We start from the raw sequence: 56022 nt of genomic DNA on the forward strand, positions 1-56022 counted from the left end.
GCCGAGACCTACGTGGCGGACCGGCATTTCTCGCAGCCGGCCTCAGGCACGCCGAATACCGACCTGGTGCCAGTTGACAGCCTGCGGCCGGTGGTGCCGCCGGTGGCCGGTGATGAGCATTTCCGGGGCAGTTATTCAGACGCGGGCCATCCTTCGGCCAAGGGTCTAAAGATTACCCAGAACAGCTATCAGGTTGCGAGTTCAGGGTACGATGACTTTGTCGTGGTTGTAACCGACATTGCCAACAACGGCAGTTCGGCAATGAACGGGTTGTATGCTGGTGTGTTTGCGGACTTTGACGTCGGTTCGACGCCGACCGCGAACGTGTGTTCTTCAGACGTTTCACGGCGGTTCACGTTCATGCGACAGAGCTCGAGTGCGAATCCGTGTGTTGGCGTGAAGATACTGGCGCCGACGTCGTATGCGAATCTGGCCGCGGTTGACCATGCGCGGTACGTGTATCCGGATTCGGCAATGACCGACGGGATGAAGTGGCGGTTCTTGAATGGTACCGTGGTGCAACCGAACTCGAACCGGGCATATGACTGGTCGGTGTGCGTGTCGGTTGGGCCGTTCGATCTGCCAGTGGGAGCGAGTCAACGGTTTGCGTTCGCGTTCTGCGGCGGTGCCGATGGTGCCCAGGCCCGGGCCCATGCGGATTCGGCCCAGTCGTGGTATGACCGGAACGTCGGCCTTGCCGAAGAGCGCCGACCGAGGCAGGCAAGCGCGGCCCGTCCGCTTTTCCTGTCGCCGAACCCGTTCTCGAATGGTACTTTTGTACACTACTTCACGGCTACGGCCGGAGCGGTGGAACTCACCACGTACGATGCGAGCGGACGCGAGGTCGAGCGAGTCCTGTTTGACGCCGATAAGGGAAGCAGCCGTTACTTCTGGCAGCCGAGGAGTCTCGCACCAGGAATCTACTTCCTGAAAGTCAGGACACCGGAGCGCGAGTCGGTAGCCAAGGTGCTACTGCTCGATTGACCTGGAACCGAACTTCATTGGGGCGCCTTCGGGCGCCCCAATGCTTCAAAGCACCAATGCCAGACCCAGTGCGGCCGCCAAGCCCAGGACCCCGCCGAACCAGAAGGGCGCTCGCGGCCCCCAGAGACCCCAGAGAAGGCCGGCAGCAAGAGACGCAGGCAGAAGTCCGATACCAACCAAAGTAGAGTGAAGGCCAATGAAGGTAGCGCGTTGAGCTTGAGGCGCAATATCGGCGACAAACGCTTTTTCCAGACCTTCGGTCAGGGCGCTATACACTCCGTACAGACCGAAAAGTAGCCAAGGCAGCCACGCATAGTTGCCCGGGCCAAGCACGGCGAACCCGACGTACACGAGTCCGTACACAGCGTAGCCTGCGACAAGAAGCCGTTTGCGTCCAATCGCATCAGCAATTCTACCTGCAGGCCAGGAAAGCAACCCGTAAACGATGTTGTAGAGGAGATAGACCGCTAGGGTGTTGACGATTGTGTAGCCGACTGTCTTCGTGCGCAGAATCAGGAATTGATTTGATGAGTTACCAAGCGCAAATAGCCCCACCACAAGGAAGAACCAGCGCAGCCGGACTGGAAGATCGCGAAAGCTTAGTCGTACTGATCGGGTGCCGGTCGGACCGCTCCGGGTCTCACGCACCAGGAAAAGCACTGCTACGCCGAGCGCTTGCGGTACCAAAGCAAGAAGAAATACCGGCAGAAAATCGGCTCGTTGCGGGACGAGCGGGAAACGTGATACGAGCAAGATGGCAACAGCAACACCGGCAGCCGCACCGATGGTGTCCATGGCACGGTGCAGACCGAACGCGGCACCGCGTTGACCCGCCCGGGTTGAGTCGGCAATGATTGCATCACGCGGAGCAGTGCGGATTCCCTTTCCGACTCGGTCAGCTAGACGACCGGCAAACACCATGCCCCAGCCCTGAGCTAGATAGAACAGAACCTTGCCTAAGGTCGAACCGGCATATCCAAGAATCGCCAGCGGCTTGCGCCGACCTGCCCGGTCTGACACCTGACCGGAGAACACCTTGAGCAACGACGCGGTGCTCTCACTGAATCCCTCAATGAGTCCGAGTGCGGACCACGGACTGCCGGTCAGGGTTGTGAGAAACAAAGGAATGAGAGGGTAAACCATCTCGGTCGAGAGGTCGGTCAGAAAACTTGTAATGCCTGTGATGATGACGTTGAACATCGCCGAGCGAGTATAGAACGACCGGCAGTTCCGTCAAGGAGGGTAGAATGCGCCAGTTTCATTCCCACTTCGCCGCTTGACACCATGGACGCTCCCAATATACTGACGCTCCGGTTATCCCTGCAATAGCCGGGCAAGCTAGGCCGTAACCGAATACATAACCACGCTGCAGACGCACGTGGCCGATACATAAGGAGGAAACCGTTATGGCGCAGACTGAGCTGTTCCACCCGCCCAAGGAGCTGGTGGAGAACTCAAACGTAATGGCCTTCATGAAGAAGCACGGCATCAAGGACTACGATGACCTGCTCAAGCGGGCCGAGAATCAGGAATGGTACTGGGCCGAGGTGGCCAAGGAACTGGAGTGGTTCAAGCCTTGGGACAGGGTTCTGGACGACTCAAATGCTCCTTTCTTCAGGTGGTTCATCGGCGGCAAGTTCAACATCACCGTAAACTGCCTAGACCGGCATATGAAGACCAAGGCCAAGGACAAGGTCGCCTACATATACGAACCTGAGCCTCTTGACCAGAAGGTTGAACGTTGGACCTATGCTCAATTGTACCGGGAGGTGAACAAGCTGGCTAACGCGCTGAAGAAGCTCGGCATCAGGAAGGGCGACCGAATCACCATCTTCATGCCGATGATTCCACAGCTACCAATCGCAATGCTTGCTTGCGCTCGAATCGGCGCAGTTCACTCTGTGGTGTTCTCCGGTTTTTCGGCTGGCTCGCTGCGCGACCGCATCCAGGACGCCGAAGCTAAGGTGCTCATTACCGCCGACGGTGGGTACCGACGTGGCAAGTTGGTCACGCTCAAAGCCAATGCCGACCCAGCCTTGGCTGAGTGTCCCTCAATCCAGCATTGTATTGTGTTCAAGCGGGCGGGCAACGAAGTCCAGATGAAGCCGGGACGTGACCTTTGGTGGCACGAGATCACCGCCCACGAATCTGACGAATGCCTGCCCGAACAACTGGACGCAGAGGATATGCTGTACACTCTGTACACATCCGGAACTACGGGTAAGCCCAAGGGCATCGTCCACGTTCATGGAGGATATGCGGTCGGTACCTACTCAACGCTGAAATTTGTCTTTGATATCAAGCCAGCTGATATCTACTGGTGCGCGGCGGACATCGGCTGGGTCACCGGTCACTCCTACATTGTTTATGCACCCCTGATGAATGGTGCGACGTCAGTTCTGTACGAAGGCGCACCCGATTTTCCGGCTCCGGACCGCTGGTGGTCCATCATCGAACGCGAGAAGGTGACGATTCTCTACACTTCGCCTACCGCAATCCGGATGTTCATGCGCTTCGGTGAGGAGTTCCCAAGAAAGCACAATCTGACTTCGCTCCGACTTCTGGGTTCGGTTGGTGAACCCATCAACCCCGAGGCCTGGCGATGGTACCGGGAACACATCGGCGGCGGTAAGCTGCAGATTATGGACACTTGGTGGCAAACCGAGACCGGCACATTCATGATCTCGCCACTGCCGATAACACCTTTGAAGCCCGGTTCAGCTACCAAACCTCTACCCGGCATCCTTGCCGACGTATTCGACCAAAACGGCAAGCCGGTGAGACCGAACGAGAACGGTTTCGCAGTACTACTAAGGCCGTGGCCTGCGATGCTGCGCACCCTGTACAAGGACCCTGAGCGTTACAAGCAGGCATACTGGTCACGCTTCCCTGGTGTTTACCTGACTGGTGACTCATGCACCAAGGACGAGGATGGTTACTTCTGGTTCCGGGGCCGGGCCGACGAAGTGTTGAACGTCGCCGGACACCGGCTCGGCACCGCCGAAGTCGAATCTGCCCTGGTTGCGCATCCCGCGGTTGCTGAGGCCGCGGTCATCGGTGTACCGCATGAAGTCAAGGGCGATGTCCCCAAGGCTTATGTCACCCTCAAAGTGGGCTTCGAGAAAACAGAGGCACTCAAGAAGGAGCTGATTGACTGGGTTGGCAAAGAAATCGGCGCCATTGCCAAACCGGACTCAATTGAGTTCCGGGACAAGCTGCCCAAGACTCGTTCCGGCAAGATAATGCGCCGGCTGCTTAAGGCCGAAGCCTTGGGCAAAGAAGTCGGCGACATCTCGACCTTAGACGAGTAGGAGCTAAAGCATACGGCCGGCGGCTCTCGGCTGAAGAGACAGCAGGCACGCAGCGCTACGCGTTCCTGGTGTCTTCAACGAACCGCGGATGCATTTTTGAGGAGGTAACTGACGATGGGTGAACCTAGAACCTACAACCGTTGGTTGATTGTTGTCGGCGCCATACTTGTTCAAGTCTGTCTTGGCGCCATCTATGCGTGGAGCGTGTTCCGCAAACCCCTTGAAGCCGAACTGAACATTTCACCTACCCAGGCATCACTTCCCTTCTCGGTCGTACTCATCTTCTTCGCTCTGGCGACCGTTGCCGGCGGCCGGCTTCAAGACCGGTTCGGACCCAAGGTCGTAGCGATTATCGGCGGAATTCTCCTTGCGGCAGGGATGATTCTGGCAAGCCTCGCCCGCGGTATCAGCATGCTGGTGGCCGGGTACGGTATCGTCTCCGGCATCGGCATCGGCTTTGCCTACGTCTGTCCTATCGCCGCAGGTGTCAAGTGGTTTCCGGACAAGCGTGGGCTGATTACCGGGCTTTCGGTTGCCGGGTTCGGAGCCGGTGCGTTCTTCGTCGCGCCCCTAGCTGCTGGACTCATCGCCGGTACGCCCTACAACCTTCTTGGAGCCAGCCTATTCGACCTACCGCGTCTGGGTGTGTTTCCTACCTTCCGGTGGCTCGGACTCGCATATCTGGTCCTTGTGGTGCTCGGCGGTCTGCTTCTGCGCAACCCGGAGCCAGGCTACCGGCCAGCCGGCTGGAACCCACCCGCCCCAAGACCTGGGCAGGCGGCACACGCAGACTTCACATCAGGACAGATGCTTTCTACCTGGCAGTTCTGGGCCATCTGGCTGATGTACTTCGCTGGCTGCGCCGCGGGTCTGATGATGATTGGCCAGACCTCGCCAATCGCCCAAGAGCTGGCCAGGTTCGACAAATCGGTTGCGGCCATCGGGGTGTCGGTTCTTGCCATCTTCAACACCCTGGGTCGCATCTTCTGGGGCCGCATCTCCGACTCCATCGGACGCTCCCGAACCCTGTTCTTGATGTACCTCATTAATGCGGTTGCGGTGTTCGGCTACTTTCTCATTCCGGTCGCGCCGGTGGTATTCTGGTTCGCCATCGCACTGGTCGGCGCAACCTTTGGCGGATACCTTGCCATCTACCCGGCGGTCAATGCCGATTACTACGGCACAAAGTATGCCGGAGTCAACTACGGCCTCATCTTCACGGCGTACGGCGTCGGCGGACTTCTGTCAAACATCTTTGCCCCGCGGGTCAAGGAACTGACCGGCAACTACAATTTTGCATTCATTCTCACCGGAGTACTGTGTGCCGCGGCCGCGGTCGCGAGCTTCTTGCTTCGGGCTCCAACAAAGAGAAACAGCAAATAGAAAGGAACTGACGTGAAAAGGTTGTCCCAGTCTGAAATAGACCAACTTGTTGCCAGAGCCAAGAAACCATCAGAGGACGCGATGAAGTTGCACCCGTTCTACCGGGGCAAGTACCAGACCGTACCCAAGTGCTGTATCCGTAACTTTGACGACTTCGCCATCTGGTATACACCGGGCGTTGCCGCACCCTGCAAGGACATCTATGCACATCCCGAGATGTCTTTCCAGCATACCAACCGAGCCAACACAATCTGCGTACTGACCGATGGCACGCGGGTACTTGGTCTGGGCGACATCGGGCCTGAGGCCTCAATGCCGGTAATGGAAGGCAAGGCACTGCTCTTCAAGTACCTCGGCGGCGTTGACGCGGTGCCGATTGCGCTACGTACCAAGGACTCAGACGAATTCATCCGTACTGCTAAGCTCCTGGAACCATCGTTCGGCGGCTTCAATCTCGAGGACATCGCCCAACCCAAATGCTTCCGCATCCTGGACACGCTCCGAGCGGAGATGAACGTGCCTGTCTGGCACGACGACCAGCAGGGCACAGCCGCGGTCACCTATGCCGGACTCGTGAACGCCTTGAAGTTCGTCGGCAAGGACATCGGCAAGGTGAAGGTAGCAATGCTTGGAGCCGGAGCTTCGAACATTGCCATATCGCGCGTGTGCATCAAAGGCGGCGTCAATCCGGGAAATATCATTATGTGCGACTCAAAAGGCACGCTGCACAAGGGGCGTACCGAGCTTCAGACCGAATTCAAGGAAAAGTGGCATATGTGCCAGATTTCCAACAAATGGGACGTGCGAGGTACCATTGCCGATGCCATGAAAGATGCAGACGTACTTATAGCACTTTCCACACCCGGCCCCGGCGTGGTAAAACCAGAATGGATAAAGTCCATGGCCAAAGATGCAATCGTGTTCGTCTGCGCCAACCCGATTCCAGAAATCTGGCCGTGGGAGGCGATCGAAGCTGGAGCACGGGTGGTTGCGACCGGTCGCTCAGACTTCCCAAACCAGGTAAACAATTCCCTCGGATTTCCCGGTATCTTCCGTGGTGCGCTGGATGTGAACGCCCGTACCATCACCGACGAAATGTGTATCGCCGCTGCGCTCGAACTTGCTAAGGTGGCCGAGGACCGCGGTCTGCGCGAGGACTATCTCGTACCGACGATGGACGATTGGGAGGTATTCCCGCGTGAAGCGGTGGCGGTCGGAATGAAGGCAATCGAACAGGGCGTGGCACGCATCAAGCTGACTCGTGATGAACTGATGGAGAAGGCAACGACCACAATCAAGCAGGCCCGCGAGCTGACCCAGTGGATGATGAAAGAAGGCTTCATTCCTGAACCACCCAGAGCCTAGCTTCTCGGAACCTGTAAGGCGGGCGGCCAAGGAGGGGCCGCCCGCCGCTGATTCAAGAACTCATCTGCTACCGACCTTCTGACTGGTGCCGGACTGGAACTACCAAGACCTAGCGGTTCTCTGCATCGCGTCTCACATCGAGTTCGACAGCATGCTTGATTCTGAATGTACGGAATCTATACTCTGAACATGAGCGTGGCTGAGAACCTACGTCTGCTGGAACAGCGTATCAGAGCAGCCTGCAACCGGGCGGCACGCAACCGCAGGGACGTCACTTTGGTCGCAGTGGCCAAGACACGCACCGCAGACGAGGTAACCGAAGCAATCCAGGCCGGTGTCACTGACATTGGCGAGAACCGAGTTCAGGAGGCAGCCGCGAAAAAGCCACTGGTACGCCTTTCGGCAAATTGGCACCTTATCGGTCATCTGCAGACAAACAAGGTGAGAAAGGCTCTGGAGTTGTTCTCCGTCATCCAAAGCGTGGACTCAGCTCACCTTGCCTACGAACTTAATCGCCGCTGCGAGCAGCAGAATAGACATGTCAGTATATTCATTGAGGTGAATACTTCAAATGAGCCAACCAAGTTCGGTGTTCGGCCTGACGAGCTTGACGGTCTGGTGCAGGAAGTGACAAGACTCGGACGGCTCGAACTGGCCGGGCTGATGACCATCGGCCCGGGCTGGGCAATCGAGGACCCCGAGGCATCCCGCCCCTGCTTTCAACTGCTGCGTCGTCTGCGCGATGAGATGCGCCAGCGTTTCTCGATACCATTGCCTCATCTCTCGATGGGTATGTCTTCGGACTTTGAACAGGGAATAGAAGAAGGCGCGACCATCATTCGGATCGGCACAGCCATATTCGGCCCGAGGCCTGGATGACGGGTCCCAAGTCCCGATGACCGACCAAGGGCCAGCTCGCAAGACCCAATCTTGCGCATCATCGTCCAGCCCACCCACTTTTCCACCATTAACTACTGGCCATCGGGTATTCGACCTTGAAGACTGAACGGTTTGCCGAGCTTGTGGAACAGGCCGTAGCCAGCATTCCGGATTACTTTAGAAAGCGGATTGAGAATGTTCAGATCGACATCATGCCGCAGGCGTCACCTGACCTGGCCCGAAGTCTTGGCCGACACCCGATGCAGCTTCTCGGCGTGTATCAGGGTATTCCGTACAGGCGCCGCGGACCCTGGTATGGCAATGTTGTGCCGGACCGGATTCTCATTTTCCAGGTTCCAATTGAACGCCAGTGCCAAACTGAAGCCGATGTCAGGAGTCTGGTCCGCAAGGTAGTTATTCACGAAGTCGGGCACTATTTCGGTCTTTCGGACGAGGAACTGTTCCGGCTCCAAGCTGAGGCTGAGCGCGCCCCGCAAACCCACGAGGCAGACAAAGCCGGGATGTAGGATACCATCCGACAGCCAGGCGGGGCGCATTTCGCGCCCCGCCTGAAGGAATTTGCAGACCCTGTTTAGTGCTCCAGTATCAGTTTGTGAGTTACCGCCGCATCCTCGGTCTCAAGCCGCACAAGGTAGATACCAGAGGCAAACTGCTTCGCATCCAGCGTCACCGTACCAAGTAGTCCTCTTGGTGTACTGTACAGGTTACGCACCAGACGGCCGGTCGCGTCATACAGATTGACGCTTACCGCCTGGAACCTCGGCACCTGCCACTTGATGGTTGCAACCCCACACACCGGATTCGGGTAGTTCGTGATCCTGAGCGTTGGCTCATGCACTGGTGAGACGCCCTCGGCGACACCAACTCCGCCCTGGCACGAAGCCGAGGTAAAATACTCACCCATCGTCCAGGCGGTCCAAGCACCGGGTTGACCATAGAAACTCCGGCCATTGGAGGTATCATCTGCGCACGAGGACGGGTGACCACCGGTATGAACCGGCCGGACCGAAATGTAGAACTCGCCCGAGTTGAATATAAGGGTCGAGTCGAAGTCAACCGCAACAATCGGACCAGGTGTACCAGGTGCTGCCTCAACCGTGTCGGACTCGTACAAGAGCGTCGAGCCGTCACCCGCATAGACCTTGACCGTGAAACTGGAATCAGGCCACGGGTAGGATGGATGGAGATAGAACTGGTGTCGCATCCGGAAGAGACCTACCGGGTATGTCAGGCCGAAAGTCGCAGGATTGAACTTGGTCGCCCGCTCCCTGCCGCCCCAAGTCAGCCATGTTAGGCGGTTGAAGTTCGCGTACTCAATCCACCTGGCAACACTCAGGTCGTAAGTGATGGTATCATCCGCTGGCCACTGCTCGCCTGCGGCCTCAACCCACGATGTGATACGGTAGTTCCCAGAGGTCTGCGGGATGACCCAGGCCGGGGTGAAATTCATCTGCGCAGTCTGACCCCGGTTCAGGACTGTGGTGGTGTTCACCGTATCCTCATAGGTATAGCCCTGCGGCCCTGCAATACGCACCCGGACCGGCGTTCCAACCGGCAACGGATTGTTGCCCAGGTTCTTTATCATTGTCCGGATGTAGAAGTTAATGCCCGGAACCGTGTCTGGCGGCATATTTGAAGCAAAGTACATTGCGGTCGCATTCACGTTCTGTGGACTCCAGTCGAGCACCGCCCTTATCAGCCACTCCCCACGTCGTGCATCCTCGGCAAACCCGTCGGTTGAGGAATAGGTCCACTTGCGGTGTGAGGCCGCGTTGTTGAAAGCGTCAATCGAGAGCCCGGGACATATCGGATACGAGTCAACCTGAACGTAGAAGATATAGAAGTTCGAGCCCACGACCGGGCTGCCAATCGGCACGTAGTTCCACTGGCCACGCACAATCGTCAGCTCGCTTGATGCCCAGATTTGAGTTCCAGGCGAACCTCCCGGGCCGTCGTCAGCGAAAACTTTGACCAGTGCCTTGGTACCGCCCGGCGTGGGCCAGCCGGAGTAGAAGTGAATCAACGCACCAGCCAGCGTGACGTTGTCTGACGGACTAATGAACTTCATGCCCCACCCGTTGCCACCCTTCTGCCAAGCCCAGGCCGAAGCCGGTGTGCCGTCATCGTACTTGAAAGTATCAACCGCCGGCATGAAGAGCTCCGGGACCTGAGGAAATATTCCCGGCTCAGGGTTGGGAATGTTGTAGTGGACACAGGGAGACGGCCCAATCCACTGCTCGGTACCGGCCAGACCCAGGCCTAAGGCGACTGCCAATAAGAGGACGACTAGCTTACGCATTACTGCTCCTCCTCACAATACCTGTTCTGCAGGCCTTCTTGCCCTCGAGACCGCGCGGGCCTTCGGCGATCGCGGACCGATTCTACGTCCGCCGGGCAAGCAATGATAACTATCCCTCCTGGCGAGTCAAGCACCGGCTACGACAAGATATGTGTACTCATCGGCAGAGATGAAAGAGTCCTTGGCAGCCATGGCCTTTCTGCGGCTACCATTGCGTCTCATCCCTTGGATAAAGAGAATACCTTAGGTAGCCCGTTCTCGATCCCGAAAGAGCCCAAGACCCTCCTGACGAAATCGTCTCCTTCCTGGGTAGAATGTCCCCGAGGAGAGCCCAAGAACCGCCACAGACCATTGCGTCACCCTGAGCGACTGAAGCGAGTCGAAGGGCCCCTCAGGCGAGATTCTTCGCTCCGGCCTTCCGCCGCCGCTCTGAATGACAGCATAGGGCAGGTGAAGCCAATCCTCGTATCCTGCCAGCCACGATCAGCCTGTATCCGTCACTCCCTGTCGGTTCGCAAGCGAGAATAGCGCTGTTGACCACCCGGGACGCACCGGTATAATCCCATCTCGTGGCAAAGAAGAGAATCCTTACCGGCGACCGACCGACTGGCCCATTGCACCTCGGCCACTACGTTGGTTCCGTCGCAAACCGAGTCAGCCTTCAATACGAATATGATACCTTCATCATCATCGCCGACCTACAGGCGCTGACGACCAATTTCGATCGACCCGAACGACTGAGAGAGGACGTCCTCAACGTCGCAATAGACAACCTGGCCTGCGGTCTGAACCCGTCACACGCTACGCTGTTTGTCCAATCGCTCGTGCCGGAGATTGCTGAGTTAACCGTCATCTATTCGAACCTGGTAAGCGTGCAACAGCTCTCCCACAATCCGACTATCAAGACTGAGGCCGCTCAGTACAACTTCGGCGAATCCATGCCTTATGGATTCCTCGGATACCCGGTCAGTCAGGCCGCGGACATCACATTCTGCCGTGCCCAGCTTGTACCCGTTGGCTCAGATCAGCTCCCCCACATCGAGATGACGCGTAAACTAGTCCGGAAGTTCAACGCCACCTACGCTCCTGTGTTGATCGAGCCGGAAGCTAGGGTCAGCCACGTACCTCGGCTCGTCGGCCTTGATGGCAACACTAAGATGTCCAAGTCGCTAGGTAACGCCATCTATCTCTCCGATTCACCGGAGGAGATTCGGCGCAAGGTGTCAATTGCTGTCACCGACCCGGCCCGGATTCACCCGACCGACAAAGGACACCCCGAGGTCTGTGCGGTGTTCGCTTACCACCGAGCTTTCAATCAGGACTCCGAACACAGCCTGCATGATGACACCCCACGTAGCACGGAAATCGAGGAACAATGTCGAGCCGGAACGATCGGCTGCGTACCTTGCAAGAAGCTCCTTGCGGACGTGCTCAATCGTTTCCTCGAGCCGATTCGCCAACGCCGGTCTGAATATGAGAGAAACCCCGACCTTGTCCTCGACATTCTGTCTGCCGGCTCGGCCCGGGCCCGGGCCGAAGGTCAGACCACAATGGCGCTCGTCCGAGAAGCGATGAGAATGAATTACTTCCGAAGCCGAGTGGGTCAGCAACCGGATAGCAGATAGCGGATTGTGTATCGGTGCATGCAGTCGGCAGCCGGAGAGTGCTTCGGGCTTGTCGTGGCCGCGGGCCGAGGAACCAGATTTGGTGGCCTGAAGCAGTTCGCACTCCTCGGCGGTCGGCCGCTTCTAAGCTGGTCCCTAAACGCATTCGAACAATCAAAGAGTGTCGTCGGCGTTGTCGTAGTTACAAATCGGCCGAAGATACCGTTTGTCCACACGCTCGTCCAACGGTCGGGATTCGGCAAGGTCTTGGCCATCGCTCCCGGTGGCAGGACGCGCTCTGCCTCTGTACGCAACGGACTTGCCTCCCTGCCAGCACACGGACTGGTCGCCGTACACGACGCGGCTAGGCCCTTTGTCAACGCACAGATGCTTGACCAGGGACTAGCCAAATGTATCCGTCGTGGTGCAGTAACCTACGGCTATCCATTGTCCGACGCGGTCAAACGCGTGTTCAGAGGCCGCATCACGGAAACAGTCGCCCGACGAGGACTCTACGCGGTTCAGACACCGCAGTTCTTCCGGCTTGAATTGCTTCGCCGCGCCCACGCAAACTCCCGAGGCACCGACGCACCGGATGACTGCGCTCTGGTCGAATCGCTGGGGTACCGGCCACTGGTGATTCCTGGTCCGCTGACCAACTTCAAGATAACATCAAGGGCTGACCTTGCCCTCGCTCGGAGACTCTTGTGAGACGGCGCCGGATTGCAGTGTTCGGCTCGACCGGTTCAATCGGAAAGGCAACCCTAGACGTAATAGGACATCTTTCAACGCGTTTCGAGGTGTCGGTCCTTGTCGCCCATAGTTCATCCCGCATCATCGCTGCGCAGGCGCGTCGTTTTCTGCCCAGTATGGTCGTTCTATCTGACCAAGAGGCCTGCGTCAGAACCCGACAACTGCTCGGCCCCGGCTTCCGAGTTGAATCGGGACTTGGACCGATGCTCGATGCCGCTACCTCGGCCAGGACTGACATCGTAGTTATGGCCATGTCCGGGACTGCGGGCGTTCTGCCGGTCATGGCTGCCCTGGAACGCGGCAAGCATGTATGTCTTGCAACCAAGGAAATCCTTGTCAGCTTCGGCTCTGAGGTGACAGAAACTGCACACCGGTACGGTGCCCAGCTACTGCCGATTGATTCCGAGCTTGCCGGACTTCATCAGTGTCTTGAGCACCGGTCGAGGGAAAGTGTACGCAAAGTCATACTCACTGCCTCCGGTGGCCCTTTTAGGCGGACCGGCCCGCCAGAACGGGCTGCCGCCAGCCAAGTGCTCGCCCATCCAACATGGCGCATGGGCCGCAAGGTTACCGTTGACTCAGCCACACTCATGAACAAGGGACTAGAAGCAATCGAGGCTGTAAGGCTCTTCGAGCTGCGGCCGGAGCAAGTCGAGGCTGTAATCCATCCTCAGTCTATTGTGCACGCCCTAATCGAATTCCAGGACGGGTCACTCCTCGCCCAGCTCGCAAACCCTGATATGCGGCTGCCCATTCAGTACTGTCTCACCTATCCCGAACGACTGGACTCGGTTATCCGGCCACTGAACCTTTCCCGAGTTGGACGACTCGAATTCGCGGCGGTTGAGGAACGCCGCTTCCCATGCTACCGGCTGGCCCGGTCGGCGCTGAGACTGGGCCCGGCCGCGACCTGCGTTCTCAACGCTGCAAATCAGGTGGCGGTTCAGGCCTTTCTTCAGGGCCGGATTGCATTGGGCGCGATTCCGCGCATAATCTCGCGCACAATGCTCGCTCTCGGCGTTGCGAAGAAGAATGTCGGCCGCAGGTCGGTCAGGGTTCTCCTCCGCCTGGAGCAGAAGGCGACGACCTACGCGCACTGTCTCGTGCGTTCGTGTCCGGCACCAGGCGGCTGTCCGCCGCACGCGGAGAACCGTAAAGCGGTCCGGGACAGTCGTCAGTGATGCTCTCCTCAGTTGTTCTCGTCGTGCTGCTGGTCAGCGTGCTCATCATCATCCACGAGTTCGGTCATCTCGCCGTCGCCAAGCTTTCGCATATCCCGGTTGAGGTATTCTCGGTCGGATTCGGACCGGTTCTAATCCGCAGGAGGTTTGGTGAAACCGAGTACCGACTCTCCGCCATCCCACTCGGGGGGTTCATCAAGATGGCCGGTGAGGAAGAACGCGCGGGCCCGGGGCCCGAAAGTCCTGCTCTGCTAGGCAAACCCGGATACATGGACAAGCCGCTCGGTATCAGGGTAGCAGTTATCGCTGCGGGACCCTTGTCGAACCTTCTGCTCGGATTTGTCCTCTTCACCGTAGTGCTTGGAATCTTCGGTCAGGACTATACCCCAGCGACCATCTACGCTCCGGATGGTTCCCTTGCCGCTGCGGTCGGGCTAAGGACCGGAGATATTGTTCGTGCCGTCGCCGGCCAGTCAGTAACGGACTTTGCCGACCTGGAGACGCACCTTGCAAACAACGCCGGCAGGACAGTCAGCCTGACCGTCGAACGGAACGGCGATACAACTATGATCGAGTACCCTGTTCCAGTATCGTACTCAACCTCAGAGATGCCGCCAGTTGTCGGCGCTGTTGCTCCTGGAAGCCCGGCTGAAGAAGCCGGGCTCACGCAGGGCGATACCCTAATTGCACTCGATGGCGAACCGGTCACCACGTGGCAGGAGTTTCAGAGAAGGATCACCAGTGGTGAGCCCAGAACTGTAGTAGTGGAATGGCGCAGCCGCGGACGACACCACACAGCCGCAATCCAAACAAGACCTGACACGGCGCTGCCGGGCGCGCCACCGAGAATCGGAGTCCGAGTAGACGAGTCCTGGGTACTAGCCCAGTTTACCGGTGCGCGCGTCGGTTCCGTCCGGCATCGAAGTCCGGCGGCAAATGCAGGCATCAAACCCGGCGATTCCCTCATCACAGTAGGTGGCCGGCCGATAGTGCGCTGGCAGGACTACCTAGAGGTGGACGCAGAACTTGATGGCGTTGATTCAATCGAGGTCGTCTGGACACACAACGGCCAGCAAATGTCGGCCTGGGTCAAACCACGGTCAAGACCAGACCAGTTCTCCCGCGAGCGCCTCGGATTGCTGCATCTCCGTCACGCCAGCCGACTCGGCCCACTTGCGCTAGTCGCTGCGGCTGCTACGCGGACCGGCTCGGTCATGCTCACCATCTTTAGAATCGTCGCTCGTGCCGTAACCGGTGACCGCGAAGCTCGCGAGGGCATCGGCGGCCCAGTTGCTGTTGCCCAGATTACCTATGGCGCCGTTGATTGGGGTCCACATCTCTTCTTGAGTCTTTGGGCATTGCTCTCTGTGAACCTTTTTGTCGTCAACATGCTACCCGTTCCCATACTCGATGGTGGCCGAATCCTTCTCGACTGCATTGTCGCAATCCGCCGCCGCCGCCTCACTGACCGAGAGCTCACCTGGGCCAGCAACATCGGCTGGCTCCTGATCGGTACACTCGTTCTCTTCACACTTTTCAACGACATTCTCCGGCTCATCCGGAAGTGAAAATCCTCTGTCTGGCTCTTGCTTGGAATGAGCAACGCTTCATTCCAGGCCTTCCAGCTCGCGGTGCTCGGTTGTTTCTGTGGCCAGACCCGGAAGTATGTCGGCTTGCCGGACTCGTCACCCAGACCGACGAGTTCCACTACCAGGACCAACGAGTTGAACCACTGAAATGGGACACGGACGTGGACCTGTGTCTGGTACGTGCTGATTTTGGACACGATGCCTCCGCACGCGAGATATGGCTGGCCCTGAACCAATCTGGTGTTCCGTTTCTTTTCTTCGGTCCGCTCGTTACCGCACTTGACCCCAGAGCCCCAGATTGGGCCGAGCGCCGGGTCGTCGGTGACATAATCAACGTCTGGACGCTGATCAGAGAGGACGCTACCAAGCGACGTCTGAAGCCGGTGTACCGTGCCTCGACTCAGCCGCGGCACGCGCCCGCTCGGCTTGACCTAGTCCTCAACCGCGAAATGAACGCCGAGCATCGGATAATGAACTTTGTGCGGGGATGCTCTTGTCCCGACCCCGTGCACCGATTCTGCCCTGAACGTCTTTACTACGGTACTGCCCGTCTCACGCGGGACTTGGACGAAATCGTCGGCGAACTCCTGGACCTCCCCGGCAAGCATGTTCAGCTCATGGATGACGACGTTGCGTCGGACCCGGGTTATTACTCTGAAGTGTTCACCGCGCTTTGGAACTACCGGCGCCACTGGACTGTCAACGCCAGCGATGCCCTGTTTCGCTACCCTCAACTTATTCGGCTCTTGGGCAAAGCTGGCACCAAGACCGTTTTTCTCAACGAGACTTTCCTACTCGGCCGCCTGGGCCGAGCGGTGACCGAATACCGGGTGCTGCGCCACCTATACCGCCGGGTCAAACTCCTCCAGTCGCGCCGGATGCTGGTCGGTGCCAGAGTCTTTATAGAACTAGGTTCCAAACCGCGTGACTACGAAAGGATCGCTCTCGCCCTCAAACGCATGGACCTTGACTTCATCGAACCCTGTTTTGCCCGAATGGACGAGAATGGTCACTGGCAGCGCGTCCAGGTGTCGTACCGACCCGGACTGACCAAGTCTGACCCGGCCTGGGTCAAGCATCGATTCTACACAATGGGCTCAATTCTTAGCCGGTTGGCACGTCGGCCGCGACGGGTCGGATTCTACACGACGAGCAGATATCTCCTCCCCTACAGTCTGGCCTACAGACAGAACTTTCTTGAAGGAATTCCCGGCCCCTAGACTTCGCTGATCTGAGCGAATCCTTTTCCGCGAGAGCAAACACAGACCATCCAGTCGGCGGACCGGGCGTCCGGCTTTCTTCAAACTAGGGCACCGGTTCGACCCGGACAACCTCGGGCACGTTCTTCTTAAGCGTAGCCTCGACCCCGATAGCGAGCGTCATCGCCGCAAAAGGACAACCGGCGCAAGCCCCGGTCAACCGCAAACGTACCACGCCGTCGTCGGTAACCTCAACCAGCTCCGCATCGCCGCCGTCGGCCTGAAGTCCGGGTCGTACCTGCTCAGCCAGGATCCGGCTCACCTTTTCTTTCGTCTCGGGTAGCATCATCTTCTAATGTTTTGTCCTTCTTCGACGCCTGAATCAGCCATAAGTCGGCCTCTTCTGTTGAAAGCGCCTTTACTTTCATCACTCTTCCGGCACACGCCACTGCAACCGCCTTACCAGCCGGAGCATCGGCATAACGCGCGCACAACCTCGCAGCGACTTCAACATCCCTCTTCGTCTTCCTACCACCCCGCACTAACACAACCGGTCCTACTACTTCGGCCGGTTTACACACAACATCATCAGCAAGCTTGAGCTTTTCTAGCTGCTCGTTCTCATCCTGGTTCCGACCGACTACCACCTTGGCGCCACTCTCCAATCGGAAGTGCCGTCCGACACTCAGGAGTTGCCGGTCGGCGGGCTTGAGCTGGTCAAAAGTAGCGGCATCCTTCACGCGGGCACCAAAGTTTGCATCAATGAGAAGACAGCCCCCGGTCGGCATCGGATAGTCAAGGATCCCGAACTCAGAAGCGAGCCGGATCTGCCGACGTCGGCCATGACCCTTGAGGTCCAGAAGCCGTTCCCGCCGGACAATGCCGGTCAGCTCCGGAATTGTCGGCTCAAGCAGCTTGGCCGAAAGAGGACGCAACAGCCGACCTTCGACACGGGCTTCCCTTCCGAGAAGTTTCAGCGAACGCTTGTTCTGACAATGAGCGCGCTGGCCCAGCACTTCGCCGGTGAAAACGAAATCCGACCTGGTCTGCTGGGCCAGTTCGCGGGCTTTCACCAGCATGTAGAGCATGCAATCCACACATGGCGCCATGCCCCGCGAGTATCCGTGCGTCGGGGCCTTGACAATGTCAAGGTAATCTTCGCCAACATCAACCGACACGAGACTAGCACCGGCTGATTCTGCAATCTGCCGTAACCGCTCGTCAGAAAACTCGTGAGGCGGCGCAGGGAACGGTACTCGAAAATGAAGCGCAATTACCTCGATACCCTGTTCCGTCATCAACTTGGTAGCAAGGATACTGTCGAGGCCGCCAGAAAACAATCCAACTGCTTTCGACCTGCGGCTGGGGATCACAGGCTATCAGCCCCTTCTACAGGCAGACGGGCGGGCAGCAAGATTATCGAACTCTGTTGGTTCTCTGCTCGCGAGTGACCCTCGGTAAACACAACGTCGGAATTCTAGCAGCCGCCTCCAAACTGTCAAGGTTGGTTAGTAAAAGGATTGACCGCTGCAGCCATGCCGCTACAATTCAGTTGCCGGACTAACAATCCTAGCTAGGAAAGGAACCAGTCATGCATACTCAAGAACACATAATGCTGGCCGAAACATACAGTGCCAGGAACTACGAACCGCTGCCGGTGGTACTAACAAAGGCCCAGGGAGTGTGGGTTGAAGACGTCGAAGGTCGCCGCTATCTGGACATGTTGTCGTCCTACTCAGCCCTGAATCAGGGACATCGCCACCCGAAGATAGTCAAGGCGCTGTGCGACCAGACCGAACGGCTGTGCTTGACCTCACGGGCGTTCCATCACGATCTGTTCGGACCTTTCTGCAAGCTTATCACCGAGACCTGCGGGTTCGAGCAGGTACTCCTCGCCAACACCGGGGTCGAGGCGGTTGAGACCGCAATCAAGGCGGCCCGCCGCTGGGGATATGCAATAAAGGGCGTTGAACGAGACAAGGCGGAAATCATTGTCTGCGAAGGCAATTTCCACGGGCGGACAACTGGCGTCATTGCATTCTCGACTGAGAAACTGTACCGGGACGGATTCGGACCGTTTTCGCCCGGGTTTCGAGTAATTCCCTACAATGACCTCGAGGCGCTGAAGCGTGCGATCACGAAGAACACGGTCGCGTTCCTGGTTGAACCGATTCAGGGCGAGGCTGGCATCAATGTACCCTCAGACGGATACTTGGCCGGCGCACGGGAAATCTGCTGCCGGAACAATGTGCTACTGATACTCGACGAAATCCAGACCGGGTTGGGACGAACAGGGAAGCTGTTCTGCTACGAGTATGAGGCTGCGAAGCCGGATATCCTGGTCGTAGGCAAGGCGCTAGGTGGTGGATGTTTTCCGATCTCCGCCACACTAGGATCAAGAGAGCTGATGAACGTGGCGTTCTGCCCTGGCAACCACGGTTCCACTTTCGGCGGCAATCCTCTAGCCTGCGCGGTGGGCATTGCCGCGCTAAACGTGGTCATCGAAGAAAGGCTGCCGGAGAACTCATTCGCAATGGGCGAGTACCTGCGGACTGAACTGCGCACACTCAATTCGCCGCACGTGAAGGAAATTAGAGGCAGGGGACTACTGGTCGGCGTGGAAATCAAACAGGAATCCGGTCCGGCTCGGTCCTTCTGCGAACGGCTCGCCGAGCTAGGGGTGCTCGCCAAAGAAACTCACGGGACAGTCATCAGACTTGCCCCCCCATTGGTAATAACGCGAGAGGAAATGGATTGGGCATTGGAACGCATCGCCAAGGTCATCAAATAGCTTCGACACGCGCATTTCCCTCGATCCTTGACATTCGCAAGCATTCGGGTATAAGTTCACGTGCGGATTCTGACCCTCTACCACAAGTTTGATTTGGAAGCTGAACTTGCCCGGGTTGGCGCGGACCCGTGCTCGTGGTCAATATTCGCGGCCAAACGTGAAGCGCTAGCCCTATGGGTCAATCGGCTCTCGACCGCCGGGGCCAATATCCTGAAACAGACTGCGCTCGCGTGTGGTGCCGACTGTGCGGTTCACCGCGACGTCGCGTCGGGCCGAGTACGCCACAGCGACGCCGTACTATTCGGCACACGGCGTCAACTTCTTGGACTATGCGCCCGACTGGCCAGCCAGCCGGAGTGTGTTGCGCGGCTTGTGCCAGAGCTGCGCACGCTGCTGGAGCGTGCCAGCGGATGCTTCGGTGCAGTCCGTCTTGGCAAGAAGGAGATTGACCTCGGAGCCAGGACCTTTGTGATGGGCACCCTCAATGTCACACCGGATTCGTTCTTTGACGGCGGCCGCTTCCTTGACCCCGACGCAGCCTTTCGCAGGGCCATGGAGATGGAGCAGGATGGCGCGGACTTCATTGACATCGGAGCGGAGTCAACCCGACCGGGTGCTAGACCGGTTGCGCCCAAGGAGCAGCTCAACCGGCTCCTGCCAGTGCTACGCCGGATACAGGGCAAGGTCCGTGTACCAATATCGGTGGACACGACAAGTGCTACGGTAGCACGTGCAGCGCTCGACGCCGGCGCGCAGATGGTCAACGATATATCGGGCCTGGCATTCGATGAAAACATGGCCCGCGTGCTGGCAAGAACTGGTGTCCCATGTGTGGTTATGCATATACAGGGCAAGCCGAGAACCATGCAACGCCAACCGAAATATCGGAACCTGATGCAGGAGGTCATTGATGGCCTTGACGCAGCAATCGGCCGCGCAGTCGAAGCCGGGGTTAGGCGTGAGCAGGTGATCGTGGACCCGGGCATCGGGTTCGGCAAGCGACTGGAACACAACCTCGAGATTCTGCGCCGGCTTTCGGAGCTCCGGTCTCTTGGACGACCGATACTCGTTGGTCCATCACGCAAGTCGTTCATTGGTGCAATAACTGGACTGGGCCCGGAGCAACGGCTGGAAGGCACACTTGCGGCCACCGTGCTTGCAGCAGTAAACGGCGCAAACATTCTCAGGGTTCACGATGTGAAAGAAGCGGTGCGAGCTCTGAGGGTCGCAGATGCTATTACCAGGAAGGCCTAGTGCTGTCCTTCATCAAGCTACGCGCAGTGGACTTAGTAGACATTCTAATTGTCGCACTCATCGCATTCTACTTTCTGCGATTCCTGAAGGGTACGCGAGCAATAAGGATGCTTTACACTCTCTTCTTCCTCGTAGCGGTCTCACTTGTTGCGCGATGGCTCGACTTCAAAGCACTCGGACTAATCGTGAACTCGCTGACTACGCTGTGGATCGTGGCATTCGTCATCATCTTTCAACCTGAGATTCGTAACATCCTGGCCAGGGTGGGTCGGTACCGACCGCTCCGCTTTCTCCTGAAGCAGGAGGCTACTCGGGAGTCGCTGGAGGAGCTGGTCGAGGCGGCGATGCTACTAAAGGAAAGCCGGGTCGGTGGACTGGTGGTAGTTGAGCGAGACATCGGCCTGAAGGAGTACTCGGACACCGGAACGAGGCTGGACGCCCGGGTGTCAGCAGCCCTCATCGGCTCGATTTTCACCCCGCCATCGCCGCTGCACGACGGTGCAGTCATTGTGGTCGGTGACCACATCGTTGCGGCCGGATGCACCCTGCCGCTGAGCGACGTTACCTATCAAGACGGGTTCTTGGGAATGAGACACCGAGCTGCGCTCGGCATTGCGACTTTGACTGACGCCGTGGCGATTGTGATTTCGGAGACGACCGGCCGCATAAGCTTCGCCAATCGGGGGAAACTAGTCGTCAATTTGACTGCCTCGCAACTGCGATATAATATGACCCAAGCGTTACTAAAGGAGGCCTAGCTCATGACTGAGCGCCGTGTGCGCATTTTCGTTTTTGCGCTGATTCTCGTTGTCGTCGGCGCAGTATATCTGTACAGCGTTGCGCCGACAGCTTCTTTCTGGGACTGTGGTGAGTTCGTGGCCTGCACCTACATCCTTGGCATTCCGCATCCACCTGGTACCCCACTGTTCGTCGCAATCGGGCGCCTGTTCACGCTACTGCCAATTGCCCGCGAGCCGGCGTTCCGGGTGAACTTCATTCCGGTTCTGTTTGGCGCCTTGTCCTGTGGGCTGATCTACCTTATCGTGCTGAAACTCATCTCCTTGTACTCTGACCGAGACCGCTTCACCTGGCTGAGGCACGTCGCGGCTGCTTTTGGGGCGTTGGCGTGCGCTTTCGCATATTCGTTCTGGGACAACTGCGTTGAGGCGGAGGTATATGCACCCTGCGCTTTTGTCGCCCTCTCGGTCCTCTACATGGCCATGCACTGGCGCACCAGGGTTGAGACTACGGCCGGGGACAACCGGTTGATACTGCTGGCGATATACATGCTGTTTCTGTCTACCGGGATTCACTTTACGCCGATGCTCGTCGTGTTCTCCGTCGTAGTTTTTGCTCTGCTGGTTGACCGTGACTCAGTGATTCAGCTACGACTGTTCGAGTTCCTTACCGGGTTTCTTGTCATTCTCAGTGTCAACGCCATGACCGGCGATGGCGCCGAAGCGGTAATTCTCAAGGTCGTGGTCGCGGCCTTGATGCTGGCCGCAGCCTACTTCGGCATTCGTATCATCGAACGTTCCGAGCGGAACCTTTCGGTTCTCTGGGGACTGGGTCTTCTGTTTCTCTCTTTTGTCATCGGCTACGCCGCATCAGGTGGTGACGTAATGGACAATGCGGTGCTGCTCCTGGCCTCGCCGATGGTCGCACTGGTCGAGATGTGGGTACACGCCAGGTTACTCGTTGCTCTCCTCGTACTCGGGTATGCCGGCTACCTCTACTGGCTGCACACCCAGGGCAAGCTTAGGCCCAAGTATGTTGCACTGGCACTGGGGCTGATACTGGTTGCGAGTTCTGTCCAGTTTTTTCTGCTGATCCGAGCCAAGGCCGGGCCGGCGATAAACGAGGTTGACCCCTCGCGCTGGAAAGACTTTGTCTCAGTACTGCGGCGCGAGCAGTACGACCCGATGAAACTGTACCCGCGTAAGACAATGTTTCTGACCGAGGACGACTACCGTCAGGAGATTAACGCACGCTACAGTCTCCTGGTTGGGTATTTCGAACAGGTCAAGTTCTACCTGCGCTACTTCCTGTGGCAGTGGGGCAACGAACGGTTCTTTGACATATTCCTCGGCGTCAAGTGGCAGGCACTCTTGGGTCTGATTCCGCCACTGCTAGGACTCTGGGGCATGTGGCACCAATTCAAGAATGAGAAGAAATCCTTCGTTCTGATATTCATTGCTTTCCTTGTTGCCTCAATCGGGCTTGTAACCTATCTCAACCTCAAGTATTCGCCCTCGGATCCTCGGCCGCATTTGAAATACCGCGAGGTGCGCGAACGTGACTACTTCTACGCCTTCTCGTTCGTCTTCTACACGATATTCATCGGTGTCGGCGCGTACGCATTCCTGCGTTGGGCAGCCAAAAGGCTACGGTTCCGCAGGGTCCTGGCGATCAGCCTGGCCGGCTTGACAACTGCGTACGGCTTTGTGCCAATGTTTCTAAACTACGACACGGTCACGCGTCGACATAACTGGATACCGGCCGAATACGGCTACAATATGCTTATCTCCTGCCCAGGCGAACACGCCGTCCTATTCACCAACGGTGACAACGACACGTTTCCCCTGTGGTTTATGCAGACCGTGCCATCAGTAGTGGCCGGTCTAGACCCAAACTTTGGGAAGAACGTGGCGGTGGCGAACTTGTCGCTCCTGAATACAAACTGGTACTGCCGACAACTCAAACGGTGGGGAGCGCCGATTTCCTTTACCGAGGCTGAGATCGATCGATTGCCCCAAGGCTTTGTCGGCAAAGATGGCCGGACCGTTCTGCTCAAGGACATCATGATAAGAGACATCGTCGCAACAAGCGGCGGGGTGAAACTCAAGTGGCCGGACGACTATGGTTCCTCGCCCCAGGAGTTCATGGTGAAGGTATTTGCGCCCGGATACCGGCCAACTACGCCAGTTTACTTCGCAACGACAGTCTCAAGTGACAATCTGAAGGACGTTGAACCATATCTGAGACTTGAGGGCCTGGTGAACCGTATCGTACCGGAACGGGGAGACCGGCAGGTTGACGTCGAGCGCACGCGCCAACTTCTGTTCGAGGTGTACAAGATGAACTCAATGCTCGACCCCCGTGTAAAAAAGGACGACAATACCCGGGGACTACTAATTAACTATGCGGCGAGCTACCTCGCACTGGCCCTCGAATATCAGAAACAGGGCAAGACCCGGGAGGCGCAGGAAGTAATGACCAAGGCGCTGGCGTTTGATCTTGACCCGGAGCGGAAGATTCCGCTGTTCTACCATCTTTCGGTGTTTGCGATGCTGAACTCGGACTACGACAATGCGTTACGCTACCTTGATTCGATCGAAGCTCGAGGGTTTGAAGACCCAGAACTGACAATGCGACGGGGCCTCGCGTACCAGGGAAAGGAAGAGTTCGAGCGGGCCGAGCAACAGTTCCTCAAGGCGGCCGAGCTGTCTCCGAACCGGCCCGAGCCGGTACAGGCACTCTATCGGCTGTATCTTGAGATGAACGATACGGCAAAGGCGCGGCAGGTGATTGAGAACTGGCTCAAGCGCGCACCCCAAGACAGCATTGCCCGCGAACTCCTTAAGGATATTTCATAGAGGAGTCCATGGCGTGCGGCTTGCAGCTCTAGTCCGGCAGCGGTCAGTGATCAGCGGTCAGCGGTGAGCCGTTCTGGATGCACGAGTACGCCATTACAAGATACCTGCTGGACCAGGTTCTTGCCGCGGCACAATACCCTGGTGCGACAAAGATTACGCGCATCAACCTTCTAGTCGGCGAAGAGGCCGGAGTCGTGCCGGACTGCGTTCGATTCTACTTCGACCAGATGAAGCTGGGCACGGCTGCGGCCGGAGCCGAGCTTGCCTTCAAACGCTCGCAGCTCATTCTGCGGTGCCCCAAGTGCGGGGCCGAGTTCTCGCGGCTTGACAACATCTGTTCCTGCAACGCTGGGGCCGATGTCTTATCCGGTCAAGAACTGACAATCGAGAGCATCGAGGTCGAGTTTCCACCGGACTGAGCCGGGGATACGCCTAGAGCTAAGGCCGGGAGCGGTCACGTCGAACAAACAGATATGGGGCACGGTCGTGGGCAACCCGCGTGGCACACAGGACCAGGACTGTCATTTGCCGGCAACAATGTATCGAACCATGACGCCTGCTGTTGCCAATGAAGGAAATGGGAACATCTCGGCATGACTTCGAAACAGATCAAGATTCAATGCGGTTTGGCTGCGCTGGTCTCCGGTTTTATAGCTATACCGATGCATCGCCTGACCGGCAGACCTTGACAGAAGGACGCATCGGTCTAGCCTGTAGCAATGACGGGTTCACCAACCGCGGCAAACAAACAGGCAGTCTCCGTTAGATGGAACTAATCCCTGCAGCAGCCCTCAGTCTTGTGGCGGCCATCGCTGCTGGCACGGCAGTGTATCTTTTCGTCCGGACCAGACGACAGTGGAAACTGCTCTGGATCGAGGCTCGCCTGTACCGGCTTGAGAAGGACTCGAACCGGGAGGCAAGTGGGCGATTGCGGATCATGCAGCGTCGCACCGGCGTACTGTACTTTGACGGACTGACGTATTCAACCAGCCGTGGGATAGCACGACCTTTCCGTGATGGTCTCGAGCATGCATCACACGGACAGTGGGACAGAGCCTCGTGTGAATGGACCGAGGCGCATAAGCTAGCATCGGGCAGCGAAGCCGTCGCACTTGAGTTTCTAATCGCCTGTTGCCTCCTGATGAGCAACCGGGTCGAAGCGGCAAGGACCACACTGGTATCCGCCCTCAAGCACAGCCGCAGATTGAGAGACCGCGCCGGCATGGCAAGCTGCTGCTTCGTACTCGGGCGACTCGAACGTGAAGAAAGGCGGTATGCAGCCAGCCACTCTCATTTCCTGGCAAGCAGTCGTCTGTGGGATTCTCTTGGCGACTTGGAGCTGGAAGCCCGCGCCCTGGCCGAAGCGGCAGAGGTAGCAGGCCTCATGGGCATGTGGCAGCGGTCGCTGAGGTTACATAGGCAGTCTCTCCGTTTGTCGGAGGAGAACGAGGACAAGGTCAGTGCCGCGGCCCGCTACGCCGCAATCGGCACAATCATGGTACAGCAGGGAGAGTTTGATAAGGCCCGTGCAGCACACGAGGACGGACTACACCTTGCCCGGCAGGCCGGCGACCGTTTGGCCGAGGCCGAGCATCTTTTGGCGATCGCTGAGATTCACCTACTGCAGGCAAGTCCGAAGCGCGCACTGGAAGTACTTGAACGATCACTCCGTCTGTACCGGAACGTTCGGCACCCGGCCGGTCAGGCGCGTGCACTGTTGCGCATTGCGTTGATCCATCAACGTTTGGGAGATGTAAACGCAGCAATGGAGCATTCTGAGCAGGCGTTGAGGCTTAGCCGAGGAATCGGTGATCGCCAACTGGTTGCGCAGGCACTCGAAGGCGTAGCAGAAGGGATGATGGCCCACGGCGCACACGAACAAGCTGAGGCGTTGCTTGAGGAGGCAGTGGCTCTTGATCGCGAAATCGGTGATGCTACCAGGCTAGCCAGACACCTGGTTGCGCTGGGACGAGCTTTGCTCGCGCAACGTGAGGACACCAAGGCGGAAGAAGTCCTGAGAGAAGCGGTTAGCTTTAGCCGCAAGGCTGTTGACCAAAGAACCGAGCTATGGGCGGCAGTTGAACTTAGCCGCGTTCTGAGAAAACAGGCTCGAACGGATGAGGCGATGAAACTGCTAGTTCACTACCGCTCACTCAACGTCACTGACCTGGAAGTCGGCGCACGCCTCCGCACTGAAATTGGCCTATGTTTCCTCGCTCTGAACGACTCGGACCGGGCAGTTGCCGAATTACGCCAGGCATCGCAACTCTGGCCACCCGGATTCAGCCGCGAACGAGGGGCCGCTCTAGTCGAACTGGGACGGGCTCTAGTCGCCAGCAACGAGAGCGCTGCTGGAATCCGAAGCATCGAGGAGGGATTGCATCTGTTGCGCGAATCAGGCCATAGGTCAGATGAGTCGTGGGCGTTGCGCGTTCTGGCTGAGGTAAATCGGCAGCAAGGGAACCCAGAGCTCGCACGACACAACCTGGCACGTGCTTTGGAGCTTGCCCGCCAGGAACAGGATACTTTGGCCGAGGCCGAGAGTCTTGTCGCCCTAGGAAGACTCGCAGCCGCTCAGCAAGACTACGGCCAGGCGAAGTCGAGTCTGGAACTGGCCCTCAGGACATTCGTCCGGACCGGTCTGGAATCACGAGCCAATGAGCTAGCCGATGAGTTGAGGCGGCTTCCGCATGCTGGCGTGGGCGTACGCTTCCTCGACGAAACATCTGGCATTGACTTGAAGGACCGGTCGGACTAGAATTGATTGAGGGCGATTAGCTCAGTTGGTCAGAGCGCTGGTCTCACATACCAGAGGTCACAAGTTCAATTCTTGTATCGCCCAGTACAAAACCGGATCAGTCGACTCTTCTAGGTCCTTTTCCGAGCGCTAACCGTCTTTCTTCCGTCCCAGCGGAGACCCAGCTGCTTACGGTAACGCCGGCGCTGAAGCGCGCTATAGCCGAGCTTGTCGCACGCCTCCTCGAAGGTCACGCCCCGGTCAAGCAGGCGGCGCAGCGAGTCGAGACGACACAGCCGCTGGATGCGGCCAGCTGGCTCAAGCTTCGGACGAACAGTTCTAATAGCCTCCCGCACGTGGTAGTCGCTGACTCCGAACTTCTTACCGATCTCCGCCAGGGACATGCCCTTGTCGTGAAGCCTGGCCATCTCGTTGCGCAGTCGCCGGGGCAGAGTCCGATGCCACGCACGGACTCGACGACCAGGTTTTACCTTCATCCGAGGGACGAGCTGACGGATGCGTTCGCGCGATACCCCGACAGCTCTTGAGAGCTCGGCCTGCGTCATCGTTCCGACCTTCTTGCCGAGTCTCCGGATAGCTTCAAGCGCAGTCATCTCCTTAGGCTTCATATTTCTCTAGGGTTAGGTTGCTTGCTCACAATCTTGTTACCGTTCGAGCACCAGTTTGGATACCGTTGTTCGGCCGGCGTCGTCGCTAAGCACGACAAAGTAGAGACCGCCGGGAAGCTCTCTGCCCCAGCGGTCAGTACCACTCCAGGGAACAGTATGCGTTCCCGCTCCTAGCCTGCCGCGGAATGCAGTCGCCGCCAAGGAACCAGTCATGTCATAGACATCGAGCTGCGCTATACCAGCGTGGGCGAGCTCCAGCTCAATGACTGTCGGGCCGCACGAAGGGTTTGGCCGGACGGCGAGCCGGACCGACGGCCACCGCACGTAGCCCAAGCCTTCGCCAACACCGGAAGCATCAACAAAGCCAGCGTCGTCAACGTAAACAACCCCGCCCGGCGGACTGCCAGTGAATCCATAGACACGAAGCAGCACGTCGGCCGTAGCCGCACCGGTCGGTGCGGTGTCGGTCACAGACAACTGCTGCCACGTGCGGATCGACGAATCGCAGTAAACTGTGCTGGAACTGCGGATGTACACGCCACCGGCATCACGCCAGGTGATCGTAATGCCGCCACCGGCATTGATGTCATTATCCAGGTACCAGACGCTCAATCTGTAAGGATGGCCGGCTGACACCGGTACTACCTGCTTCAGCCCTTTGTTGTTGCCCGTACCGGCGACCAACCGCGTGATTCTGGCCGCATAGCTCGGCGAGCGCACCGTATCCACACTCTGACCGATTCTTGCCTTGGTAGTGTCCTCCACCACCCAATCTGCCGGCTCAGCCGGACTTGTCCAGACCGAGAAATCACCGTTTTTAAGCAGGTTGGCACTGACCCTCGGCACGGCGACGAATATGAACACCAGGCCCAGTGCAATGAATCTAGCATGCATTGCTACCTCCAATCCAGAGAGCATGTCGGACTATCCCGAAAAAAGAATCCTCTCGATGCGTATCTTAGTTAAGGATTGGCGATGGCCTAGCTTGCGCCGGTAGTTCTCGCGGCGTCGGAACTTTAGGGCCGTCACTTTGGTTGTACGAGCGTGACCGATGACCTCGGCCTCGACCCTGCTCTCCTCTACCCGGGGGCGACCCACAACCGCCCGGTCCTTAGTACGGACGAACAGGACATCGTCAAACGCAATTCTGGAACCGGGTTCGAGGTCCAGCCGCGGGACATTGACGACATCGCCTTCCCTCACCAAGTACTGAAAACCAGAAATGCGGACAATCGCGTACATCCTTTCCCCCTACTCACCGGTCGGCTCGAGCGGCCCGGGCTCGGACGCACCCGGCGTCGTTGGTGCAGGCTCGGACGGCATCGGCTGAGACGACGTCGGTCGCACGGCCGCAGGCCGCGAGCGACGTGCCGACACAAGCACCAGGCTTACTGAAGTAACCATGAAGAGGACTGCGAGCACGGTCGTCAACTTGGCCATGAATGGAGCTGCACCGCCGCCACCGAAGATACTTTCACCGCCGCCCATAATTGATGCCATGCCTCCCTTCTGGGGCTGCTGGACGAGAACAACCAGGACTAGAACTACCGCGACCAGCAGGTGGATGAAAATCAGGACACCATACATTGACTTTGCTCCTTTATTGGGCAAGATTACACCAAGTGAGAATGAAGTCAAGGAAGAAAAGCAGCTGCCCAGGCAAAGAAGACTAAAAGAATCCTTCTAGTCGAATGGGAGTCTATATAAAGCAGTAGCGTGAGCACTTAGCTATGAAACAGCCAGCAAAAAACCTAGAACCAACAAGGAGGACAGACGATGACCCTAAAAGGCACAAAGACCGAAAAAAATCTACTCACGGCTTTTGCCGGTGAATCCCAGGCACGGAACCGTTATACCTATTGGGCCAGTCAGGCCCGAAAAGACGGCTACATGCAGATAGCCGACATATTTGAGGAGACCGCCAACCAGGAAAAGGAACACGCCAAGCGTTTCTTCAAGTTTCTGGAGGGTGGCGAAGTGGAAATCCAGGCGGCTTTTCCAGCCGGGGTCATTGGCACCACTTCAGACAATCTGCAGGCTGCCGCTGCAGGGGAGCACTACGAATGGTCGGAGATGTATCCCGGTTTTGCCAAGGTTGCCGATGAAGAGGGGTTCCCGGAGATAGCGGCTGTTTTCCGCGCGGTGGCAGTGGCAGAGAAGCAACACGAGAAACGGTACAACGACCTGCGGCAGAATGTGTTGCAGGGTCGGGTATTCAAACGGGAACAGCCGGTGGTGTGGCGCTGTCGGAATTGCGGCTATCTGCATACCGGCACAGAGGCGCCCAAGGTGTGTCCTGCCTGTGCCCATCCGCAGGCGCATTTTGAGCTGCTGGGCGAAAACTGGTGAAGTAGTGAGAGGAACGAAGCATATGACAGAGCGGAGCGTACAGTTTGGTCCCAGTCGTTTGCGTCTGGACGGCAGGGCATTGCAAGTTGGAGACAAAGCTCCGGATGTGGTGCTGACTGGACAAGACCTAAAGCCCGTGTCCCTGTCTTCCTTCTTTGGCAAGGTGCTGGTGCTTTCCAGCGTGCCCTCGCTTGATACTCCCACCTGCGATATGGAGACCCGGCGTTTCAATGTTGAGGCGGCAAAACTGGGTCCAGAAGTGCAGATTATCACGGTGTCCATGGACCTGCCGTTTGCTCAGAAACGCTGGTGCGGAGCCGCGGGAATTGACCGCGTGCTTGTTCTGTCTGATCATCGCGAGGCTGCATTTGGCTTGGCGTACGGGATGCTTATACCAGAGGTTCGTCTGCTTGCCCGCGCCGTGTTCGTGGTTGACCGGCAGGGCATCGTTCGTTACATTCAGCTGGTTCAACAGACCGGTAACGAGCCTGACTACGAGTCCGTCTTGGCTGCAGTCAGGCAATTGTTTTGAGGAGAATCAATATGTCGGAGAAGAATCAAGACAAGCCCTACTGGAAATGCAGTGGTTGCGGTTATGTGCTTCAGGCCGAGATGCCGCCGGAACCCTGTCCATCCTGCGGGGTAAAGTGCGAGTTTGTGAATGTGACCTGCTACACGCCCGAGTGCGGATTCACCGGAGTGGACCCGCGGCTGGCGGGTGGCAACAAGTAAAAAAAAGAAAGGAGTCGTGCTATGGCTAAGAAACTGGAAGTGTATAAGTGTGAAGTTTGCGGCAATATAGTAGAAGTTCTGCACGGTGGAGCCGGGTCGCTGGTCTGCTGCGGCAAACCGATGAAGCTTATGGTAGAGAATACGGTGGACGCGGCCAGAGAGAAGCATGTCCCGGTCATAGAGAAGAAAGACGACGGATACTTGGTGAAGGTGGGAAGCGTGGCCCACCCCATGGAAGAAAAGCACTATATTGAATGGATAGAGCTGTTGGTGGACGAGAGGGTGTGCCGGGCTCACCTTGCACCCGGACAGGCTCCTGAGGCGATGTTCTGGGTGAAGGGCGAAAGGGTGGAAGCCAGAGAGTATTGCAATCTGCACGGGCTCTGGAAAGCGGGGTTGTGATGGTACCGGTGAAGATTGAGGATGCCTTCAACGAGCAGATAAAGCATGAGCTGGAGTCGGCGTACCTCTATTTGGCCATGGCCGCCTATTTTGATTCCGAAGGTCTGGAGGGAATGGCGCGGTGGATGCGTGCCCAGACGCAGGAGGAAGTGACGCACGCGATGCGTTTCTTCAAGCACCTTCTGGAACGAGGCGGTACGGTGAAGCTGGCCGCGCTTTCTCAGCCGCAGTCCAGGTGGGATTCGCCGCTAGCGGCTTTCGAGGCTGCTTACAAGCATGAGCAGTTCATTACCAGCTACATCCACAAACTGGTTCGTCTGAGCAAGGAGGAGAGCGATTTCGCCTCGCAGACGATATTGCAGTGGTTTGTGGACGAACAGGTGGAAGAAGAGGAAAGCACTCTGCGGGTGGTGCAGCAGCTCAAGCTGGTGGGGCAGGACGGAAGAGGGCTGTTGATGCTGGACCGGGAGCTCGGGACCCGCACCTTTGTGCTGCCGCCAGAACTGACAGCCTTCTATGCGCAGGCTCCGGCCGGCGCCTAGGGACGGTCTGACTGCGTAGAGAGTTGAGGACAGCTCGAACGGAGGGCAGGTGATGGGTGAAAATACTTTCAGTGCGGTGCGGGTGTCGGAGCACGTTTACTGGGTCGGAGCAATAGACTGGGGACTGCGTGATTTTCATGGCTACACAACTCATCGCGGATCTAGCTACAACGCCTATCTGATTCTGGCAGACAAGGTAACGCTGGTTGATACCGTGAAGCGGGGTTTTGCGGATGAACTGCTGGCACGCACAGCTTCGGTCATAGACCCACGGCGGATTGACTTCATCGTTTCCAATCATGCGGAGATGGACCATTCCGGTTCGCTGCCGGAGATAATCCAGGCGGTGCAGCCGGAGAAGGTTTTTGCTTCGGCTATGGGCGTGAAAGCTCTGGCGGCGCATAACCTGGCGCAGCAGATCGAGGCAGTCGGGAACGGTAGCAGTCTCAATCTGGGCAATCTTACCCTGCGATTCTGGGAGACCAGGATGTTGCACTGGCCGGACAGTATGGTGTCTTATCTGGTAGAAGACCAGGTGCTGTTTTCGCAGGATGGATTCGGAATGCATCTGGCTTCAAGCGAGCGATTTGCCGACGAGGTTGACCCCTGGATTCTGCGTTACGAGGCGGCCAAGTACTATGCGAACATACTGCTGCCCTATTCGCCGCTGGTGACCAGGCTGCTGGCAACGATAAAGGAGCTGGGTATTCCTATCGCCTGCATTGCCCCGGACCACGGCCCAATCTGGAGAAAAGGGCTGGAGGTCCTGGAGTGGTGGCGGGAATGGGCGGAGCAGAAGCCCACGAAGAAGGCAGTCATAGCTTATGACACCATGTGGAAGTCAACCGAACTGATGGCGCGGGCGATAGCTGAAGGTCTGGTAGAAACTGGCGCCACGGTAAAGCTGGCGGGTATGCACGGTTCCACCCGCAGCGATGTGGCAACAGAATTGCTGGAAGCCGGTGCATTTCTTGTTGGTTCCCCGACTATCAACAACAACATGTTCCCCACTGTCGCCGACCTCTTGTGCTATATTCGTGGTCTGAAGCCCAAGAATCTGGTAGGTCAGGCGTTTGGTTCCTATGGCTGGTCGGGCGAAGGGGTCAAACAGGTGCGGGAAGAACTGGCCAGAATGGGCGTGGAGCTGGTGGGTGAGCCGGTGGCGATCAATTATGTTCCGAACCAGTCTGCTCTGCAGGCGTGCCGGGAATTGGGTCGTGCGGTGGGTAGGAGAATGCAGGAGAGGTTGTCTTGAATCAGGATAACTGCCCCAGTGGTCTCGACCTCACTGCACTGAACTATCTCACCTACGGACTGTACGTACTGACCGCACGCGAAGGAGAGCGGCGCAATGGTTGCATCATCAATACCGCGGTGCAGGTGGCGCTTGACCCCTGCACCGTCACGATCAGCCTGAACAAAAAGAACCTGACCACAGAGATGATTGAACGCAGCGGCCGGTTCGCTTTTCAGGTGCTGGAGAAACAGACCCCGCTGCCGTTCATCGGTATATTCGGCTTCCACACAGGAAAGGAATTTGATAAGTTCAGTAAAGTGCGCTTCCGCGACGGTGCCAACGGCTGTCCAGTTGTTCTGGAGCATACGCTGGTATCGGTGGAAGCAGAGGTGAAACAGTCGGTTGACTGCGGAAGTCATCTGCTCTTTGTGGCCAGAGTGACGGCGAGTGAGGTGTTGCAGAGCGGAGAACCGCTCACCTATGCCTACTACCACGAGGTAAAGGGAGGAAAGACCGGCCGCAACGCTCCTACTTACGGTCTAGGAGAAAAGAAGAAAGCAGAGAAGGAAGTTCCAGAGAGGAAGAAGACAATGAAGAAGTACGTCTGTACAGTATGCGGATACGTGTATGACCCGGAAGCAGGCGACCCGGACAACGGCGTGAGACCGGGTACGGCGTTCGAAGACCTGCCGGGCGACTGGGTCTGCCCGGTCTGCGGTGCGGCCAAGGAAGAGTTCGAACCGCAGGAATAGACTGCGGACCCTGTCCGGCAACTGATTCAGTCGGAGTTGGCGACTACTCGGCTTTACGCCGGGCAGCAGCGCTGCGGATGTACTGGGGCGGTGCGCCTTCTGTGATAACTGCAGGGGTGATGATGCATTCTACGACATCCTGCAGAGACGGCAGTTCAAACATGATGTTCAGCATAGCCTTTTCCAGAACCGAACGCAATCCCCGAGCGCCGGTCTTGCGCTTCAGGGCTAGGTCGGCCACAGTGTTCAGTGCTTCCGGGGTTAGCGTCAGCTTTACGCCTTCCAGCTCAAAATAGTATGCGTACTGTTTGAGCAGGGCATTGCGGGGTTTGGTAAGTATTTCAATCAGTGCCTGTCGGTCTAGACTCTGCAGACTGGCGATTACCGGCAGTCGTCCGACCAGTTCCGGAATCAGACCGTACTGAATCAGGTCGTCTGGCTCGACCAGCGTAAGAAGTTCGTCCGTACTGCGCCGGCCGGACGGGATAACATCCTGGCCGAAGCCCATGGCTCCGGAACGCACGCGTCGCTCCACAATCCGGTCCAGCCCGATGAAGGCGCCACCACATATGAACAGGATGTGGCGGGTGTTCACTTGGATGAATTGTTGCTCGGGGTGCTTGCGCCCACCCTGAGGGGGAACGTTGGCAATGGTGCCTTCCAGTATTTTGAGTAAGGCCTGTTGCACCCCTTCGCCTGATACATCGCGGGTGATGGAGGGCGAATCTGACTTACGGGCGATCTTGTCAATCTCGTCCAGATACACGATGCCGGTCTCGGCCAGCGCAACATCCATGTCGGCTGCCTGCAAGAGTCGCAGAAGGATGTTCTCAACGTCCTCGCCGACGTATCCGGCCTCGGTCAGTGGCGTGGCATCGGAAATTGAGAACGGAACGTGGAGAAACCGGGCCAGAGTTTCAGCCAGTAGGGTCTTGCCGACTCCAGTCGGACCGATCAGTAGAATGTTGGACTTTTCTAAGTCAGGTCGCTGGTCACGTGAGAAGATGCGCTTGTAGTGATTGTACACTGCGACGGAGACGACTCGCTTAGCCAGGTCCTGACCGATGACGTACTGGTCAAGGTGTGCCTTGATCGCAGCCGGGGTCGGCAGGGTACGGCGCAGAGTAGAGTTCTGTTCTCCGGAGTACTTGTCAAACAACCCGACTGCAAGCCGGGCGCAGGTCTCGCAGATGCGTGAACGTCGGCCAGACACGAGCCGCACCGAGGCACTACCAGTCTTACCACAGAACCCGCAGCGGATGACCCGTTTCCCAACCTTCGACCCCTTGCTGCTCATGGTCGCTTGGCAATAACCTCGTCAACGATTCCGTACTCCCTGGCCTCTTCCGCGGACATGAAGAAGTTGCGGTCCGAATCACGCTCAATGCGCTCTACTGGCTGGCCGGTGTGCCGCGACAGTATCTCGTTCAGCTGAGCCTTGAGCTTGACGATTTCCTTGGCGTGGATATCTATGTCCGTTGCCTGGCCGGAAATACCGAACGCAGAGGGCTGGTGAATCATCACCCGGGCCCGGGGCAGACAAAAGCGCTTGCCTTTTTCTCCTGCGGCAAGCAACAGGGCAGCAATCGAAGCGGCCATTCCCACGCAGGTGGTCGCAACCTTGGCCTTGATGTACTGCATCGTGTCGTAGATTGCCAACCCGGCAGAAACCACGCCGCCGGGTGAGTTGATGTAAAGGTTTATCTCCTTCTCCGAGTCCTCGGCTTCAAGGAAAAGAAGCTGTGCGACCACGAGGTTCGCAACGGTGTCATCAATGGGCGAACCGAGAAAGATGATTCTTTCCTTCAGAAGCCGAGAATAGATGTCGTAGGCTCGCTCTCCCCGTCCTGTCTGCTCAATAACTATGGGTACTAGCATGGGGACCTCCTGTTTCTCAGCTAACATCGGCCTTCTCCAGTATGAAATCCAGCACCTTGTCACGCAGTACTTGATTACGGTAGGCCGGGTTTGCAAGCAGCGGTGCGACCTCATCCACCGAGCGGTTGGTACTGCGGGCGAGGTCCTCAATCTGGACGTTGATCTCCTGCTCGGTCACTTCGATTCGCTCCCTTTCTGCTATACGGGCTGCAATGACGTCGAATTTGGCGCGCCGGACCGCAACGGCCATCAGTTTAGTCCTGGTCTCCTCGTCATCAGGTAGTTCATATTCGCGTGCGAGCCTTTCGTAGGCGGCATTGACCCAGGACTCGGGCGGCTCGAATTCATGTTCTCTGACCAGAAAGTCGAATATCTGGTTCTTCAGCCCGTTGACAACAAGCCGGGCCCGGTCGCGCAATATCTGATCATTGATGTCCTGGCGCAGAGCATCGAGACTCTCATATCCAAGGTCAGATGCCAGGTCTTCGTTGACCTCGGGCAACTGCTTCTCTTTGACCTCACGAACGGTAAACCTAAAAGTCACCTGCCGGCCGGCCAGAGACTTGTCCGGATGATCGGGCTGAATGTCAACGACGGCGGTGCGCTCGTCCCCGGGTCGAACTCCGGTCAGTGCCTGATTCACCGGCTCAAAATTCATCTTGTCGCCGACCTGAATCATAACGCTGTTCCGGACTGGACCCAGGGGCTTGTCAGAATCGAACATCTGATAGTTGCAGGTGACATAATCAAGGGCCTGGGCCGGACGTGACACCGGCTTGAAGGTCGCACATCGGTCCTGCAATGCTCTGAGCCGGCGCTCGAACTCTTGGTCGAACCCGGTCGGTTCCTCCTTTCTGAGCTTGAGCCCGTGGTAATTCTTCAGTTCGAACTCCGGAAACACCTCAGCTCGGAGTACAAATCTGACGCTCTTGTCCGGCAGCACTTCAAAGTCACGCACCTTGACCTGGCTGGCGAGCCTGAACTTTGCCTGTTCGATCACGTCGCTGATGGCCTGCTCTACCACTTCCTCTGCAGCGACGGCTTCGAGGCTGGAGCCAAGACGCCTCTCAAGTATATGTCTGGGTGCTCTGCCCTTACGAAAGCCCGGGACAATGGCCTTGTTGCCGTACTCCTGGTACAGTTTCTCAAGCCTGGACTTGAGCCGATCCGGCTCAACCTCAACTCGGATTTCGCGTAGCCAATCCTTGGGCGCCTGAATGCTTACTTCCAACTACACTCCATCACCATCGGATACCCGTCGCCGGTCTCTTCCTGGCAGTGTGTGTACTGATCACGGCGCAAGGGGTAAACCATGCGAGGAGGGGGAGTTGAACCCCCACCCTTCACAGGACTGGATCCTAAATCCAGCGCGTCTGCCAGTTCCGCCATCCTCGCGACGATACTCAGTATAGAAACCACACTCGCTCAAGTCAATGCGCTTCCCCAGACAACGGTGGCTGTGCTAATTAAACCGGGCCGCAATGACAACTGGCTGGACCACGGTCTCGACTCCACCGCCCGGCTTCACGCCCTTGAGACTGACAAGATAGATACCGGCCGGCTGGGACCGCGAAAGCTCGTCAGTCCCATCCCACACGAGGTCATGAAAACCGCCCTGGGCCTCACTCAGCAGCACGCGCACAGGCCGTCCCTGCATGTCAAACACAGTCACGGTAAGCCGGTACCCTGTCGGTGCGTTCACCTGAATCCCGGCTACCTCACCCTTTGCAGGTGAAAACGGACTGGGCGCGATTGAATGAATCGCCAGCCGCTCTGAGGGTGGGAACGCGCCCGACGTATCATTCACGTCCGAACTGAACCTGGGCAGGAGCTGATACCCGGTCGTGTACGGTGCCTGGTAGTCGTACTGACCAACGATACCGGTGAACCGCACCCGCTTACCCGCGGTCCTGAGAAAACCAGGGATACCGGAAGGGAATGCATTATCTCCGATGCGGATCGTTATCGGTGCAGAACCGTTCTTGACCACGACGTTGTATCCTGAGCCGGACCGCACCGCGGCCTGGGCCACATCGCCGACCACAGTGACAAGATACGACTCCATCGCCTCGGTCAGTGAAGTATTGAATGGCAACTGCCTGGGCACGACCGGCACCGCGCTGGAGTCGGTCACGAACATCGTGCCGTTGGCAATCTCAGTCAGACCGTTGTACTCGGTGACCGTGCCGATGACCTCCCATTCCACTCCCAGGCTGTCCAGGAACTTCAACTGCGCACTCGGGTAGCTGCAGCCGTACAGGTTGACACCAAGAGTGGCGTCCTGAATGTACAGGCTCTTGTTCGTGCCAGACGTGAAGGACGATGCCGGCCCAGTAACCCGGCCCCGCACCCTGACCACGGAGTCAAGCAACTCCGGTGTTACACCATCCGGCCCAGGTTTCTGCACCTGGGCGATCGTCCGCAACGGCAAGGTCTCGACCTCAATCAGAAAGTCGGCCCGATATCTCGGCATTATCTGATACCCGTCGTCCATATTTACCGTATCATTGGCGTACTGGCCTTTGATGCCAACGACGTCAAAAGTCAACGGTGGCTGAGGCACGGACAGCCCCGGAATCTCGGTATCGCCATCAATCCGTAGTGTTGTCGCGCCGGTCTGGTCTTCAACCTCATAGTTCTGATTGCCTTGAAGAACCCCGGCATCGCAGGTGACGCCGACCAGCTTCACGAGCTCGCCCTCGTGTGCTTCAGAGTTCATTTGGCTGCAGGTCAGTACCTTGGGCTCAGGCAGGGGTCGGCCCGAAGCCAGTACCGTGACCGTTGCGCCTGAAATCTCAGTCTTACCCCGATACAGGTCAACCTTGCCGGAAACCGCAACCGAGTCACCCAGGGTTACGGCGCTCATATTGAAACTGAACACGTTGACCCCTGCGGTCGAGTCCTGCACGTAGATGTCGAGATACTGGGTATTGAAAAGGCCCGATGGTGCGGTCGCAATCCCGGTCACGGTCACCGACTGGCCCAGCCGGTCCGGCCTCCGGTCGCCGTTGTCGTCCCGGATGGCGTCGGCAATCTTCATGTACTCAATCGGAATCCCCAGGTCGGCCGCGGTTCTAGGCATTACCTGATATCCGCCGAAATGCGGCGGGTTCGGCCGATACTGCGCTATCACACCGACAAGAAACACGGTATCGTCCGGAATCGTCATGCCTACGATGCCGGGTGCGTCCGCATCAACCCGCATCTGCGACGAGTAACCGGTCGGGTCATTTATCGTGTAGTTCCGGTCACCAGCGAACTTCTCCCCGGGCGCATGCTGGATGTAGATGCGCTCGAACCGGACCAGCCAGCCCTCGTTTTCCACGTAGCCGGCTGCGGTATCAATCCGGTCCACAAACCTGAGCTCCTCAACTCGTGGCCGAGGTGTGCCGACCGCACCGTGGTTGGTTAGACTCGCAATCGGGTCGAGCTCGGCAAGACCATAGAAGTTCTTGACCGTTCCAGTCACGGTCACGCTGTCGCCGATACTGATGCCGCCCACCGCACTGCCGTATATCGCCACGCCGCCAGTCGCATCCTCAACATAGGCCGGGCCCCAGCCGCCGAACTGACCGGCCACGGTTACACGTCCGGTAACCGTAACGCTCTGACCGGCTAGTAGCGGAACGCCTTGGCTGTTGTTCTGCCGCACGTCTCGAATCGGCCGAATCTGGGCAAGCGCGAAGCCGAAGCACAAGGTCATACCCAAGCAGACCGCGGACTGCAACCGGCAAACTGCAAACTTGTCTGTCGTCATTTCCTGAGCCCTTTCTCCACTTCGGCTGCCGCCTCATCCAGCGCCTGTTTCGCCCCTTTCTCGCCCCGCATTATCCGCTCCAGCGCCTCACCCAGAACCTTACGGCCCTCAAACCACTCCTCGGTCTTCGGCTCGAACGAAACGTATTCAAGCTGAGCCAGTTCGTCCGCAAGTCCAGGTATTTCCTGAATCATCTTCGCATACGACGGCACCTGTAGCGAACTCCGGCGGCACGGCACGTAAGACGTCCGCACTGCCCACTCGGCCTGCTGCTCAGGACTCGTGAACCACTTGATGAACCGCCAGCACGCCTCAATCTGATCCGGTGTCCCGGTGCGGAACACACCGATGTTTGTGCCGAACGAAAGCACGTTGGGCCTGTCCCAGGTCGGTATCCGGGCGATGCCAACCGGAAACGTCATGTTGTCCTTCATGAATGCCCAGGACGCCGACGTTCCCCAAATGCAGGCAATCTTCCCTGAAAGAAAGTCATTCTGCGGGTCGTACCCGATGCCGAACACTGCCGAAGAATCCTTGGCCACGAGCTCGTACATGAACTCTGCGGCCCTTACTCCGGCCGGAGAATTGAACAGCACTCTCCGGTTGTCTTCGTCCAGGAAGTCGCCGCCCTGTTGTCGCAGCATGCATCCGAACATCCACTCGTTCACGCCACCGACCGTTCCCCAAATCCCCCGGCTCCGGTCGGTCAGCTTCCTGACCATCACCCGGAATTCATCCCAGCTTGAAGGGAACTTCTCATAGCCCGCGGCCCTCAGCATCTCGATGTTGTAGAAGAACACCGGCACTGACTTATTGAAAGGCATCGTCACCAGCCTGCCGTCCCACCGGTTGTCCTCAAGAAACGGAGCGTAGAAATCAGCCAAATCCTCGGCGCTGAACCCGGCCGGGCCGTTCACAAGCGAATCGAGCACAACCAGCTTTCCCAACTGGTGGAACTGAGTAGTCCACGACTCATACATCTGCGCCATGTTCGGCGGTGCATTCACCTGAATCGCAGCCATCAGCTTCTGGGAAAGACTTGAGTACCCGCCCATCGAGACAAGATTGATACTCGTGCCAGGATTCTCCTTCTCAAACCTGCTCACCATCTCCTTCAGGGCATCGCCCAGAGGCCCGCCCATTGCATGCCAGAATGTCACGGTGACCGCAGCGGTGCGAACCTTGGGCTTGCCCGGACACGCGACCAGCGCCAGCACCAGGAACGAAACAACGGCTGTTCTGATTGTCATCATTGCCCGGCCATTCTAGCGCCTCGCTTCACAGTGTCAACTTGACCCACCTTCAGTACTCCCCACGGTTGAAGAAGAACACTGCGGCCGCGGTCGTAAGCACGCAGAAGCCAAGCAGAAACCCGACGTTGAGAACCGGCGGGTAGTACGCAAACCCGAGCACGAGTCGCCGAATCAGGTCCACCCCGTAACTCAGAGGATTCACCCGGACCAGAATGTTCAGCCACCACGGCAGCCCCTGCACCGGAAACAGCGCTCCGCTTAGAAACCACATCGGCATGATGACAAAGTTCATAATCGTACCGAAGCCCTGAAACGACGTCATCCGTGCCGCGATGACGATGCCGATGCCGGTCAGGGCGAAAGAGAGCACGACCATTACCAGCAGCAGTGGCACGATATTGACCAGCTTCAACTGCACGTGGACAAGCGGCGCCAGCAGCAGCACGATGCACCCCTGAATCAAAGACAGCGTAGTTCCGGCCAGTCCCTTGCCGATGACGATTGAAGTCCGCGGCACCGGTGCGACGAGGATTTCCTTGAGGAACCCGAACTCACGGTCCCAGATGATGGAAATCGCTGACTGAATCGAAGTGAATATCGTTGTCATCGCGAGGATGCCCGGAAAAATGAACTGCGTGTAGTTGACGTTCTGGACCCGGCCGTACGAACCGCGCAGGCCCATCCCGAGAATAAAGAGCCAGAGTACCGGTCGGACCAGGGAACCGTAAAGCTGGCTCCGCTCCCGGAAGTAACGGATGATGTCGCGCAGCCACACCATCCGAATGCACACGAAGTCAATCATCGCCTAGCGCCATCCCCGGCCCATCCGGCGCAGCCGGCTCTTCAGCTTCTCCGCGCCGCTGGCCTCTTCGTCCCGTATCTCGCGGCCGGTGAGTTTCAGGAACACATCATCCAAAGTCGGCGGATTGATGCTCACCGACAGAACCCGAACCGACAACTCCCTTACCAGCCCGGGCACGAACTCGGCTCCATCCTGCACCTCGAAGCGAAGACCGCCGGCATCCCTCGTCGGCTCAAGCCCGTACCGCGTGCGCAGCTCGGCTTCGGCCCGTGCGTCGTCTGCGGTGGCGAGGCGGACGCAGTCGCCCTTGACCTGGGACTTGAGTCGAGCCGGTGTGTCGAGTGCGATAATCCTGCCCCGGTCAATGACCGCAATCCGGTCGCAGTTCTCAGCCTCGTCCATGTAATGGGTCGTAAGAAACAAGGTAACGCTCTGCTCCTGGCGCAGGCGCAGCAGACGCTCCCAGATGCGACTGCGGGTCTGCGGGTCAAGACCCAGAGTCGGCTCGTCAAGAAACAGCACCCGCGGGGCATGCAACAGCCCGCGCGCAATCTCAAGCCGGCGCTTCATCCCGCCGGAAAAGTTGCGCACCAGGTCCTGCGCCCGTTCCCGAAGCTCCATCCACTCCAGCGCCTGCTCGATGCGGGGTCCAAGCTCGCGGCCCGGCACCCGGTAAATCATACCGTGGAATCTCAAGTTCTCGTACGCGGTCAACCGGTCGTCCAGGGACGGGTCCTGGAAAATGATGCCGATGCTCTTTCTCACCGCGGCCTGCTCGCGCACGATGTCATGCCCGCTGACCCTGGCGCTGCCTGCGCTCGGCCGGGTCAAGGTACACAACATCCGCACCGTGGTCGTCTTACCCGCGCCGTTCGGGCCCAAGAACCCGAACACCTCACCCTCAGCAACCTCGAAAGACACGTGGTCAACTGCGACAAAGCCCTTGAACTGCTTGGCCAGGCCGCTGACCTCAATCGCCGCACTCACAGCGCTAATCCTAATCCTGAAATGCCCCTATGTCGAGTACAGACCTGCGCCCACTCCCTGCACTCCGATGGCAATAACCGCGCATCGGTCCATTGTCGGCGAATCCGACACTCTGACCGCCGTGCGGTCGCAACCCTGCTGCTGGCACGGTCCGATTCGGAAACTGATAACCTGCGGCCAGGCCTTGGCTCAAGATGCGGAACCGGCGGGCTGGCAGCAAGCCCGCCGGTCCTGGTGTTCGGCTGTGGGTCAGCCAATCGGCTCCTCGAACCCCTGAACCGTTCTCCTACGGCGTTGGCGCGCCGATGTTGAACACCTGGGTCCGGATCGTCTCCAGCACTGACCGGGAGAGACCTCTCGCCACCCACTTGCCGATCAAGGTGGCGGCCTCAACCGCCAGCGACTCACCGGACACCTCGCGCTGGCTCAGGTGCCACATCTCGCGTCCGAAGCAGAGATAGAACGGGTACTGGATGATCGAAACGCCTTCCTGGTCAATGACCTGCTTCACCTGGCTCTCCATTGCAGCCAGCGAAACATAGACCGAGTTCACGTGCTCAAGCATCTTAGGCCGCTTCTCGGTCAGGATTGCGTTGACCCGCTCGAGGTTGTACTTCTTGTCCCAGTTCTCGATTCTCTTCACCGGATCTGTCGCCATTTCATTCACCTCCTTTCTGCAACAGGATTGGCATCCAGCCGCGGCTGTCCGCCGATTGCGTCCGGAACCCGGGCCAGGCTTGGCCTCTGCCTGCTGCCAGCCCGAGTCCGGCGGTTCTGACCTCTGCACGCTGTGAACAGAAATCTACAATCAAACCTATCCCCTGCTGTTTGTTCGGGTCCCGCCCTTCTGAGGGCCAACGTCTGAACACTGGTATCTGACATCATCTTCATCTTCTGGCTCCGATATCCGCAATCAGTTGCCTCACCAGGTACCCTTCGTCCGTTCCCTCGACGTAGTCAAGATACCGCCACAACATCTCCACGAGCACCGCCTCAAGCAACTGGCGCCTGAGCGTTTCCAGCCGCTTCTCCAGGCAGGCAAGCAAAGCGAGCTGGCCTTGACGTTCCCTCGGCTTCACCGGCCTCTGGGCCGCTGCAACGAGCTTTGATGCGTCGGCAAGAGCCTCAGCCATCTGCATCAGCGTCGTCAGGCTCATACTCTTCCTTTCATGTTCGACAAATGAGATGCTCCGGGCCTCTAATCTGTGACTCCGCCGAAACCACCGAATCATCCAGGGAGCAACCGGCCGGCAGCCAGCGCGATCAGCTCCAGGCCTGGACCGATACCCCTAACGAACCAACGAAAGACTGAAGGCGTCACCTGACCGGGTGACGCCTTCCTGGTCGCGGCCGGTCTAACTCCTTCGCCTTTGTGCTGTGCGCAAGCTGTACCGGAGTCTTGCCAGCCCGTGCCTTACCAGGCGTCGTGCCTCAGCCGGAGTTACACCCAGCCGGTCGGCAACCACGTCATAGGACCGGTTGTTCAGGCAATGCAGAATCACGGCAAACCGGACCGGCCTGGCCAAGGTCCGAAGCTCAAGCCAGGCCCAGGCGCAGGGGTCAAACTCGGCTGCTTCAGACCCCAGCTCGGAATCCGCGGCCTCGTCAAGAAAACCGTGAGCCACGCCAAGGTTCGGCACGCAGGATGACAGGCTCAGGGCTGCCTCACGAAACCAGCTTACAAAGCTCTGCCTCGCCGGCTTCGCTCTAGTCTGCATAAACAGCCTGAACCTTATCCACGCATGGTCGGTCTGCTCCGCTGTCACCACAACCGCCCGCTGTGCCAGCTCGGTCAAGTTCTGATAACTGTGCTTCTTCATCTTCTTTCTCCATTTCGACCGCCCCTGCTTGCTCTCTCCTCATTCCTCATTCTTCTCACTTCCTTATCTCCCCGTGAAAGCCTTTTCCTCAAAGCCTCGTGGCTCGTTCCCAGCACTTCGGCTGCCGCCTGCGGGTCCAGCCCGCAAAGCCGTACCAGGCTCATCGCCTGGGCAATCCTGTCCGGCAGCCGCGAAATCCAGTACGCCAGCTCCAGGAACGCGGCCCGTTGCTCATCCTGCTCGAACTCCTCAAGCGCAGCCCGCTCGCTGAGTCGCTGTTTCCTTTTCAACTCGTCCTCGACCGTCGGCCCTGGAAGCTCCTCGAACTCGCCCAAAGACGCTGTTCTTGGCCGTCGTCGCTTCCGTCGCGCAATCATCAGCATCCGATTCTGCGCCACCTTGAACACCCAACTCGAGAACTTCGACCTGTCTCGGCCCTCAAAACTCGAAAGATGCCTATACACGTCCTCGATCGCCTCCATCGCCGCGTCCTCCACCTCTTGCCGGTTCGGAGCGAAAAAGCCCCATGCTATCCTCACCAGAATCGGCCAGTACATCTTGAACAGCGGCTCGAACGCATCCGGCCCGTCGGAAAGGGCCGCGGCCAGAACCCCTGGTTCCGGATTTGGCAGACTCGACACGCGTCTGCGGCGTTCCTGTTCAGGCATGGACCAAACTACATCCAGCCCCACGGCTGTCAACGCTCAATTTCCGCTGACTGCTGCCCGCCGACCACCTTCTATCCCTCAAGGTCCTCACTCCTGACCCCTCACATCTGCAACCTGCTATCCGCTAACGTCTGGTTCAGCATCTCAACTACCGCGGCCTCCACCTTCTCCAGGGTCTTCGGGTCCAACCCTCTCACAGTCCACTTGTGCCTCAGGATTTCAAGCTCTGAGGCCAACGCGTGACTTGGAACCTTCCTCCACCTGCCATACACCTCACGTCCGAAATCCAGATACCAGACCCACACTAACATCGGAGCACCGTCGGTGGCCTGCCGAACCGTTGCCTCAACAAGACGTAGCAACTCAGCCTGTTTACGATACTTAGCCAGCATTACTCCGCCCAGGTCATCCAACACATCCGAAACAAGCTTCGGGTTCATCCGGCATGCATAGTTCGCCGAGTCATTCTCGAACTGCTTTGGCTTCTTTGTGTCTTTCATGTTTCTCCTTTACTGTTCGATAAGTGAGATGCACGGACCCCAAGAAATGTGACATTTTGCCATCCCCGGGGTGGCTTGGCACACTCCCTGCCCTGCGGTCTGCCCTGCTCCGTGCCTCGTCCTTTGCCAAGCCGCCTATTCTGCCGCCTGGGCCGCTGCGTGTATCATTGCCCGACCCGCTTCCTGCCTTGCGGTCTGACTGACGGTTCGCCCTGCTGCCTATCCATCGGCCTGCCTTGCGCCTTGGTCTGCTGCCTGCCCCGCAGTCCAGCTTGCCGCTTGGCCTACGGTCTGACCTGCGCTCTGCCTTTCGGTCTGTGCCGCCACCTGCCTCGCGGCCTGGCCTACTCCCTACCTTGGCGTCTGGCTCGCCGCCGGTACTGCTGCCTGTCTTACGGTGCCACCCGTACTTCCTCTTAGTGGTCTCGACTTCATCCACTCAGCTCAACTGAACTATCTCCGCGTGTCTTGCAACCGGCTCTCGATTTGCTCTCCCTCTCCTTGACTTCGCGCTCGAAATCGGCTATAAGTCCGCAATGCGAGTAAGTGGGCAAGTTCAGACGGGCCGGCCTCAAGCCGCAGAGCCCAGAAATAATCCCAGGGCAGGTGGGACAGCGAAACGATATGCAGAACAAGCAGAAACAAGAGGGTACTGAGCAAAACGTAACGCAGCCACAAACGAGGTCTTGTCAAATTCTGTGGAAATAGATTCGGCGGTGTAGTAATAGCTCATGCTAGTTTGACCTCGACTCCGTCATGGTACTTGGCTCCAGCAACGACTGCCGCAACCAGGTGCGGCGCACTGAGCCGGAACCAGCGTGTCTCCTGCTCGAGCAGAAGCCTGTATACCAGTCCCAGCGCTGACCAGTAGCGCATCAGCCGCTTCGCCCGCTTCACCCGGCTCTTCACCGGTGCAAACGCCGACTCAACCGGGTTGGTCGTCTTTAGGTGCCGCCAGTGCTCCTTGGGGAAGTCGAAGTAGCTCAGAAGGTCATCCTGCTTCTCCAACAGACACTTCACTGCTGGCGGATGTAACCGATAGTGGTCGGCAAAGTACACAATCCAGCTCACCGCCTCAGCTTTGCTACCAGCCTCATAGATCCGCACCAGGTCCTTGTGCGCCTGCTGCTGCCTGGCCTTCGGCAGTTTGTCGAGCACGTTACGAATCATGTGTACCCAGCACCGCTGACGCCGGGCCTCAGGAAACGCCTCCCCAAACGCTCGCCAGAACCCGGGAATACCATCCGCCACCGCCAGCCCAACCCATTTGACCCCACGCCGTACCAAGTCGCGTAACACTTCCAGCCATTGCTCGTAACTCTCCCGCTGCCCAGGTATCATCGCCAGTATCCGCTTCCTGCCCTCCGCATCTGCACCCATCACTACCAAAAGCGCCAGTTTCTCTTTGTTCTGGCCCACCTTGATGTAGATACCGTCGGCCCAGATATAGGCGTAGTGAGAAGCCAAAGGCTCATTCCGCCAAGCCTCGTAGTCCAGATACCACCGTTGTTTCAAGCGGGCAATGGTGGACGGACTCAATGCTGCTCCGACACCTAACAGGCACTCCAGCGCCGCCTCGAAGTCACCGGTCGAGATGCCATACAGGTAGAGCTGAGGTAGGGTAGCCAGGACCGCAGAGCTGCTTCTTTGATAGCGCGGCAATAGACCCGACTCAAAGGGCTCGGCGTTATCCGCCACCCTGGGCAATCGGACCCGAACACTGCCGCTGCCAAGATGGACCTGCCGCGGCTCGCCATGGCCGTTGCGATAACCTCGGAACTGCTCGTCACTTACCCGCTCGTACCTGGCGCGCTCCAGAAACGTCTCCCGTTCTTCATCCAGCGCATCCTGTAGCTTCTCCTGGGCGCCTTCTAGTGCTTTCTTATCCAACAGGCTGGCCGAGTCTTGGCGCAGCTTGTGTCTCAGCCGGCGCATTGCCCGTTGCTCCTTGCGTTCCCGCCTTCTTCTTGCATTATCCTGCTCTTTCTGATACTCTGACATAGCGGTGTCTCCTTTCTCGGGCTTCCGCCCGGTCTTACTACATACACATAGAATTGTAGACACCGCTTCATCTTTTTTCCACAGCTTTCGATAGTATCTCCACGCATTCGCTGCCTTTAGCTGAATGACCGGTGGAATCTAGATGTGCCCCTTTTTCCGCCGGCTACAGGGCCAGTTTGGCGCCAAAGTTCTAGTCCGAATCCGGTGGCTCGATCCCGTGCGGCCTGTCGCACCGGCCGCGGTGCTGCCGAAGCATACCGGGCTGGAACACGCGCGGCCAACCTCCTGCAAACCGACCTCGGCCACGCGCAAGCATTTTGCGCACCTTGCTCTGCTGGTCCGGGGTAAGAATGTTGTAAACGTCAATCTGGTGCATGACCCTGGCTACCTCAAGCCGGGTCCGCACCTCGGCAATCTCTTTGACCTTGGCCACGATTGACTTGGTATCGAGCTTATCAGCACGCCAGAGCGCAGCCAGCTCCATTTCCTTGATACGAATGTCCGTCCCCAGCGGCATTGTCTCCTTAAGAAACGACATCTGGAGCTTGTCCAGTTTCTCATGCTGTTCCGGACTGAGGTCAAGACCGGCAAGCCCTGGTATCGGTGGCGGTGCCTGTTCAAGCAAACCGTGTTCCGGTTCGGCCAGCATCGGCGCAGGCACAGGCGCCATCGGCTGTGCCCATAGCACGGCAGCCGATCCGAGTACAATGAGAGCAGTCCACTTCGGTGTTTTCACGTTTCTCTCCTTTCTCAATTCTAACTTATGCGTTCTGAGTTTTCTGTCTGCCACTTATCGCCCTTGTCTCGGAGGCGGCTCAGGTGGTGGCTCGATTCCCGGTGGGCCGGGAATCGGTTCAGGTGGGGGCATTCGCCGGCCGCGGAAATGCCCGCGACGCGGCTTGGGCCCATGCGGGCTTTCCCACATCTCGCGCAGCCGACGCTGGATTCTCTCTCTGGTCCTGGCCGGGTACATGGACTCAATTGTGCGCGTCGTCACGAACACCAGCCGGTTCATCTCCTTGTGCGTGTTGGCAATGATGCCAAGCAGTCGCTCGACCTCAAGTGAGTCCGGCCGATCCTGAAATCCCAGCTCGCCGAGCTGCCTTCTTGCATTCCAATACACCTGACGCAGCGAGTCCATCCTGGGCTCGGTCTCCCTGAACAGCGATGTCAACCTTCCCTTGGCCCGTTTCTCAAGATGGCGAAAGAACATCTGCTCGCGCCTCCAGTCCATGTACCGGCGATATGCGAAAGCGCCAAGTGCGGCTGCGTTCAGCGCAAGCGACGCTGCCAGGACCACAACCGTCCATCTGCTCTTCATCGTTCCTCCACCGCTGTCTGATAGACATCGTACAGTGATGGTTCGGAATTGACGGCAAGCACGCTCTCGGTGTATCCGTTGCGGCTACCCGCAAACTCCCGGCCAAGAATAGCGCCACACCAGGCTCCGACTGCTGCAAGCAGCACCGCGGCTGCGACCGGAATCGCCCTGGCCCAGAACGGACGCGACACCTTCACCTCAGCCCTTATCTCAGCCATCGTCCGAGCCACAAGATACGGTGGTGGTTCCGGCGAATCAGCCAAGCGCAGCAACTCAGCATCGGCCTGCAAGGCTTCCAGCTCAGCCCGGCACGCGGCGCAATCAGCCAGGTGCTGTTCAATCATCACCTTCTCCGACTGCCCGAGGTCCTGGTCAATTAACCTCGAAAGCGCCCTTCGCACCTTATTGCACTTCATCTTGTTCTCCTTCTTAGACACGAAACTGTCCCAGTTCCTGCGGCGTTCACACCAACCCTTTCTTGTGCGCCGGCTCCAGGAACTTGCGCAGATTTTGCCTTGCCCGGAACAGAAGTGAATCCACTGCCCGTACCGTCTTGCCCATCGCGCGGGCAATTTCACTGTAACTCATGTCTTCGTAGGTACAGAGCACCAAAGCAGACCGCTGGTCTGCTGGGAGCTGATTCAGGGCTGCCTGCACCAGTTGCTCGCGCTGCCTTCGACGGAAAGTTTCGTCCGGCTCCTCGGACTCAGGCCCGGGCAGCGATTCCGGGATTTCCGCGGTCGGTTTCGTACGTTGCAGTCGGTTTATCGCCAGGTTAGTCCCGATTCGGAACAGCCAGGTCTTGAAACTCGACCGACCCTGGAACCCCTTGATGCTCTGCCATGCCCGCACCAGTGCGGCCTGCGCCATTTCCTCGGCTTCATCCCGGTTACCGCACATCCGATACAAGTATGAGAAAAGCGGTCGCTGGTACCGCCGCACCAGCTCCTCAAAAGCGACGAGGTCCGCGGCCTGGGCCCGACGAACCAGGTCTAAGTCCTGTTCAGAGACTGGTATCTTTACCATTCGGCATCCGGCCTGGCCGTGCGGTCATTAGGGATAGACCCCAAGACCTGGCCATCCCTGCGGCGGCACGGTTAGGCGGTGCACAACCGGCAAAGGCCGGCAGACTTCCTATACTCGTGGCCCATCGGTGTTCTTGATCACACTGCGGCCCTGCCGACCTGGATTAGCACAAGCGCGATGACCGCAAGTCCGATTCCAAACCAGCTTCGCAGTCCGACCCGCTCGCGCCAAACAAACACGCCTGCAAACGCCATTAGCGCAACTTCGCCCGCCGCGATTACCGGGTACACCACGATGCCGGGCAGTACGGTCAGAGCCAGAACCAGAAACAGGTAGTTACCGAGATTGGCAACGCCGAGCAATGCACCATGGACTAGGGACTTCTGGTCAACCCTGGCCCGCTGCGCGTAATAGACAATGGTTGTGACCGCGAATGCCGCAACGAATATCACGGTCTGGAACGGCAGGTTCTCCTCTGACGGCAACTCCTTGCGGAATATCTGAGCTGGCAGCATCACAAGCCCGTCCACAACAAACAGACCCAGAAGCCACAGCCAGGCCGGGGCCACGGAAAACCGGGACTGTCCCTGATGGCGGTGTCCGACAACGGGAACTGTCCCGGGCTTTACCTCTGTACCGACAGATTCGCCCTTAGCTCCGTTTCTTGAAGTCCTTATATCCTTACGTTCAGCTCGTTCTGACTCTTGCGCCCTTCGCACGTCAGACAGCACAAGTCCTAGGGACATTAGTGCTACTGCGCTGCCTACCAGCTCAAGACTTGTTGGTCGCTCGCGCCAGACTAGGATAGACGCCAGCACTGGCAGTATGATGGCGAGCCTCATCGCAACGACTGATAGCGCAAGACCCGCAACCTCAATCGCTTTCGCCCAGAATACGAGCCCGGCTACGAACACGACACCGGTACCGACCGCGAGAAGTGCAGTCGGCCGGGAAATGTGAGTCTGGTTCGTAGCCAGGGCGCAGGCAAAGGCGAGCACTGCAGCAACTGCGTAATTTACGCGGACTACAGGCAGCCGGGCGATGCCTTTTCCATCCGCTCGCTTGAGCACAAGCCCCATTCCGACTGCAGAAGCGACTTTGAGCAACAGGAAATGCACGCCGAAGTATGCACTAGGAAAGAAAGCGGTCAATAACAAAGGTGAGCAGAAGAAAAAGTAGCCGGCAGGTCTTAACCTTGGCAGAATCTTCGATTACGTCGCTTTCCCCTTGCCCTCATCAATGCTTCGTCCGCTCTCCTTGACTTTGTGCGTCGCCGTGATATGTTGCGCCGGTGAAGCGACTAACCTCTCTTGCCGATGCCGCCCGGTTCCATGGTCACCTCGGTCCCTGGCTTGTTCTCGGACTGCGGGCCGGAAGGCATGCTGCTGATAAACTCAAGGTGAAGCCGTTTGAACTCCAGGCCCGCGTGTTCTGTCCGTCTGGTACGCCGTACACATGCTTGCTGGACGGCGTCCAGCTTGGTTCCGGCTGCACAATGGGCAAGGGCAACATCAGGCACATCCGCAGCCGCCGTGTCCGCATAGTATTCCAGCGCCAGGCCAGACCTGGCTCACTACTCTTGGAACTTCGACCTGAGGTCTGGACCGAGCTTCATCTGTGCGCAACTCGGCACCGCGTCGCCGCCATCGCCCACTCGCTTTTCCGCCGACCATTCCCGGCCCTGTTTCTTGAACGTCCGGGAACCTGAAACCATCGGCTGTCAGCCGAGTCTAACAGGTGTGACAAGAAAAGGAGGTGACAAATATGGCGAAGCAGATTGCAACGTGGAATCCGTTCCGCGATATAACCTCGCTGCGCGACGAGATGGACCGGCTTTTCGACTCGATGCTCGGCCGCTACCCGGTAGAAAGGCCTGAACCTTTCTGGTCGCCTGCCATTGATGTCGAAGAAAACAAAGACAACATCATTGTCCGGGCTGAACTGCCGGGCATGAAGAAAGACGACATCAAAGTCGGTATCACCGGCGACCAGCTTACAATTTCAGGTGAACGCCGGCACGAGGCCGAGGAAAAGGGCAAGACCTTCCATCGCATCGAGCGCTGCTACGGAAGGTTCCAGCGGTCGCTCATCCTGCCGGCTGACATTCAGGCCGACAAGGCGAAAGCCTCGTACAAGGACGGTATCCTGGAACTCACCTTGCCCAAGTCCGAAAAGGCCAAAGTCCGGGAGATTACCATCCAGACCGAATAGACAGTCGCGCACGAAGCGGCCCGCGGTTGCGGGCCGCTTGCTTTTCTCAGGCTCGTGCTTATACTTGCCGTCTCGAGACCATGGCTCTGCATAAGATCGGCCAGTTTTTCGCACGCCTCTTCCGGGAATGGGGCCCGGTCATCATTGCCGTACTGCTTATCCGTTCTTTTCTCGTCGAGTCGTTCATGGTGCCGACCGGCTCGATGCTCAACACCATCGCCATCGGCGACTTCATGCTCGTCAACAAGTTCATTTACGGTGTGAAACTCCCATTTACTCACCGGACGCTTGTACCGGTCTCAAATCCCCGCCGCGGTGACATTGTCGTCTTCCGCTTCCCCCAGGACCCTGATGAGCCAGAGCCAAGGGAGCGCTACGCCCGCATCTTTCCGCGCTGGCTCCCCCTGCTCCCGGTCTTCTGGGACCGTCAAGCCCATTTCTTCAAGTGGTACATCCCCCCGAATTTTGTCAAGCGCTGCGTCGCGGTAGCTGGCGACACGGTTGAATACCGCGGCAAGCAACTCTACATCAACGGTCGGCTCCAGTTCGAACCCTACGTCGTGCACGCCGACCAGCGACGCCTACGCGGGCTCTCAGTGTCATCCGATAGCTTCCAACGGCTCTGGGAAGCTGACCGTTTCTACCGCACCGAACTATCACCCTATGTCCGGGATGAATTCGGTCCGGTCGTGGTACCCCCTGGTCACATCTTTGCGATGGGCGATAATCGCGACAACTCCGAGGACTGCCGATTCTGGGGCCCATTGCCGCTTGCCTACCTACGCGGCCGGCCATTGACGCTCTATTTCTCCTCGTCCGCGGTGTCAAACCCACCCAGCATACCAAAGATAGTTCTTTCACCTTGGGCGATTCGGGCTGACCGCATCGGCCGCATTGTCCGCTGACGCCCTAAGGCTACACAGATTTCAGACCGCAATCAGAAAGATGCACCATTTACTACATCACCGTGTACCAACGACCAGCGGGCCCGCACACCGCGGGCCCGCTCTGAAGGAACTCGTGCCTGGTGCTACCAGGCCGAAGCCTTGCCGCTGTTGTGCGCGTCCTTCTGCCACTTAGGCCACGGCGCGGACATCAACGGCCGCTCAGGATAGCCGGCAACGCAGTACATCACGTCGGCACCGATTAGGACCACGTCGCCGTTAGAAAGAATTGCGGGCTGCCCTTCAAAGAAGTCCGGCTTGCCCCGGCGGGCCTTCTTGCCGGGGCCATAGGGAATGCAATCACACGACCAGATGAGATAGCCGTCGGACTGACGCAGACAGTACAGAATATCGTCTGAGTCCTGGTAGTACACGTAGTCACCAGCAAGAATCGGACTCGTGACGATCTCTGCAGTACCGTACTGCTTGAACCAGTTCTGACTGCCAGTTGCCGGATTCAGACAGTACAGTTTGCCCGAGCCGGTGGCAACGAACAGCGCGCTCGGACTGATTACGACACGATATGCCTCACCGTCCAGGGCAACGTTCCACTTGACGGTTCCGTCTTGATTTACCGCGAACAGACGACCCGAGCTTGTGCCACAGTAAATCGTGCCGTCTGAGCCGATTGCCGGACTGTGGATGTCGCTGTTTGACTGAAGTGTCTTGACCCAGACCGGGCTGGCAAGATTAGGTGGCATCTTGTATAGCTGGCCGGAACCGGTGCCAATATAAACGTAGCCGCCAGCGTCAATTACCGGTGCATCCACCATTCCTGGTATGTAATAGGCCGCTTCGAACCTTCCGGTTGTGCCCAGGTCGGTGAAATAGTACAGACTGTCGTTCTCACTTGGCACGTAAATCTTGTTTCCATTGATTGCCGCGGTACCCCAAGCGACATAGGTGAGTGAGTCCTCATGCGTGTGGCCAGGCCAGTGCCAGTCTTTTGCCAGACTCGGTTTGAAGGCGTACAGTTCGCCGTCCGAATTACCGATGATTAGGTGCCTGGTGGCCGCACAGTACGCCGGGTGGCCTTCGAACTCATTCTCCTCTTCGGGCTGGACCGGTGAGCCGGAGCGCCGGCGCTTGCCGTCCGGGTCAATGCCGTAAACCTTGCCGTCATCTGCAGTGATGACGATATATTCCTTGCCCTCGTCAATGATGACCGCGGCCGACGTCGTGGCAATGTACTGGTTCTCATCATCGGTCCACCACCACCACTTGACACCGCCGGCAAGGCCGACTACGACCTGAACTGGGTCGGACCATGGCCCCGGGGTCTTGTGGACATCCCGGGCCCGACACCTGACGGAAACAGTTTCGAGCTTCGTGTAGGTGTGGGTATCGCGCCATACCGTGTTGCCGGGCAGGAATCCAACCAAGGTGTCGCTCCAGACGCTCTGCTTGCCGTCGCCCCAGTCAAACTGGTACCCGACGTCATTACCATCCGGGTCAGTTGTCACAGCCGAGAAATAGGCAACCACGTTCTTGACCGCAACAAGCGGTGCATCAATTTCCGGTGGCAGCGGTGGACTGTTGGGCAGAACCCTTATCGTTGCTTCCTCAGACCAGTCTGATGCCTTGGTTGCATCGTCGTTCAGTATCGCCAGCGCCTTGACTTTGTAATGACCGGTATCAGACCAGGCGTGGTAGACTGAAGCCTTGGCACCGGAGGCGAAACTCGCCACAGTCGTGTCCTGCTTGCCGTCACCCCAATTCATCACGTAGCGGACTTCCTTGCTCTGGGCTTGGGTTGTGGTTACCTCGAACCTGGCCGGTGCACCCTGCCAAGTTGAGTCCGGGCCGACCGGCTTGCCCGGTGTTTCCGGCGGAGTCAGCTTCTTGCACAGCGAGCCGGATACGACCAGGAACAAGACTAGGCACAGCGCAACAGTGGTGCTGAGTTTCTTCCAGTTCATTTCTCCTCCTAGGGAATCATGCAGGGATGACAGGACTACCGGGTCACGACCGGGCCGTGGAACTTGCCCCGTGCCGGCAGGCGACAAGTGCCTCCCTTGCCGTCCTCGAAATAGAAATAGTAGTTGTGGTAAGGACTGATGTGAAGATTTGTGCGGAAAACGTAAATGCCGTAATAGGGTTTAGTTGCGGCGAGCCGCATCGGGTGCGGAATATCGTCAATATAGATGAGCGCAACCGCGGGCGGGTCAAAGTCCTTGTCTTCGTACTCGACGGTGTAGGAGTACCTTGTGAGATGGGAGCCAGCCGGCGGAATGACCTTCGGATACCGCAGCTCAGGCGGGGAGTTGGGCAGCTTCTGGACTTCCGGACCGCGCAGGAACCCGTAACGCGGATGAGTGATGCAGTCACCGTTGCCGTCCCTGGCCACGAAGTAGTATGCATGAGGCCCAGCTGGCAGCACGGCCTGGTACAGATAGATGCCGTCGTTCGGAGTCCCATTGTGTAGCTTCATGTCGTGGACAATGCCATCAACAACAACCCGCACGGTTGGCGGTTTCGGGCAGTCCTTGTCTTGGTAACGCACCGTGAAGGTGTAGATGTCACGGTCACTACCCCAGTCAAAGTACACCCCTCCTTCAGACAGCATCGGCAGACGGTTGTAGGGCTTGCGCGAACCAACGAACGGACCAGATTTCGCACCATAGCGCGGAAACCGCTCCGACATGCCACGAGCGTCCTCGGCGTAGAAATAGTAAGAATGTTCACCTGGTGGAAGGGTCAACCGTGCCTGATACGTACCGTTATCGGGGCGGCCCTTGACTAACCGCATCGGGTAGGCCACATCGTCAACGCAGACGTTCACGACCGAGGCCGCATCTCCGTCCGGGTCAGAGTATCTTACGGTCGCCACGTATGTTGTCCGAGCGACACCATCCATCGGTTTGATCGTCGGCTGGCACAGGCATGGCTTGTTGTTTGCCGGTGCCGCAAACAATGGAGCTGAGAGAACAACCACAGTCAGGACTGCAATTACTGTCGCAACACGGCCGTGCTTTTCGCGCATGCTTCCTCCTTTACGGTGCGTGTGATTATAGAACCGGGCGATTGGGGTGTCAAGGCAGACGCCGACCATTCCGTGTCTTATGCTCCGAGGATGGACACCGGCAGCCGGCCATGACCCTGACACGCCAAAGACCGGGTGGCCTGGCACGTCGCATGATATTGACTTCCCACCGGCTGTCAACGTCCCGCGTTGCCTCACCAAAAATGTACTCGAAGCTACCCCGTTGCCTCACGTAAGAAAAGTACTCGAAACAGGAGGCATAATCTGACCAGCCCTTACCAT

General features: G+C 58.0%; 56 protein-coding genes and 2 tRNA genes. 28 read left to right on the forward strand and 30 right to left on the reverse strand.

Annotation, left to right across the window (positions count from 1 at the left end; all coding sequences use genetic code 11):
* Window positions 1-984, forward strand: a 984-nt coding sequence (locus ABIL25_01715; protein ID MEO0080993.1) for a T9SS type A sorting domain-containing protein, incomplete at its 5' end; no start/stop codon positions are given.
* Between the two features lie 45 nt (window positions 985-1029).
* Here the strand turns inward: ABIL25_01715 and ABIL25_01720 are convergent.
* Complete coding sequence (locus tag ABIL25_01720) at window positions 1030-2184, reverse strand: MFS transporter (protein ID MEO0080994.1); 1155 nt, start codon at window positions 2182-2184, stop codon at window positions 1030-1032.
* A gap of 206 nt (window positions 2185-2390) precedes the next feature.
* Between ABIL25_01720 and acs the strand changes: the two genes are divergently transcribed.
* The 5 genes from acs (at window position 2391) to ABIL25_01745 (ending at window position 8449) form a co-directional block, all read left to right on the forward strand.
* Complete coding sequence (gene acs, locus ABIL25_01725) at window positions 2391-4295, forward strand: acetate--CoA ligase (protein MEO0080995.1); 1905 nt, start codon at window positions 2391-2393, stop codon at window positions 4293-4295.
* Between the two features lie 114 nt (window positions 4296-4409).
* Window positions 4410-5678, forward strand: a complete 1269-nt coding sequence (locus tag ABIL25_01730) for an OFA family MFS transporter (GenBank protein MEO0080996.1) — start codon at window positions 4410-4412, stop codon at window positions 5676-5678.
* 81 nt (window positions 5679-5759) lie between these two features.
* A complete protein-coding gene (locus tag ABIL25_01735; protein ID MEO0080997.1) occupies window positions 5760-7043 on the forward strand; it encodes an NADP-dependent malic enzyme in 1284 nt (427 codons plus the stop codon).
* A 165-nt stretch (window positions 7044-7208) separates the two neighbouring features.
* Window positions 7209-7922 (forward strand): YggS family pyridoxal phosphate-dependent enzyme, encoded by a 714-nt coding sequence (locus ABIL25_01740; GenBank protein ID MEO0080998.1) that lies wholly within the window; start codon window positions 7209-7211, stop codon window positions 7920-7922.
* 116 nt (window positions 7923-8038) lie between these two features.
* Window positions 8039-8449 (forward strand): metallopeptidase family protein, encoded by a 411-nt coding sequence (locus ABIL25_01745; protein MEO0080999.1) that lies wholly within the window; start codon window positions 8039-8041, stop codon window positions 8447-8449.
* A 65-nt stretch (window positions 8450-8514) separates the two neighbouring features.
* On the opposite strand, the gene ABIL25_01750 is transcribed toward ABIL25_01745, so the two are convergent.
* Window positions 8515-10242, reverse strand: coding sequence for a T9SS type A sorting domain-containing protein (locus ABIL25_01750; GenBank protein MEO0081000.1), 1728 nt, complete (start codon window positions 10240-10242; stop codon window positions 8515-8517).
* A gap of 569 nt (window positions 10243-10811) precedes the next feature.
* Here ABIL25_01750 and trpS point away from each other — a divergent pair.
* From trpS to ABIL25_01775, 5 genes are read left to right on the forward strand one after another with little or no spacing between them, the layout of a single operon-like run.
* Window positions 10812-11867, forward strand: a complete 1056-nt coding sequence (trpS, locus tag ABIL25_01755; protein MEO0081001.1) for a tryptophan--tRNA ligase — start codon at window positions 10812-10814, stop codon at window positions 11865-11867.
* Window positions 11868-11885: 18 nt separating this feature from the next.
* Window positions 11886-12557, forward strand: a complete 672-nt coding sequence (ispD, locus tag ABIL25_01760) for a 2-C-methyl-D-erythritol 4-phosphate cytidylyltransferase (GenBank protein MEO0081002.1) — start codon at window positions 11886-11888, stop codon at window positions 12555-12557.
* Window positions 12554-13780 carry a 1-deoxy-D-xylulose-5-phosphate reductoisomerase gene (dxr, locus tag ABIL25_01765; protein ID MEO0081003.1) on the forward strand — a complete coding sequence of 409 codons (1227 nt, stop codon included), beginning with the start codon at window positions 12554-12556 and terminating at the stop codon, window positions 13778-13780. The genes ispD and dxr overlap by 4 nt, the downstream gene beginning before the upstream one ends.
* Complete coding sequence (gene rseP, locus ABIL25_01770) at window positions 13780-15348, forward strand: RIP metalloprotease RseP (protein MEO0081004.1); 1569 nt, start codon at window positions 13780-13782, stop codon at window positions 15346-15348. The genes dxr and rseP overlap by 1 nt, the downstream gene beginning before the upstream one ends.
* The gene (locus ABIL25_01775; GenBank protein ID MEO0081005.1) at window positions 15345-16589 is read left to right on the forward strand and encodes a hypothetical protein; all 1245 of its coding nucleotides are present in this window, start codon (window positions 15345-15347) and stop codon (window positions 16587-16589) included. The genes rseP and ABIL25_01775 overlap by 4 nt, the downstream gene beginning before the upstream one ends.
* 85 nt (window positions 16590-16674) lie before the next feature.
* Here the strand turns inward: ABIL25_01775 and ABIL25_01780 are convergent, their stop codons facing one another.
* Both ABIL25_01780 and ABIL25_01785 read right to left on the reverse strand, forming a co-directional pair.
* Window positions 16675-16917: a NifU family protein gene (locus ABIL25_01780; protein MEO0081006.1), complete on the reverse strand. Its 243-nt coding sequence runs from the start codon at window positions 16915-16917 to the stop codon at window positions 16675-16677.
* Window positions 16871-17941, reverse strand: coding sequence for a tRNA 4-thiouridine(8) synthase ThiI (locus ABIL25_01785; GenBank protein ID MEO0081007.1), 1071 nt, complete (start codon window positions 17939-17941; stop codon window positions 16871-16873). The genes ABIL25_01780 and ABIL25_01785 overlap by 47 nt, the downstream gene beginning before the upstream one ends.
* A 218-nt stretch (window positions 17942-18159) precedes the next feature.
* On the opposite strand from ABIL25_01785, the gene rocD reads away from it, so the two are divergent.
* From rocD to ABIL25_01820, 7 genes are all read left to right on the forward strand, one after another.
* The gene (gene rocD, locus ABIL25_01790) at window positions 18160-19359 is read left to right on the forward strand and encodes an ornithine--oxo-acid transaminase (GenBank protein ID MEO0081008.1); all 1200 of its coding nucleotides are present in this window, start codon (window positions 18160-18162) and stop codon (window positions 19357-19359) included.
* A 60-nt stretch (window positions 19360-19419) separates the two neighbouring features.
* Window positions 19420-20613 (forward strand): dihydropteroate synthase, encoded by a 1194-nt coding sequence (gene folP / locus ABIL25_01795; GenBank protein MEO0081009.1) that lies wholly within the window; start codon window positions 19420-19422, stop codon window positions 20611-20613.
* Complete coding sequence (gene cdaA, locus ABIL25_01800) at window positions 20613-21371, forward strand: diadenylate cyclase CdaA (GenBank protein MEO0081010.1); 759 nt, start codon at window positions 20613-20615, stop codon at window positions 21369-21371. The genes folP and cdaA overlap by 1 nt, the downstream gene beginning before the upstream one ends.
* A 3-nt stretch (window positions 21372-21374) precedes the next feature.
* Window positions 21375-24209 (forward strand): DUF2723 domain-containing protein, encoded by a 2835-nt coding sequence (locus ABIL25_01805; protein MEO0081011.1) that lies wholly within the window; start codon window positions 21375-21377, stop codon window positions 24207-24209.
* A gap of 77 nt (window positions 24210-24286) precedes the next feature.
* Entirely contained in the window at window positions 24287-24628 is a 342-nt protein-coding gene (locus ABIL25_01810; protein MEO0081012.1) for a hydrogenase maturation nickel metallochaperone HypA, read from the forward strand.
* 347 nt (window positions 24629-24975) lie between these two features.
* Entirely contained in the window at window positions 24976-26967 is a 1992-nt protein-coding gene (locus ABIL25_01815) for a tetratricopeptide repeat protein (protein MEO0081013.1), read from the forward strand.
* 10 nt (window positions 26968-26977) lie between these two features.
* Window positions 26978-27051: transfer RNA gene (locus ABIL25_01820), tRNA-Val, on the forward strand.
* Window positions 27052-27077: 26 nt separating this feature from the next.
* On the opposite strand, the gene ABIL25_01825 is transcribed toward ABIL25_01820, so the two are convergent.
* The 4 genes from ABIL25_01825 to secG are packed head-to-tail and all read right to left on the reverse strand — an operon-like array spanning window position 27078 to window position 29162.
* Entirely contained in the window at window positions 27078-27575 is a 498-nt protein-coding gene (locus ABIL25_01825; GenBank protein ID MEO0081014.1) for a hypothetical protein, read from the reverse strand.
* Between the two features lie 36 nt (window positions 27576-27611).
* Window positions 27612-28469, reverse strand: coding sequence for a T9SS type A sorting domain-containing protein (locus tag ABIL25_01830; protein ID MEO0081015.1), 858 nt, complete (start codon window positions 28467-28469; stop codon window positions 27612-27614).
* 30 nt (window positions 28470-28499) lie between these two features.
* Entirely contained in the window at window positions 28500-28817 is a 318-nt protein-coding gene (gene rplU, locus ABIL25_01835; GenBank protein MEO0081016.1) for a 50S ribosomal protein L21, read from the reverse strand.
* A 9-nt stretch (window positions 28818-28826) separates the two neighbouring features.
* Window positions 28827-29162 carry a preprotein translocase subunit SecG gene (secG, locus tag ABIL25_01840; GenBank protein MEO0081017.1) on the reverse strand — a complete coding sequence of 112 codons (336 nt, stop codon included), beginning with the start codon at window positions 29160-29162 and terminating at the stop codon, window positions 28827-28829.
* Between the two features lie 189 nt (window positions 29163-29351).
* On the opposite strand from secG, the gene rbr reads away from it, so the two are divergent.
* Genes rbr through rd form a run of 7 tightly spaced genes read left to right on the forward strand, consistent with a single transcriptional unit; the run spans window position 29352 to window position 33589 of the window.
* Window positions 29352-29924 (forward strand): rubrerythrin, encoded by a 573-nt coding sequence (gene rbr, locus ABIL25_01845; protein MEO0081018.1) that lies wholly within the window; start codon window positions 29352-29354, stop codon window positions 29922-29924.
* Between the two features lie 22 nt (window positions 29925-29946).
* Window positions 29947-30456 carry a thiol peroxidase gene (gene tpx, locus ABIL25_01850; GenBank protein ID MEO0081019.1) on the forward strand — a complete coding sequence of 170 codons (510 nt, stop codon included), beginning with the start codon at window positions 29947-29949 and terminating at the stop codon, window positions 30454-30456.
* Window positions 30457-30467: 11 nt separating this feature from the next.
* A complete protein-coding gene (locus ABIL25_01855) occupies window positions 30468-30656 on the forward strand; it encodes a rubredoxin-like domain-containing protein (GenBank protein ID MEO0081020.1) in 189 nt (62 codons plus the stop codon).
* Between the two features lie 21 nt (window positions 30657-30677).
* Entirely contained in the window at window positions 30678-31058 is a 381-nt protein-coding gene (locus ABIL25_01860) for a desulfoferrodoxin (GenBank protein ID MEO0081021.1), read from the forward strand.
* A complete protein-coding gene (locus ABIL25_01865) occupies window positions 31058-31600 on the forward strand; it encodes a ferritin (protein MEO0081022.1) in 543 nt (180 codons plus the stop codon). The genes ABIL25_01860 and ABIL25_01865 overlap by 1 nt, the downstream gene beginning before the upstream one ends.
* A 52-nt stretch (window positions 31601-31652) precedes the next feature.
* Window positions 31653-32855 (forward strand): FprA family A-type flavoprotein, encoded by a 1203-nt coding sequence (locus ABIL25_01870; protein ID MEO0081023.1) that lies wholly within the window; start codon window positions 31653-31655, stop codon window positions 32853-32855.
* The gene (gene rd / locus ABIL25_01875) at window positions 32852-33589 is read left to right on the forward strand and encodes a rubredoxin (protein ID MEO0081024.1); all 738 of its coding nucleotides are present in this window, start codon (window positions 32852-32854) and stop codon (window positions 33587-33589) included. Before ABIL25_01870 ends, rd begins: the two co-directional genes overlap by 4 nt.
* 43 nt (window positions 33590-33632) lie before the next feature.
* Here the strand turns inward: rd and clpX are convergent, their stop codons facing one another.
* From clpX to ABIL25_01970, 19 genes are all read right to left on the reverse strand, one after another.
* The gene (gene clpX / locus ABIL25_01880; GenBank protein ID MEO0081025.1) at window positions 33633-34886 is read right to left on the reverse strand and encodes an ATP-dependent Clp protease ATP-binding subunit ClpX; all 1254 of its coding nucleotides are present in this window, start codon (window positions 34884-34886) and stop codon (window positions 33633-33635) included.
* Window positions 34883-35467: an ATP-dependent Clp endopeptidase proteolytic subunit ClpP gene (gene clpP / locus ABIL25_01885; protein MEO0081026.1), complete on the reverse strand. Its 585-nt coding sequence runs from the start codon at window positions 35465-35467 to the stop codon at window positions 34883-34885. The genes clpX and clpP overlap by 4 nt, the downstream gene beginning before the upstream one ends.
* A gap of 16 nt (window positions 35468-35483) precedes the next feature.
* Window positions 35484-36698 carry a trigger factor gene (gene tig, locus ABIL25_01890; protein MEO0081027.1) on the reverse strand — a complete coding sequence of 405 codons (1215 nt, stop codon included), beginning with the start codon at window positions 36696-36698 and terminating at the stop codon, window positions 35484-35486.
* Between the two features lie 82 nt (window positions 36699-36780).
* Window positions 36781-36862, reverse strand: a tRNA-Leu gene (locus tag ABIL25_01895).
* Window positions 36863-36929: 67 nt separating this feature from the next.
* Window positions 36930-39170 (reverse strand): hypothetical protein, encoded by a 2241-nt coding sequence (locus ABIL25_01900; protein MEO0081028.1) that lies wholly within the window; start codon window positions 39168-39170, stop codon window positions 36930-36932.
* A 50-nt stretch (window positions 39171-39220) separates the two neighbouring features.
* On the reverse strand, window positions 39221-40477 hold the full coding sequence (locus tag ABIL25_01905) for an ABC transporter substrate-binding protein (protein ID MEO0081029.1): 1257 nt from the start codon (window positions 40475-40477) through the stop codon (window positions 39221-39223).
* Window positions 40478-40526: 49 nt separating this feature from the next.
* Window positions 40527-41279, reverse strand: a complete 753-nt coding sequence (locus ABIL25_01910) for an ABC transporter permease (GenBank protein MEO0081030.1) — start codon at window positions 41277-41279, stop codon at window positions 40527-40529.
* Between the two features lie 3 nt (window positions 41280-41282).
* Window positions 41283-42266, reverse strand: a complete 984-nt coding sequence (locus ABIL25_01915) for an ATP-binding cassette domain-containing protein (GenBank protein MEO0081031.1) — start codon at window positions 42264-42266, stop codon at window positions 41283-41285.
* Between the two features lie 286 nt (window positions 42267-42552).
* Window positions 42553-42924 carry a hypothetical protein gene (locus ABIL25_01920; protein MEO0081032.1) on the reverse strand — a complete coding sequence of 124 codons (372 nt, stop codon included), beginning with the start codon at window positions 42922-42924 and terminating at the stop codon, window positions 42553-42555.
* Between the two features lie 229 nt (window positions 42925-43153).
* On the reverse strand, window positions 43154-43423 hold the full coding sequence (locus tag ABIL25_01925; protein MEO0081033.1) for a hypothetical protein: 270 nt from the start codon (window positions 43421-43423) through the stop codon (window positions 43154-43156).
* 198 nt (window positions 43424-43621) lie between these two features.
* The gene (locus ABIL25_01930; GenBank protein ID MEO0081034.1) at window positions 43622-44086 is read right to left on the reverse strand and encodes a hypothetical protein; all 465 of its coding nucleotides are present in this window, start codon (window positions 44084-44086) and stop codon (window positions 43622-43624) included.
* Window positions 44083-44754 (reverse strand): sigma-70 family RNA polymerase sigma factor, encoded by a 672-nt coding sequence (locus tag ABIL25_01935; GenBank protein ID MEO0081035.1) that lies wholly within the window; start codon window positions 44752-44754, stop codon window positions 44083-44085. The genes ABIL25_01930 and ABIL25_01935 overlap by 4 nt, the downstream gene beginning before the upstream one ends.
* Window positions 44755-44855: 101 nt before the next feature.
* On the reverse strand, window positions 44856-45254 hold the full coding sequence (locus ABIL25_01940; GenBank protein MEO0081036.1) for a hypothetical protein: 399 nt from the start codon (window positions 45252-45254) through the stop codon (window positions 44856-44858).
* Window positions 45255-45983: 729 nt separating this feature from the next.
* Window positions 45984-47255 (reverse strand): IS256 family transposase, encoded by a 1272-nt coding sequence (locus tag ABIL25_01945; GenBank protein MEO0081037.1) that lies wholly within the window; start codon window positions 47253-47255, stop codon window positions 45984-45986.
* 190 nt (window positions 47256-47445) lie between these two features.
* Entirely contained in the window at window positions 47446-47991 is a 546-nt protein-coding gene (locus ABIL25_01950; protein ID MEO0081038.1) for a Spy/CpxP family protein refolding chaperone, read from the reverse strand.
* Window positions 47992-48045: 54 nt separating this feature from the next.
* On the reverse strand, window positions 48046-48576 hold the full coding sequence (locus tag ABIL25_01955) for a hypothetical protein (protein ID MEO0081039.1): 531 nt from the start codon (window positions 48574-48576) through the stop codon (window positions 48046-48048).
* Window positions 48573-48992 (reverse strand): zf-HC2 domain-containing protein, encoded by a 420-nt coding sequence (locus tag ABIL25_01960; protein ID MEO0081040.1) that lies wholly within the window; start codon window positions 48990-48992, stop codon window positions 48573-48575. The genes ABIL25_01955 and ABIL25_01960 overlap by 4 nt, the downstream gene beginning before the upstream one ends.
* 46 nt (window positions 48993-49038) lie before the next feature.
* A complete protein-coding gene (locus ABIL25_01965; GenBank protein MEO0081041.1) occupies window positions 49039-49602 on the reverse strand; it encodes a sigma-70 family RNA polymerase sigma factor in 564 nt (187 codons plus the stop codon).
* 137 nt (window positions 49603-49739) lie between these two features.
* A complete protein-coding gene (locus tag ABIL25_01970; GenBank protein MEO0081042.1) occupies window positions 49740-50753 on the reverse strand; it encodes a hypothetical protein in 1014 nt (337 codons plus the stop codon).
* Window positions 50754-50893: 140 nt separating this feature from the next.
* On the opposite strand from ABIL25_01970, the gene ABIL25_01975 reads away from it, so the two are divergent.
* The 3 genes from ABIL25_01975 to lepB all read left to right on the forward strand — a co-directional run bounded on the left by ABIL25_01975 (window position 50894) and on the right by lepB (window position 52718).
* Window positions 50894-51310, forward strand: a complete 417-nt coding sequence (locus ABIL25_01975; GenBank protein ID MEO0081043.1) for a formylmethanofuran dehydrogenase subunit E family protein — start codon at window positions 50894-50896, stop codon at window positions 51308-51310.
* Window positions 51311-51366: 56 nt separating this feature from the next.
* Window positions 51367-51813 (forward strand): Hsp20/alpha crystallin family protein, encoded by a 447-nt coding sequence (locus tag ABIL25_01980; protein MEO0081044.1) that lies wholly within the window; start codon window positions 51367-51369, stop codon window positions 51811-51813.
* A gap of 80 nt (window positions 51814-51893) precedes the next feature.
* Complete coding sequence (lepB, locus tag ABIL25_01985) at window positions 51894-52718, forward strand: signal peptidase I (GenBank protein ID MEO0081045.1); 825 nt, start codon at window positions 51894-51896, stop codon at window positions 52716-52718.
* Window positions 52719-52843: 125 nt separating this feature from the next.
* Here lepB and ABIL25_01990 read toward each other — a convergent pair whose 3' ends face one another.
* The 3 genes from ABIL25_01990 to ABIL25_02000 all read right to left on the reverse strand — a co-directional run.
* Window positions 52844-54676, reverse strand: a complete 1833-nt coding sequence (locus ABIL25_01990) for a PQQ-binding-like beta-propeller repeat protein (GenBank protein ID MEO0081046.1) — start codon at window positions 54674-54676, stop codon at window positions 52844-52846.
* A 35-nt stretch (window positions 54677-54711) separates the two neighbouring features.
* Entirely contained in the window at window positions 54712-55740 is a 1029-nt protein-coding gene (locus ABIL25_01995) for a hypothetical protein (protein MEO0081047.1), read from the reverse strand.
* A gap of 49 nt (window positions 55741-55789) precedes the next feature.
* On the reverse strand, window positions 55790-56022 hold a 233-nt coding region (locus ABIL25_02000; protein ID MEO0081048.1), incomplete at its 5' end, for a hypothetical protein.

The organism is candidate division WOR-3 bacterium, from assembly GCA_039801365.1.
Lineage (GTDB): Bacteria > Hydrothermota > Tepidihabitantia > Tepidihabitantales > Tepidihabitantaceae > JBDRUN01.

Excerpts from the sequence above, each read along its gene's own strand:
- ABIL25_01720 (MEO0080994.1), bottom strand. The coding sequence starts at position 2,184 with ATGTTCAACGTCATCATCACAGGCATTACAAGTTTTCTGACCGACCTC.
- acs (MEO0080995.1), top strand. The coding sequence starts at position 2,391 with ATGGCGCAGACTGAGCTGTTCCACCCGCCCAAGGAGCTGGTGGAGAAC.
- ABIL25_01730 (MEO0080996.1), top strand. The coding sequence starts at position 4,410 with ATGGGTGAACCTAGAACCTACAACCGTTGGTTGATTGTTGTCGGCGCC.
- ABIL25_01735 (MEO0080997.1), top strand. The coding sequence starts at position 5,760 with ATGAAGTTGCACCCGTTCTACCGGGGCAAGTACCAGACCGTACCCAAG.
- ABIL25_01740 (MEO0080998.1), top strand. The coding sequence starts at position 7,209 with ATGTACGGAATCTATACTCTGAACATGAGCGTGGCTGAGAACCTACGT.
- ABIL25_01750 (MEO0081000.1), bottom strand. The coding sequence starts at position 10,242 with ATGCGTAAGCTAGTCGTCCTCTTATTGGCAGTCGCCTTAGGCCTGGGT.
- ispD (MEO0081002.1), top strand. The coding sequence starts at position 11,886 with ATGCAGTCGGCAGCCGGAGAGTGCTTCGGGCTTGTCGTGGCCGCGGGC.
- rseP (MEO0081004.1), top strand. The coding sequence starts at position 13,780 with ATGCTCTCCTCAGTTGTTCTCGTCGTGCTGCTGGTCAGCGTGCTCATC.
- ABIL25_01780 (MEO0081006.1), bottom strand. The coding sequence starts at position 16,917 with ATGATGCTACCCGAGACGAAAGAAAAGGTGAGCCGGATCCTGGCTGAG.
- rocD (MEO0081008.1), top strand. The coding sequence starts at position 18,160 with ATGCATACTCAAGAACACATAATGCTGGCCGAAACATACAGTGCCAGG.
- ABIL25_01805 (MEO0081011.1), top strand. The coding sequence starts at position 21,375 with ATGACTGAGCGCCGTGTGCGCATTTTCGTTTTTGCGCTGATTCTCGTT.
- ABIL25_01810 (MEO0081012.1), top strand. The coding sequence starts at position 24,287 with ATGCACGAGTACGCCATTACAAGATACCTGCTGGACCAGGTTCTTGCC.
- ABIL25_01815 (MEO0081013.1), top strand. The coding sequence starts at position 24,976 with ATGGAACTAATCCCTGCAGCAGCCCTCAGTCTTGTGGCGGCCATCGCT.
- ABIL25_01825 (MEO0081014.1), bottom strand. The coding sequence starts at position 27,575 with ATGAAGCCTAAGGAGATGACTGCGCTTGAAGCTATCCGGAGACTCGGC.
- ABIL25_01830 (MEO0081015.1), bottom strand. The coding sequence starts at position 28,469 with ATGCATGCTAGATTCATTGCACTGGGCCTGGTGTTCATATTCGTCGCC.
- rplU (MEO0081016.1), bottom strand. The coding sequence starts at position 28,817 with ATGTACGCGATTGTCCGCATTTCTGGTTTTCAGTACTTGGTGAGGGAA.
- secG (MEO0081017.1), bottom strand. The coding sequence starts at position 29,162 with ATGTATGGTGTCCTGATTTTCATCCACCTGCTGGTCGCGGTAGTTCTA.
- rbr (MEO0081018.1), top strand. The coding sequence starts at position 29,352 with ATGACCCTAAAAGGCACAAAGACCGAAAAAAATCTACTCACGGCTTTT.
- tpx (MEO0081019.1), top strand. The coding sequence starts at position 29,947 with ATGACAGAGCGGAGCGTACAGTTTGGTCCCAGTCGTTTGCGTCTGGAC.
- ABIL25_01855 (MEO0081020.1), top strand. The coding sequence starts at position 30,468 with ATGTCGGAGAAGAATCAAGACAAGCCCTACTGGAAATGCAGTGGTTGC.
- ABIL25_01860 (MEO0081021.1), top strand. The coding sequence starts at position 30,678 with ATGGCTAAGAAACTGGAAGTGTATAAGTGTGAAGTTTGCGGCAATATA.
- ABIL25_01865 (MEO0081022.1), top strand. The coding sequence starts at position 31,058 with ATGGTACCGGTGAAGATTGAGGATGCCTTCAACGAGCAGATAAAGCAT.
- ABIL25_01870 (MEO0081023.1), top strand. The coding sequence starts at position 31,653 with ATGGGTGAAAATACTTTCAGTGCGGTGCGGGTGTCGGAGCACGTTTAC.
- clpX (MEO0081025.1), bottom strand. The coding sequence starts at position 34,886 with ATGAGCAGCAAGGGGTCGAAGGTTGGGAAACGGGTCATCCGCTGCGGG.
- clpP (MEO0081026.1), bottom strand. The coding sequence starts at position 35,467 with ATGCTAGTACCCATAGTTATTGAGCAGACAGGACGGGGAGAGCGAGCC.
- ABIL25_01900 (MEO0081028.1), bottom strand. The coding sequence starts at position 39,170 with ATGACCTTGTGCTTCGGCTTCGCGCTTGCCCAGATTCGGCCGATTCGA.
- ABIL25_01905 (MEO0081029.1), bottom strand. The coding sequence starts at position 40,477 with ATGATGACAATCAGAACAGCCGTTGTTTCGTTCCTGGTGCTGGCGCTG.
- ABIL25_01910 (MEO0081030.1), bottom strand. The coding sequence starts at position 41,279 with ATGATTGACTTCGTGTGCATTCGGATGGTGTGGCTGCGCGACATCATC.
- ABIL25_01920 (MEO0081032.1), bottom strand. The coding sequence starts at position 42,924 with ATGGCGACAGATCCGGTGAAGAGAATCGAGAACTGGGACAAGAAGTAC.
- ABIL25_01925 (MEO0081033.1), bottom strand. The coding sequence starts at position 43,423 with ATGAGCCTGACGACGCTGATGCAGATGGCTGAGGCTCTTGCCGACGCA.
- ABIL25_01930 (MEO0081034.1), bottom strand. The coding sequence starts at position 44,086 with ATGAAGAAGCACAGTTATCAGAACTTGACCGAGCTGGCACAGCGGGCG.
- ABIL25_01935 (MEO0081035.1), bottom strand. The coding sequence starts at position 44,754 with ATGCCTGAACAGGAACGCCGCAGACGCGTGTCGAGTCTGCCAAATCCG.
- ABIL25_01940 (MEO0081036.1), bottom strand. The coding sequence starts at position 45,254 with ATGAAAGACACAAAGAAGCCAAAGCAGTTCGAGAATGACTCGGCGAAC.
- ABIL25_01945 (MEO0081037.1), bottom strand. The coding sequence starts at position 47,255 with ATGTCAGAGTATCAGAAAGAGCAGGATAATGCAAGAAGAAGGCGGGAA.
- ABIL25_01955 (MEO0081039.1), bottom strand. The coding sequence starts at position 48,576 with ATGAAGAGCAGATGGACGGTTGTGGTCCTGGCAGCGTCGCTTGCGCTG.
- ABIL25_01960 (MEO0081040.1), bottom strand. The coding sequence starts at position 48,992 with ATGAAGTGCAATAAGGTGCGAAGGGCGCTTTCGAGGTTAATTGACCAG.
- ABIL25_01965 (MEO0081041.1), bottom strand. The coding sequence starts at position 49,602 with ATGGTAAAGATACCAGTCTCTGAACAGGACTTAGACCTGGTTCGTCGG.
- ABIL25_01980 (MEO0081044.1), top strand. The coding sequence starts at position 51,367 with ATGGCGAAGCAGATTGCAACGTGGAATCCGTTCCGCGATATAACCTCG.
- lepB (MEO0081045.1), top strand. The coding sequence starts at position 51,894 with ATGGCTCTGCATAAGATCGGCCAGTTTTTCGCACGCCTCTTCCGGGAA.
- ABIL25_01990 (MEO0081046.1), bottom strand. The coding sequence starts at position 54,676 with ATGAACTGGAAGAAACTCAGCACCACTGTTGCGCTGTGCCTAGTCTTG.
- ABIL25_01995 (MEO0081047.1), bottom strand. The coding sequence starts at position 55,740 with ATGCGCGAAAAGCACGGCCGTGTTGCGACAGTAATTGCAGTCCTGACT.